General features: G+C 62.4%; 46 protein-coding genes and 3 tRNA genes (1 of these 49 running past the window's edge). 27 read left to right on the forward strand and 22 right to left on the reverse strand.

What is annotated here, in order from left to right; all coding sequences use genetic code 11:
• Positions 1-186 precede the first annotated feature (186 nt).
• Positions 187-909, forward strand: coding sequence for a 3-keto-disaccharide hydrolase (locus CDA63_RS13460; protein WP_088464984.1), 723 nt, complete (start codon positions 187-189; stop codon positions 907-909).
• Between the two features lie 59 nt (positions 910-968).
• Here the strand turns inward: CDA63_RS13460 and CDA63_RS13465 are convergent, their stop codons facing one another.
• The 5 genes from CDA63_RS13465 to CDA63_RS13485 form a co-directional block, all read right to left on the reverse strand.
• Entirely contained in the window at positions 969-3,593 is a 2,625-nt protein-coding gene (locus CDA63_RS13465) for a TonB-dependent receptor (protein ID WP_199797533.1), read from the reverse strand.
• A 124-nt stretch (positions 3,594-3,717) separates the two neighbouring features.
• Complete coding sequence (locus tag CDA63_RS13470; protein WP_088464985.1) at positions 3,718-4,011, reverse strand: hypothetical protein; 294 nt, start codon at positions 4,009-4,011, stop codon at positions 3,718-3,720.
• A gap of 150 nt (positions 4,012-4,161) precedes the next feature.
• Positions 4,162-4,235 (reverse strand) — tRNA-Arg (locus CDA63_RS13475).
• A gap of 48 nt (positions 4,236-4,283) precedes the next feature.
• A tRNA-Pro gene (locus CDA63_RS13480) sits at positions 4,284-4,359 on the reverse strand.
• A 99-nt stretch (positions 4,360-4,458) separates the two neighbouring features.
• Positions 4,459-4,546: transfer RNA gene (locus CDA63_RS13485), tRNA-Ser, on the reverse strand.
• Between the two features lie 189 nt (positions 4,547-4,735).
• Here CDA63_RS13485 and CDA63_RS13490 point away from each other — a divergent pair.
• The 4 genes from CDA63_RS13490 (at position 4,736) to CDA63_RS13505 (ending at position 9,798) form a co-directional block, all read left to right on the forward strand.
• Positions 4,736-5,740 (forward strand): VWA domain-containing protein, encoded by a 1,005-nt coding sequence (locus CDA63_RS13490; protein WP_088464986.1) that lies wholly within the window; start codon positions 4,736-4,738, stop codon positions 5,738-5,740.
• Positions 5,737-6,714: a tetratricopeptide repeat protein gene (locus CDA63_RS13495; RefSeq protein ID WP_088464987.1), complete on the forward strand. Its 978-nt coding sequence runs from the start codon at positions 5,737-5,739 to the stop codon at positions 6,712-6,714. The genes CDA63_RS13490 and CDA63_RS13495 overlap by 4 nt, the downstream gene beginning before the upstream one ends.
• 259 nt (positions 6,715-6,973) lie before the next feature.
• Positions 6,974-8,155: an acetyl-CoA C-acyltransferase gene (locus CDA63_RS13500; protein ID WP_317044050.1), complete on the forward strand. Its 1,182-nt coding sequence runs from the start codon at positions 6,974-6,976 to the stop codon at positions 8,153-8,155.
• A 206-nt stretch (positions 8,156-8,361) separates the two neighbouring features.
• The gene (locus tag CDA63_RS13505) at positions 8,362-9,798 is read left to right on the forward strand and encodes a toxin-antitoxin system YwqK family antitoxin (RefSeq protein ID WP_088464988.1); all 1,437 of its coding nucleotides are present in this window, start codon (positions 8,362-8,364) and stop codon (positions 9,796-9,798) included.
• Between the two features lie 25 nt (positions 9,799-9,823).
• On the opposite strand, the gene CDA63_RS13510 is transcribed toward CDA63_RS13505, so the two are convergent.
• The 8 genes from CDA63_RS13510 to CDA63_RS13545 form a co-directional block, all read right to left on the reverse strand.
• Positions 9,824-11,134: a sensor histidine kinase gene (locus tag CDA63_RS13510; RefSeq protein ID WP_088464989.1), complete on the reverse strand. Its 1,311-nt coding sequence runs from the start codon at positions 11,132-11,134 to the stop codon at positions 9,824-9,826.
• 222 nt (positions 11,135-11,356) lie between these two features.
• Positions 11,357-12,739: a sigma-54-dependent transcriptional regulator gene (locus CDA63_RS13515; protein WP_088464990.1), complete on the reverse strand. Its 1,383-nt coding sequence runs from the start codon at positions 12,737-12,739 to the stop codon at positions 11,357-11,359.
• 141 nt (positions 12,740-12,880) lie between these two features.
• Positions 12,881-13,585, reverse strand: a complete 705-nt coding sequence (locus tag CDA63_RS13520) for a head GIN domain-containing protein (RefSeq protein WP_088464991.1) — start codon at positions 13,583-13,585, stop codon at positions 12,881-12,883.
• Positions 13,586-13,742: 157 nt separating this feature from the next.
• A complete protein-coding gene (locus CDA63_RS13525) occupies positions 13,743-14,909 on the reverse strand; it encodes an ABC transporter permease (protein WP_206780459.1) in 1,167 nt (388 codons plus the stop codon).
• Between the two features lie 20 nt (positions 14,910-14,929).
• The gene (locus tag CDA63_RS13530) at positions 14,930-16,183 is read right to left on the reverse strand and encodes an ABC transporter permease (protein ID WP_088464993.1); all 1,254 of its coding nucleotides are present in this window, start codon (positions 16,181-16,183) and stop codon (positions 14,930-14,932) included.
• A gap of 150 nt (positions 16,184-16,333) precedes the next feature.
• On the reverse strand, positions 16,334-17,002 hold the full coding sequence (locus tag CDA63_RS13535; protein WP_088465044.1) for an ABC transporter ATP-binding protein: 669 nt from the start codon (positions 17,000-17,002) through the stop codon (positions 16,334-16,336).
• 285 nt (positions 17,003-17,287) lie between these two features.
• A complete protein-coding gene (locus CDA63_RS13540; protein ID WP_088464994.1) occupies positions 17,288-18,820 on the reverse strand; it encodes a TolC family protein in 1,533 nt (510 codons plus the stop codon).
• Positions 18,817-20,061, reverse strand: coding sequence for an efflux RND transporter periplasmic adaptor subunit (locus CDA63_RS13545; protein ID WP_088464995.1), 1,245 nt, complete (start codon positions 20,059-20,061; stop codon positions 18,817-18,819). The genes CDA63_RS13540 and CDA63_RS13545 overlap by 4 nt, the downstream gene beginning before the upstream one ends.
• 699 nt (positions 20,062-20,760) lie before the next feature.
• Between CDA63_RS13545 and CDA63_RS13550 the strand changes: the two genes are divergently transcribed.
• Complete coding sequence (locus CDA63_RS13550; RefSeq protein WP_165768299.1) at positions 20,761-23,241, forward strand: TonB-dependent receptor domain-containing protein; 2,481 nt, start codon at positions 20,761-20,763, stop codon at positions 23,239-23,241.
• 488 nt (positions 23,242-23,729) lie between these two features.
• Here the strand turns inward: CDA63_RS13550 and CDA63_RS13555 are convergent, their stop codons facing one another.
• The gene (locus CDA63_RS13555; RefSeq protein ID WP_165768300.1) at positions 23,730-24,557 is read right to left on the reverse strand and encodes an alpha/beta hydrolase; all 828 of its coding nucleotides are present in this window, start codon (positions 24,555-24,557) and stop codon (positions 23,730-23,732) included.
• Between the two features lie 387 nt (positions 24,558-24,944).
• Between CDA63_RS13555 and CDA63_RS13560 the strand changes: the two genes are divergently transcribed.
• From CDA63_RS13560 to CDA63_RS13570, 3 genes are all read left to right on the forward strand, one after another.
• Positions 24,945-26,555, forward strand: a complete 1,611-nt coding sequence (locus CDA63_RS13560) for an amidase (RefSeq protein WP_088464998.1) — start codon at positions 24,945-24,947, stop codon at positions 26,553-26,555.
• 311 nt (positions 26,556-26,866) lie between these two features.
• A complete protein-coding gene (locus tag CDA63_RS13565) occupies positions 26,867-27,556 on the forward strand; it encodes a spondin domain-containing protein (protein WP_088464999.1) in 690 nt (229 codons plus the stop codon).
• A gap of 357 nt (positions 27,557-27,913) precedes the next feature.
• Positions 27,914-30,367: a hybrid sensor histidine kinase/response regulator gene (locus tag CDA63_RS13570; RefSeq protein ID WP_199797534.1), complete on the forward strand. Its 2,454-nt coding sequence runs from the start codon at positions 27,914-27,916 to the stop codon at positions 30,365-30,367.
• Between the two features lie 149 nt (positions 30,368-30,516).
• Here CDA63_RS13570 and CDA63_RS13575 read toward each other — a convergent pair whose 3' ends face one another.
• A complete protein-coding gene (locus CDA63_RS13575) occupies positions 30,517-31,686 on the reverse strand; it encodes a serine hydrolase domain-containing protein (protein ID WP_088465001.1) in 1,170 nt (389 codons plus the stop codon).
• A gap of 344 nt (positions 31,687-32,030) precedes the next feature.
• On the opposite strand from CDA63_RS13575, the gene CDA63_RS13580 reads away from it, so the two are divergent.
• The 3 genes from CDA63_RS13580 to hisS all read left to right on the forward strand — a co-directional run bounded on the left by CDA63_RS13580 (position 32,031) and on the right by hisS (position 34,715).
• On the forward strand, positions 32,031-32,690 hold the full coding sequence (locus CDA63_RS13580) for a DUF2459 domain-containing protein (protein ID WP_088465002.1): 660 nt from the start codon (positions 32,031-32,033) through the stop codon (positions 32,688-32,690).
• A 172-nt stretch (positions 32,691-32,862) separates the two neighbouring features.
• Positions 32,863-33,177, forward strand: coding sequence for an STAS domain-containing protein (locus CDA63_RS13585; protein ID WP_165768301.1), 315 nt, complete (start codon positions 32,863-32,865; stop codon positions 33,175-33,177).
• 116 nt (positions 33,178-33,293) lie between these two features.
• Positions 33,294-34,715 (forward strand): histidine--tRNA ligase, encoded by a 1,422-nt coding sequence (hisS, locus tag CDA63_RS13590; RefSeq protein ID WP_088465004.1) that lies wholly within the window; start codon positions 33,294-33,296, stop codon positions 34,713-34,715.
• A gap of 36 nt (positions 34,716-34,751) precedes the next feature.
• On the opposite strand, the gene CDA63_RS13595 is transcribed toward hisS, so the two are convergent.
• Positions 34,752-34,967 (reverse strand): hypothetical protein, encoded by a 216-nt coding sequence (locus CDA63_RS13595; protein ID WP_088465005.1) that lies wholly within the window; start codon positions 34,965-34,967, stop codon positions 34,752-34,754.
• 219 nt (positions 34,968-35,186) lie between these two features.
• Here CDA63_RS13595 and hutH point away from each other — a divergent pair, with 219 nt between their 5' ends.
• From hutH to CDA63_RS13615, 4 genes are all read left to right on the forward strand, one after another.
• On the forward strand, positions 35,187-36,686 hold the full coding sequence (gene hutH, locus CDA63_RS13600) for a histidine ammonia-lyase (protein WP_088465006.1): 1,500 nt from the start codon (positions 35,187-35,189) through the stop codon (positions 36,684-36,686).
• An 80-nt stretch (positions 36,687-36,766) separates the two neighbouring features.
• Positions 36,767-38,707 carry a T9SS type B sorting domain-containing protein gene (locus CDA63_RS13605; RefSeq protein WP_088465007.1) on the forward strand — a complete coding sequence of 647 codons (1,941 nt, stop codon included), beginning with the start codon at positions 36,767-36,769 and terminating at the stop codon, positions 38,705-38,707.
• A 100-nt stretch (positions 38,708-38,807) separates the two neighbouring features.
• A complete protein-coding gene (locus tag CDA63_RS13610; protein ID WP_088465008.1) occupies positions 38,808-39,143 on the forward strand; it encodes a YbaB/EbfC family nucleoid-associated protein in 336 nt (111 codons plus the stop codon).
• Positions 39,133-40,200: a glycosyltransferase family 2 protein gene (locus CDA63_RS13615; protein ID WP_088465009.1), complete on the forward strand. Its 1,068-nt coding sequence runs from the start codon at positions 39,133-39,135 to the stop codon at positions 40,198-40,200. The genes CDA63_RS13610 and CDA63_RS13615 overlap by 11 nt, the downstream gene beginning before the upstream one ends.
• Positions 40,201-40,315: 115 nt before the next feature.
• Here CDA63_RS13615 and CDA63_RS13620 read toward each other — a convergent pair whose 3' ends face one another.
• A complete protein-coding gene (locus tag CDA63_RS13620; protein WP_088465010.1) occupies positions 40,316-40,534 on the reverse strand; it encodes a PspC domain-containing protein in 219 nt (72 codons plus the stop codon).
• Between the two features lie 170 nt (positions 40,535-40,704).
• On the opposite strand from CDA63_RS13620, the gene CDA63_RS13625 reads away from it, so the two are divergent.
• From CDA63_RS13625 to CDA63_RS13645, 4 genes are all read left to right on the forward strand, one after another.
• Positions 40,705-41,271 (forward strand): hypothetical protein, encoded by a 567-nt coding sequence (locus CDA63_RS13625; RefSeq protein WP_088465011.1) that lies wholly within the window; start codon positions 40,705-40,707, stop codon positions 41,269-41,271.
• Positions 41,183-42,514, forward strand: coding sequence for a tetratricopeptide repeat protein (locus CDA63_RS13630; protein ID WP_088465012.1), 1,332 nt, complete (start codon positions 41,183-41,185; stop codon positions 42,512-42,514). The genes CDA63_RS13625 and CDA63_RS13630 overlap by 89 nt, the downstream gene beginning before the upstream one ends.
• 425 nt (positions 42,515-42,939) lie before the next feature.
• Positions 42,940-43,368: a hypothetical protein gene (locus CDA63_RS13640; RefSeq protein WP_088465014.1), complete on the forward strand. Its 429-nt coding sequence runs from the start codon at positions 42,940-42,942 to the stop codon at positions 43,366-43,368.
• A gap of 94 nt (positions 43,369-43,462) precedes the next feature.
• Entirely contained in the window at positions 43,463-44,446 is a 984-nt protein-coding gene (locus CDA63_RS13645) for a pyruvate dehydrogenase complex E1 component subunit beta (RefSeq protein WP_088465015.1), read from the forward strand.
• A gap of 164 nt (positions 44,447-44,610) precedes the next feature.
• Here CDA63_RS13645 and CDA63_RS13650 read toward each other — a convergent pair whose 3' ends face one another.
• Positions 44,611-45,288 (reverse strand): nitroreductase family protein, encoded by a 678-nt coding sequence (locus CDA63_RS13650; RefSeq protein ID WP_088465016.1) that lies wholly within the window; start codon positions 45,286-45,288, stop codon positions 44,611-44,613.
• Positions 45,289-45,371: 83 nt separating this feature from the next.
• Here CDA63_RS13650 and CDA63_RS13655 point away from each other — a divergent pair, with 83 nt between their 5' ends.
• Positions 45,372-45,929 carry a DinB family protein gene (locus CDA63_RS13655; RefSeq protein WP_088465017.1) on the forward strand — a complete coding sequence of 186 codons (558 nt, stop codon included), beginning with the start codon at positions 45,372-45,374 and terminating at the stop codon, positions 45,927-45,929.
• Between the two features lie 110 nt (positions 45,930-46,039).
• Here CDA63_RS13655 and CDA63_RS13660 read toward each other — a convergent pair whose 3' ends face one another.
• The gene (locus CDA63_RS13660) at positions 46,040-46,501 is read right to left on the reverse strand and encodes an acyl-CoA thioesterase (protein ID WP_088465018.1); all 462 of its coding nucleotides are present in this window, start codon (positions 46,499-46,501) and stop codon (positions 46,040-46,042) included.
• 33 nt (positions 46,502-46,534) lie between these two features.
• A complete protein-coding gene (locus CDA63_RS13665; protein WP_088465019.1) occupies positions 46,535-47,269 on the reverse strand; it encodes a class I SAM-dependent methyltransferase in 735 nt (244 codons plus the stop codon).
• A 137-nt stretch (positions 47,270-47,406) separates the two neighbouring features.
• On the opposite strand from CDA63_RS13665, the gene CDA63_RS13670 reads away from it, so the two are divergent.
• Positions 47,407-47,562, forward strand: coding sequence for a DUF2256 domain-containing protein (locus CDA63_RS13670; RefSeq protein WP_088465020.1), 156 nt, complete (start codon positions 47,407-47,409; stop codon positions 47,560-47,562).
• Between the two features lie 69 nt (positions 47,563-47,631).
• Positions 47,632-48,009, forward strand: a complete 378-nt coding sequence (locus CDA63_RS13675) for a hypothetical protein (protein WP_088465021.1) — start codon at positions 47,632-47,634, stop codon at positions 48,007-48,009.
• 407 nt (positions 48,010-48,416) lie between these two features.
• On the opposite strand, the gene CDA63_RS13680 is transcribed toward CDA63_RS13675, so the two are convergent.
• Entirely contained in the window at positions 48,417-50,309 is a 1,893-nt protein-coding gene (locus CDA63_RS13680) for a CHRD domain-containing protein (protein ID WP_088465022.1), read from the reverse strand.
• Between the two features lie 219 nt (positions 50,310-50,528).
• Here CDA63_RS13680 and CDA63_RS13685 point away from each other — a divergent pair, with 219 nt between their 5' ends.
• Together CDA63_RS13685 and CDA63_RS13690 are read left to right on the forward strand one after the other, a co-directional pair.
• Positions 50,529-51,005, forward strand: a complete 477-nt coding sequence (locus CDA63_RS13685) for a nucleoside deaminase (protein WP_088465023.1) — start codon at positions 50,529-50,531, stop codon at positions 51,003-51,005.
• A gap of 84 nt (positions 51,006-51,089) precedes the next feature.
• Entirely contained in the window at positions 51,090-53,513 is a 2,424-nt protein-coding gene (locus tag CDA63_RS13690; protein WP_088465024.1) for an AsmA family protein, read from the forward strand.
• An 89-nt stretch (positions 53,514-53,602) separates the two neighbouring features.
• Here the strand turns inward: CDA63_RS13690 and CDA63_RS13695 are convergent, their stop codons facing one another.
• Positions 53,603-54,559: a mechanosensitive ion channel family protein gene (locus tag CDA63_RS13695; RefSeq protein WP_088465025.1), complete on the reverse strand. Its 957-nt coding sequence runs from the start codon at positions 54,557-54,559 to the stop codon at positions 53,603-53,605.
• 141 nt (positions 54,560-54,700) lie between these two features.
• Between CDA63_RS13695 and CDA63_RS13700 the strand changes: the two genes are divergently transcribed.
• Positions 54,701-56,923, forward strand: a complete 2,223-nt coding sequence (locus CDA63_RS13700) for a penicillin acylase family protein (protein ID WP_088465026.1) — start codon at positions 54,701-54,703, stop codon at positions 56,921-56,923.
• A 269-nt stretch (positions 56,924-57,192) separates the two neighbouring features.
• Positions 57,193-57,671 carry the beginning of a glycerol-3-phosphate dehydrogenase/oxidase gene (locus CDA63_RS13705; RefSeq protein WP_088465027.1) on the forward strand. 1,090 nt of this gene lie beyond the right edge of the window, so 479 of the gene's 1,569 nt are visible here — the first part of the coding sequence; the start codon lies at positions 57,193-57,195; its stop codon lies beyond the right edge, outside the window.

Below are 57,671 nucleotides of genomic sequence, written 5' to 3' on the forward strand. Positions count from 1 at the left end.
GGGCGCTACAAACATCCATTCGCCATCCGTTACGTCGCTGGGGTATGCTCTTTGCTGTGCCATACCCCAAATTACGCTACCAGTGCATAACAGGCTCTAACGCCCAGTGCAGCCCCAACCTACCTCTGGAATGCGCTGCTCGACCAGCCCCTCTCCCACTGGGACAAGTTCATTGGCGTGCCTCACGTGAGCGTTAACCTACCCGGCTACACCAGCCCCGATGGCATCACCGGCATCCCGCTGGGCCTGCACAACGATCCGCTGAATGTATTCAGCGTGATGCAGGAGAACGGTGCGCCCGTACTGCGCATCAGCGGGCAGATTTACGGCGGGCTCAGCACCAAGCAGGAATACGGCAACTACCACTTCAAGGCCGAGTTCAAATGGGGCATCCGCAAGTACGAGCCCCGGCTAAACGACAAGCGCGACAACGGAATTCTCTACCACGCCAAAGGCCGCCACGGGGCGTTCTGGAACGTCTGGATGTTGTCGCAGGAAATGCAAATCCAGGAATCGGATATGGGCGACTACTTCGCGCTGGGACCGGGCATGGACATCAGGGCGACCTACCGGGCAGCAGACAACGAAACCGAGTGGATATATACGCCCACGGCTTATTTCCAACCGTTCGGGATGGGACAGCCGGGGCGCTGCCGCCGCAGCCGCAACAACGAGAACCCACTGGGCCAGTGGAACACGGTGGAGCTGATCTGCCTGGGGCAAAAAAGCCTGCACATTGTGAATGGCGAGGTGGTGATGGTGCTGGAAAACTCGCGGGAGAAAAAGCCGGATGGCTCAACGAGCCCGCTCACGGATGGCAAAATCCAGCTGCAGTCGGAGGCAGCCGAGGCCTACTACCGCAATATCCTAATCCGGCCCATCACCGAAATTCCGGCCGAATACCGGTAAGTACCCGGCGGCGGGCGAGCGGGCGTTGTAGTTCAACGCCGAGACGCAGATATGCGTCGCTACAGCCCGTAAGTCACCTGCAGATAGTACAGCCCGCCCACACTGGGGCCGCCGAGGTAGCTGACATAGTAGTTGTTGCCCACGTTGCTGGCCCCAAGTTTCAGCCGCAGGTTGGGCGCGGGCAGGTGGTAGCTGAGTTGGGCGTCGAGGGTGCCGTAGGCTGGCACGGTGCCACTCACGAGGAAGGTTTCAGAGAAGTAGCTGGTTTGCCAGCGGTAGTTAAAACCGAAACCCAGGTGGCGGTATACGTTTTCGTGGCCCAGGTTCAGGTTATAGCTCCAGCGCGGCGTGTTAAACCCAGCCTCCAGCCCGTCGCCCGACTCGGTACGGTCGAGGCGGGCGTAGGTGATGCTGGCGCCGGCCAGCAGGCCGCCGGGCACGTCGTAGCGCAGGCCCAGCGAGCCGCCGTAGTTGTATACGCGGCTACGCGAGTTGGTCCAGAGGCGGTAGCGGGCCTGGGTGGCGCGGGCGTTGAGGGCGGTGGCCACGGCGTTCAGGGCCGCGTCGGGGGCCAGCGGCTGGCCGCTGGCAGCGAGGGGCACGTAGGCTTCCACCTGGGCAATAAAGTCGCGGTAGGTATTGGCATAGAAATCCACGTCGGCCAGCAGGCGGCCACCGGGCAGCAGAGCCGCCTTGTAGCCCACCTCCCAGGAGCGCACAAACTCGGGGTTGAGGTAGGTGTAGGGGTTTTTGACGAGTAGGTTCTGGCTGGCGGCCACGGCCTGGCTGCGGCTGAGCCCGCCGGTGTTCACATCCCGGGTCACGGCCGCATTAAAGGCGTCGATGGAGCTGCGCAGGTAGCTGCCCTCAAACACCCCGTCCGACATCACCCGTAGCCCCCCGATGCGCTTGACCTGCCCGCTGTTGACGTTGGAAAAACCTTCGAACAAGCTCGGGAAGCGGTAGCCACTCTGGTAGCTGAGCCGGAAGTTGTGGCGGGCCGTGGGCGAGTACACGGCCGTAAGCCGGGGATTGAACCGGAAGCTAAAATAGCGGTTCTTGTCGGCCCGTAGCGTGGCCGTGAGGCGGAGCTTCTCGCCGGGCAGCAGCCGCGCCCCGGCCTGCGCAAAGCCGCCCGTTTTGCCGTAGGCCAGGGTACTAAACTGGTCGCGGCCGGGGTTGGGGTTGATGAAGTAGTTGCCGTCGGGCTGCACGAAGTAGGTGCGATGGTCGGCCCCGACGAGCAAGTCGGCCCAGGCCGGCAGACCCTTGCGCCCGCCCTGCTGCAGGGCCGCACCCAGGTTGGCCTGCACTTCGGCGTGCAGCAAATCGGCTTGCACCCGCAGGGCCGCGCCCTGGTCCCAGTTGTTGATGTCGGCCAATGCGTTGAGGCGCTGCCGGAACTCCGAGGTGCCGGGCTGCAGGCGGCCGGCATCGGCGGCTACCCGGGCGGCGGCGTGGGCATGGGCTACGGTTTGGCCCTTGCCTATAGCCCGGTTCCATCCGGCAGTGTAATCGGCATTCCAGGCGTTGTCGGGCTTGAAGCTGCGGTCCAGGTTTTCGGCGGCCGAGCGCAGGTTGTAGCTCCGGCCGGTATTTTCCTGCGTGAAATAGGCCCGCGCCTGCACTACGGGCGTCGTGAGTTGCAGCGCGTGCTGCTGCAGGCGGTAGTCGGCCAGCTGGAAGCGGTTGCTGCGCTGGTACACATTGTCGAAGCGGGCGCCCCGGTAAGTGTAGGCCAGCTCCGTGCGGGCGTTGGGCTTGTAATGCAGGGCCACATCGTATTTCAGCGTCTGCAGATGATAATCCACGACGTCGCGCTCCAGGTAGCCGGTGCGGGCCACCTGGTAATTCTTGCCGCCTAGCATCAGCGTCGTACGGTCCGACGATTCGTTGCCGTAGCTGCTCACCGGGTCGCGGGCGGGGTTGTTGGGGCCCAGCAGGCCGGTGCTGGCGTTGCCATTGGGGTTGAGCTCGGTCGGATCGGTGGCCATCCAGTCGTAGCCCCGCAGGTAGGTGCCGTTCACTTTAAAGGCCCACTTCGGTCCTAGCACCCGGGCGTAGCGCAGGCTGGTTTCGGCGTAGGGCCGCGGGCCGGTATTGGGGTCGTTTACGTGGTTGACGCCTACTTTTTGCTGTACGCTCAGGCCCCCGCTGACAAACGGGTTGCGGGTGCTGAAATTGGCCAGCCCATTGATGGCGTTCAGCCCATAGAGCGCCGCGGCCGTGCCGGGTACAATCTCTACGCTCCTGATATCCAAATCACTCGGCCCGAGCACGTTGCCAATTGGCCCGCCGATGTGGGGGGCCTGGTTGTCGATGCCATCCACGAGCTGGGCGAAGCGCACGTTGGTGGTATTGGCAAAGCCGCGGGCGTTGAGCACCCTGAACCCCAGACTGGGCGTAATTACCTGTACGCCCTTCACCTGTTCCAGGGCATCGAAAAACGAGGGCGCGGGCGCGAGCCGCAGGGCCCGGGCGTTGAGCTTCTCCACCGTCACGGGCGACTGCAAAATACTTTCCTCCACCTTGGAAGCCGCTACAACCACCTCCCCCAGCATCACCGGCCGGCGGGTGGTATCGGCCCCGGTGGCAGCCGGTGCCTGGGCCTGAGCCAGCCACGGCAGGGTGCTCAGAAGCGGTAATAACCAGAACCGGAAAGTGGGAAACGGAGCAAAAGCCATGCGTTATGTTTTCACAAACATAACGCATGGCGACGAAACAAATTAGCTTCCCACCGGCCGGCTATCAAACTCCCTGGCAAGTATGAACCCTAGATTAAACGCCGCGCAAGCGCCCGCCCGCATCTTACACTAATATGCTTTCCTCGATAGCCGCCGATATATCCACTTCCTCCATCGGCGGCAATGGGGCAAAGCGCGACTCATGGAAATTAGCCTCCGGAAACCCCGGGGCCACGTCAGCATTATTTATTTCCTGCAGCGTAATGCCGTAGCCCTTGTGGGTGTAGTATATGCCACGCACCTTATAAATGGGGCCGCGCTTAGGGGTCCGGATATTGGGATTTTGCACCAGCAGCATCGTAAAGTCGTCGTTGGTGCACACAACTTCCTGGCCGGGATGAAAAAGAGGCGGTTTCATATAGTAGGAATGTAGGTGTTGGTACTTGGCACGCAGACAATATGTTTTGGCAGCCGAACCAATTGGTTAATACCGGGGCACTAGCACCCAGCCGAAGCCTACCCACAAAAAAGCCACTTACCCCGGCGGCTAAGTGGCTGATTATGAGGGTGGCCCCGATGTGATTCGAACACATGACCGGCTGCTTAGAAGGCAGCTGCTCTATCCAGCTGAGCTACGGGGTCAAAAAACAAAAAGCCGCCCGCCCCAAAGGCGGGCTGACGGCTAATTGCTGGTCGGGGTGGCAGGATTCGAACCTGCGGCCTCCTGCTCCCAAAGCAGCGCGATACCGGGCTACGCTACACCCCGAAAGAATAATTAAAAGTTGAGAATTAAAAATTAATTACCTGGTGCTATTACACAGCAGTTTTTAATTTTTAATTCTCAACTTTTAATTAAAAAAATGTGCGGAGAGGGGGGGATTCGAACCCCCGGTAGCCTTTAGAGCTACGGCAGTTTAGCAAACTACTGGTTTCAGCCACTCACCCACCTCTCCAGGTGGCATTGCTTTCCGGTTAAAAGCTGTGCAAATATACGAGCGGAAGGGAGAAACAAACCCTCTTCAAAAAAAATATCTTCCATCTTGCCGCCGCGTTCAGCGGTATAGAGAGGCTTTCTGGCTTTCCGGAAGCCCCTTTTCGCCTTGCTTTTCCGTTGGTTGTATTGTGAACATGAACCCGTTACCGTGGCGCTGAACTGGGCTTACTGGCCGGGCTGGCCGGAAGCAGCGGCGGCCCTGTTTTTTTTATTTTTTTACCTGGGATACCTGTTTCGTACCCGTCGGCTGGCCGCTCCGCTGGGGCAAAGCGGGGGCCGCCTGGGCTGGAAGCTGGCCCTGCGCTTACTATACGTAGGCTTGCTGGGCGCCGCGCTACTCGGCCCCGCCTATGGCCTCACCCAACACCCGGTGCGCACCGCTGGCAAAGACATCTGGCTGCTCGTAGACCTATCCCGCTCGATGGACGCGCCCGATGTGCCTCCCTCGCGGCTGCAGAAGGTGAAAGCGGAATTAGCCGCTCTGGTGCGCCGCTTCCCAGCCGACCGGCTAGGACTGGTGGTGTTTTCGGGCGAAGCCTACGTGCAGTGTCCGCTCACATACGACCAAGATGCACTTCTGCTGTTTCTCAGCACCTTGCAAACCGCGCTGGTACCGCCTACCGGTACCGACCTGGTGCCCCCGCTGGAGCTGGTGCTCGGCCGCCTCGGTCCGCCCGCCCCCGAAACCGCCCTGCCCCAAGCCCTGCCCCAAGCCCTGCCCCGGGCCACTGTGCTGGTATTGGTAACTGACGGGGAAGATTTCGGCGACAACCTCGAACCCACTGTGCGGGTGCTGGCCCGCTCTGCCACCCGGGTATTTACAATGGGCGTAGGCACTACCGAGGGCAGCCGGATTCCGGCCCCGACTGGCCAGGGCTACCTCCGCGACGCCCGGGGCCGCGACGTAGTGACGCGCCTGGTAACGGCCCCCTTGCGGCGGCTGGCCGAACAAACCAACGGGCAGTATTTTGAACTTAGCGCCGAGCGCAACGAGTTTCCCCTCCTGCTCAATGCCCTGAACAGGGTAGAAGGCCAGGCCCAACAGGTGCGGACCGTATCGGTGGCCGATGACCGCTACCGCTACCCGCTGGCCCTGGCCCTGCTGCTGATTATGCTTGACGTTCTGATCACTGTGAAAGTAATTCGGCCATGAAGATTCTGTTGGCGGGCAGCATACTGCTGGTAAGTTTATGGGGCGGCATCACGCGCATCCACGACCGCAATGCCGCTGTGCAGCGCGGGGCCGCTGCCTACGCTCAACAACACTACGCGGCGGCAGCGGCGGCCTACCAGGATGCCGCGCTCCGGTTTGGCGCTACCGACGATGCCGTGTGGCTGAACCTGGCCCACGCCACCGCCCGGGCGGGCCAACCGGCCGAAGCCCGCACCTACTACGGCCGCCTGCTGAACAGCCCCAATCTGCCCATCCGGAGCGTGGCGCTGCAGCAGCTAGCGGGCCTGGCAGCCAGCCGCAGCGAATATGCCCAGGCCGTGGGGTTGCTGCGCCAAGCCTTGCTGGCTAACCCCAAAAATGCTGCCGCCCGCTACAACTACGAGGTGCTGCGCGAATTCCTGGCCGCCCGTCGCCCCCAGGCCCCTGCTCCTCCCCCGCCCGGCTCCGATGGCAGCCCGGAAGCCGCCCAGAACGGCCCCCGCACCCAGAGCCGCCCCAAAGCCGGCCCCGACACGCCCGGTCAGCGCCCCGACCCCAGCCAGCTCCAGGACCCGAACAGCGCCCCCGAGCGCCGCCCCAATGCCAACGGCCAGCGCGACTTAAATCAACCTTCGGCCCAACCCGGTAACTCGGCCACCGGTGGCTTCCGGCCCGGCGCGGGGCAGCAGCGCAGCGTGGCCCAGGGCAGCCAGCCCGGCACCGTGCGCGGCCTCAGCGACGAAGAAAACGGCCCCGAAGCGCCCGGCGGCACCAGTCGGCGCGGCGGCACCGAAACGGCCGCACCGGATGAGGCCAACCTGCAAACCCAACGCGCCCGCCTGCAACAGATGAACCTCAGCCCCGGCCAGGCCCGCCAGCTCCTCGAAGCCCTGCACACAGCCGAGCAGCAATATCTCCAGCAACTCCCCCGCAAAGCCACCAAACCCGCCGATAAGAGCAAGCCGGGATGGTAATTTGGTGAACGAGTGAGTTGGGGAACAGATGATGTGGGAACCAGTAAAAGTGGAGTGTCATGTTGAGCAGCGCGAAGAATCTCGCGTGCACTGCCAACTCTCGCCTTGCTGAGCGTTAATGGTAAAAATTGCCATTGCACGCGAGATTCTTCGTGCTGCTCAGCATGACACCTGTTTTACTGGTCCCTACATCATCAACTCACCATTTCACCTTTCGTACCTTTAGGCTCTAAACTCACCCCCACCCAACAACTCAATTATGCAAATCAAAGAAGTAGTCATTGTCGCCGCCGTGCGGACCCCTATTGGATCATTTGGCGGAAGCCTGGCGTCGTTGTCGGCCATTGAGCTGGGCGCTATTGCTATTAAGGGTGCCCTGGAGAAGGCCGGCCTCGATGGCAAGGAAGTGCAGCAGGTAATTATGGGCAACGTTATTTCGGCCAACCTGGGCCAGGCTCCGGCCCGCCAGGCCGCCAAGAAAGCCGGTCTGCCCGACACCGTGGAATGCACCACCGTAAATAAAGTGTGCGCCTCGGGCTCGAAAGCCATTATGTACGGCGCCCAGGCCATCATGCTCGGCCAGGCCGACGTGGTAATGGCCGGCGGCATGGAAAGCATGAGCAACGTGCCGTATTACCTCGACAAAGCCCGTTTTGGGGCGAAGTACGGTAATGGCCAGATGATTGACGGCCTGATGAAAGATGGCCTCTGGGACCCGTACAACGACTACGCCATGGGCAATGCCGCCGACGCCACCGCTGCCCATTACGGCATCACGCGCGAGGACCAGGATGCCTTCGCCCAGCAGAGCTACGAGCGGAGCGCCGCCGCCGCCAAAGCTGGCAAGAAGAAGGACGAAATCGTGCCTGTCACCATCACGGTACGCGGCAAGGAAACCGTTATTTCCGACGACGAGGAGTACCTGAAGGCTGATTTCAGCAAGTTTTCCAGCCTGCGCGCCGCCTTCACTAAGGAAGGCACTGTAACGGCCGCCAACGCCTCCACCCTCAACGACGGCGCCGCCGCCGTGCTGCTCATGAGCCGCGAGAAGGCCGACGAGCTGGGCATCAAGCCGATGGCCATCATCCGCGGCTTCGCCGATGCCGAGCAGGCTCCCGAGTGGTTCACCACCACCCCATCGTTGGCTATTCCGAAAGCGTTGAAAAACGCCGGCCTGGAGGCTTCCGACGTGGATTTCTACGAAATAAACGAGGCTTTCTCGGTGGTTTCGCTGGCCAACAACAAGCTCCTTAACTTGGAAGGCACTAAGGTGAACGTGTACGGCGGCGCTGTTTCCCTGGGCCACCCGCTGGGCGCTTCCGGCGCGCGCATCGTGACCACGCTGCTGAACGTGATGGAGAACGAGGGCGGCAAAATCGGCGTCACCGGCATCTGCAACGGTGGCGGCGGAGCCAGCAGCATTGTGCTGGAGAAAGTATAGGGAGCGGTCAGCTTTCGTTTTATATAACTGAGACTTCAATTTGAAAGCCCTGCCGCTTGTTTTGCGGCAGGGCTTTTGTTTGCCGGGTTTCGCACGGTCCTGGGGTGGTGTTACACGGCCGTCCTGCTACCCTGTGTTGCCCCACCGCGAAACCCTGCGTAAAATCCGAAACGCACTACTTTGCCATTTCCCCCGTTCTTGCTGCTATGAAGCGAATTTTCATCCTGCTACTACTCACTTCCACCGCCGTTCAGGCCCAGAAGCTGCGGCGGCTGACCACCTATTTCGACTCCACGAATGTGCACAAGCGCGAGGTTTTTTCGGCGCTGGTGGGGTCCGATACCGTGATGCAGGGCCCGTACAAGCGGTTTTACTACGCCGGCAAGCTCGAAGCCCAGACCCGCTACACCGCCGGCAAGCGCGACTCGGCCTACGTGGAGTTTCATCCCAACGGTGGACGGCGACTCGAAGTAACTTACCAGGACGGCGTACGCCAGGGGCCCTTCAAAACCTATTACGACACCGGTAAGCTGGCGCAGGAAGGCTCTTTTGAGGCCGATGAGCCCAGCGGCGAGCTGCGTTACTACTTCCCCGATGGCCGCGTGAAGCTCGAAACCACCCTGGCTAAGGGCCAGCCATCCGGCCTGGTGCGGGAGCTCTATGATTCGGGCAAACCCAAGGCCGAAATCACGTTTACTGAGGGCCAAGCCAATGGGCCGGTGAAAACATACTACGAAAACGGCCAGCTCCAGAGTGAGGGTACGTATAGCCGCGGTCTGCTGGCCGGCCCCTACAAAACGTACTACGACAACGGCCAGACGGAAACGGAAGTGCTAGCCGACAAAACCGGCCGGGGTAGCTACCGCACCTTTTACCGCTCGGGCCAGCTCCAGACCGAGGGCACCTACGTGGCCACCCCATTGGTGGGCCGGGCCGTAAAAAATCCGCTCGGCGACGACCTCACAAAGCAGGCCCGCTCCCTGGCCGGCGGCACCACCAACCTCGATGGCCCGGCCAAGGCCTATTACGAGAGCGGGGCCATCAAGAGCAAGCTGAACTACCGCCAAGGCGTGTTGCAAGGCACCCAAGAAGATTTCTACGAATCGGGCAAGCCGGAGCAGAAAATCGAGTACGGCAACCAGGCCCGCGACCGGAAAATCACGGCTTATTTCGAGGACGGCAGCCTGCACCGGGAGCAGCAGTATAAGAACAACCTGCCGGTGGGCCAGTGGCGCACCTACTTCCCAGGCGGCAAGCAGGTGCAGCAAGTGGAGAACTACCAGAACGGCCGCCTCGGGGGCGAGCAACTAACCTATTACCCCACCGGCCCGCTGCAAAGCAAGCTGCTCAACGAAAACGGCAAGCCCGCCGGCCTGGCCCAGTCGTTCTATCCTTCGGGCAAGCTGCAAGCCGAAACCACCTACGTGCGCGGCCTCAAAACCGGCCCCTACCGCCTGCTGCGCGAAGACGGCACCCCTGAAATGAGCGGGGCCTTCCGCAATGGCAAGGAAACGGGCGTTTGGTCCTACTTCGGCCCCGATGGCACGACGGTAAAGGAGAAAAAGACTTTCCGCAATGGGCAAACTGTGGACCCCAACCAGACCCCGCCGGTAAGGCCCACCCGCAAACCACCAGTTCGGTGAGTGAAGGGGTGACACGGAATGTCATTCACTCATTCACCGCAAACCACACCGTAAACGCCGTGCGGCCGTTTTGCTGGGTTTCCAGGCTGAAGCGGAAGTTGTGCTGGAGCAGGATGTCGCGGGTGAGGGTGAGGCCGATGCCCTGGCCGTCGCGCTTGGTGCTGAAGAAGGGCGTGAACAGGCGGCGCTGCACTTCGGGGGCCAGGGCCGGGCCGTCGTTTTCGATGACCAGGGTGGGCGGATTGTGGTTCGTGCGCACCCACACGTGGCCGTTTTCGCCGATGGCTTCGAGGGCGTTTTTGCCGATGTTGAGCAGGGCCTGCTCCAGCTGCCGGGCATCTAGGTTGACCACGAGCGGCCCCGCGGCCAGCGCCAGGTGCCAGCTGATGCGGCGGTTTTGGGCTGGAATGTGCAGCAGACGCGTGAGGTGGCGGAGAAGCTCGTGCACGTCGGTGGGTGCGGGATGCGGGGGTGGAAGGCGCACGAGGTGGGCGAAACCGGCCGTGAAGTTGACCAGGTTGGTGTTGCGCTGGATGGCTACGTCGAGGGCTTCCATGAAGTCGGGCGCGTCGGCGGGCGCGAGCTGGGGCGCGTAGTGATGGAAGCTGTTGAGTAGCGAGTTAATGGCCCCGATGGAGTTGTTCACCTCGTGCGACATCATCCGGATCAGCTGCTCGTAGGCCTGCTTTTCCTGTTTGATCAGCTCCCGGGTCAATTCTTCGAGCAAAATAAACTGCCGGCTAAAGCCCCGGTCGATGAAGTGGGAACAGCTGGCCCGGTAGGTTTGCATGCCCGAGAGGCGCACTACCTGGGGCTCGGCCTCGCTCAAGCGGGCCAGGGCCGCGCCCCACTCGCCCGGCAGCGTGCCGGGGCGCTGGCCCAGCAGGGCGGCCGCCGATTGGCCCAGCATTCGTTCGGCGGCCGGGTTCACGCCCTCCATTTCCCCATCAAAGGAGAGCAGCAGCAGCCCGGCCGGCGAGGCCTGAATCAGGCTTTCGAGCAGGTGGCTTTTCTCGTGCCGGGTAACGCGCTCCTGCCGCAGGGCGTCCATCATGTGGTTGTACACGCCGATGAGTTGGTCCATTTCCCGCTGGCCCACGGGCACGAATTTCAGGGAGAAATCCTGGGCCTGAATGGCCGCCGTGCCCGCCGCAATCAGCTCAAATGGCCGTACGAAGCCCCGGTACAGCTGCACCGTGAGCACGATGCTGATAAGCAGCACCACCTCCAGCCCCACAAACAACGGCGCGTTGGTGCGGATAAACTGGGCCGCCAGCACCACCAGCACCGCATGAATCAGGACAACAAAAAGCAGGAATTTGACGCGCAGAGACATTCGGGGTAGGGCTGGCGGGGGCTGAGGAATTGGCAAACAACCAGGTTAACGGGCTGGTGAGAGGCACAAGAACGATCATGCTGAGTGAAGGCGCAGCCGCAGTCGAAGCACCTCTACCGCAATGGTAACCCTGTCGATTGCAACGAAGCGGTAGAGATGCTTCGACTGCGCTCAGCATGACCGTTCTTTTTACCCCAGGCCCCCACCTCATTTCCCCCGCCCCTACCCTTCCGCCGCCTCAATTCCGTACTTCTCCAGCCTTCGGTATAAAGCCCCCCGGCTCAGGCCCAGGGCTCGGGCGACGCGGCTCAGGTTGCCTTCGTAATGGGTCAGGGTGCGGCGGATCATCTGGGCTTCCAGCTCTTCCAGGGTCATGGTGCCGGGTTCGGGCAGCTCGTTGGGGCCGGTGGCAACGGGTAGCGCGGGGGTCTGAGCCTGGAAATCTTCGGGGCCCAGTTCGTCCTTGCCCGAAACCAGCACGGCACGCTCCACCACGTTTTTCAGCTCCCGGATGTTGCCCGGCAGCGGCTGCTCCTGGAGCCAGTGCAGGGCGCGGGTGCCCACGCGCAGGGCCGGCCGGTGGTAGGTGGCGCGCAGGCTTTCCACGAAGTGCCGCACCAGCAGGCCAATGTCCTGAGGCCGCTCGCGCAGGGCGGGCAGGCGCACGGTTATCAGGTTGATGCGGTAGAACAAATCCTCGCGAAAGCGGCCCGCCCGCACTTCCTCGGCCAAATGACGGTTGGTGGCGCAGACCACCCGGATATCGAGGCGACGCGGCTTACTGTCGCCGAGCACTTCGTAGGTGCGGTCCTGGAGCACGCGCAGCAGCTTCACCTGCGAATTGAGGTCGAGCTCCCCGATTTCATCGAGGAAAATGGTGCCGCCCTGGGCCATTTCGAAGCGGCCCACGCGGTCGGTTTTGGCATCCGTGAACGCCCCGCGGCGGTGGCCGAACAGTTCGCTTTCGAACAACGAGGCCGAAATACCGCCCAGGTTCACCTTCACGAAGGGCTGGCGGCGGCGGGGGCTGTTGCGGTGCAGGGCCTCGGCAATCAGCTCCTTGCCCGTCCCCGATTCGCCCTCAATGAGCACCGAGGCATCGGTGGGCGCCACCTGGCCCACCTGGCGCAGTACGTGCAGCAAACCAGCATCCTGGCCCACGATACTCGTAAAATCGTACTGGGCATCGAGTTGGCGCCGGCCGAGGGCGGCGGGGTCGGTGAGAACCGGGTCGGGTTCGGTGAGGGCCAGCACCGTGCGGATTGTCTGGAGCAGGTGGTCGTTGTCCCAAGGCTTGGTAACGAACTCGGCGGCCCCGGCTTTCATGCCCGCTACGGCCAGCGCAATGCTACCCCAGCCCGTGAGCAGCACCACCGGCAAGCCCGGCCGCAGCCGCTTGAGCTGGGCCAGCAGTTGCAGCCCGTCGTGGCCGCTGGTATCGAGCGAGAAGTTCATATCGAGGACCACCAGCCGGGGCGCGTTCTTTTCCACGAGGCGCAGGGCCTCGGCGGGCGTGGCCACGGCTTCGGCGGGGTAGCCATTCTGCTTCAGCAGCAGGCGCAGGGAAGTGCGCACGGCAATATCGTCGTCAACTAGTAGAATCATGGACCGTTTGGGTATCGGACGGGCAGTTTTCCCGCAGCGGAGCGCGGAGGTTTTCGCGGAGGTGGGCCAGGGACTATCAGGAGCGGGCAGAGCGGCTGCATAAGCAAGTTGCCATCATGGGCAGCCTGCCCGGGCGGCGGTCTACCGGCTCTTTACGCTGCCACCGCTGCTGGCCCTTTTCTTGACCTGGGCCACGCCCCCATATCGCACGAGGCCCCCGCTCGAGGCCTGGGCCGTCAGGGTTTCGCGCACTTCTACGTTGGCAATACCCCCACTCGAAGCCGAGGCGTCGCAGGTGGTGGCTTGCAGGTTCTGGCCCTTGAATATGCCCCCGCTGGAAACGTCGACCGTGAGGCGCTGGGCCTGCCCGGTGGGCGTGGCAATACCACCGCTGCTCAGGTCGGCGCTGAACGCCGCCGCCCGTATTTCTCCCTCCAGCATGGCCCCCGACGACAGGTCGAGATTCAGCTTATCGGTGACGTAGGGGCCGGCCAGCGCGATTTTGGCGCCGCTGGTGCCCTTGAGGCCCGCCACGGCCGGGGCCGTTACTTCTACCAGCAGGTGGAAGGTGCGCCTGTTGCGGTCCTGCTTTTCGTCTTTCTCCCGCTCAAAGCTGACAACCAGCACGCCGTTGCGCACGTCGGTTTTGAGGCGGGCCAGGAGTTCGGGCGTGTCGGCGCTGGCCTGGATCCGCTGGGCGGGGCCGGCGGTCAGGTTCAGCTCGATACCGTTGCTCACCTCGATGGCCGTGAAACTGGCGACGGAACGGGGTTCGGTGGCGGTTTGGGCCAGGGCGGGCACCAGAGCCAACAGCCACAGCAGGGCGAGGGTCGTGAGGTTTTTCATAGAAAGCGGGGAAAGATAGTGGTTGAAACGGCAGATGCGCCGCCTGATTGTTCGGTTGCCTGGAAGTGTAACTGGTATTGGTTTTCACGCAAGTTCGCGGAGGAATGCGCGGAGTTCAAAGGGATGTCGGGCAACCACAGCTACCGGCCAGGGCCTCTTACTCCTCCCGCAACGCCACGGCGGGCTGGATGCCGGCCGCCAGCCGGCTGGGATAGAGTGCGCACGCCACGGCCAGCAAATACAGCACCCCGGCCGCCAGCAGCATGGCAGTGAAATAAATGCCGGATTCCACGCTGAACACCCCCAGCAGCGGAAACTGCACGGCTACCAGCAACCCCAGCCCCAGCCCGAAAGTAGTCAGGACCAGGATTTCGCCCAGCACCTGCCGGCTTATGTTGCCGGCCGTAGCGCCCATGGCCCGGCGCACGCCAATTTCGCCCCGCCGCCGACTGATGTTCAGCCACAGCACCCCAAACAGACCCAGGGCTACGTTAATGATGAGAAACAGGCACACTACCCCCAAGATAACGGGGAGCACCAAACCAAACTTCAATTGAGTCAGCCGCTGTTCGGCCAAGGCCCTGACATTGCTCGACCAAGTAGTGCCGGCGCTACGAATATCGGCGCTGATTTTCTTTTCCAACGCCGCGCCGCTTCCGGGCCGCACCTTCACCAATAGCGTATTCCGGGCGCGGGTCGTATCGTCGGGGCTGAGGTAAACAAACATTGCAGGCCGGGGCTCCTGCAACTCACCATCGGCTCGGTAAGCCCCACTCACACCCACCACCTGCCACTCGGCTTTGCGGTTGCTGATGCGTTTCCCCACGACCGATGCACCGGGCCCGAATAGCTTATCACGCAACAGTTGCGTAATGACTACCGGGGTTCGGGTGGCGGCTTCATCGCGGTGGTCGAACCAGCGGCCCTCACGCATTTGCACCCCCATTACCTCGCGCAGTTCAATGGTGGCCTCGTAGTAGTTCACATCTTCTACCGACTGCTTAATGCCACCTTTTTCCGTTTCCAGCCAAGTGGTATTGTCACTGCCGGAAAAGGGCGTGTTGGAGGCGGTACGCGAGACGCTGACCACGCCCGGCGTACCGCGCAGCTGGCGCAGTACGGTTTGTAAGGTGGCGAACTGGTCGGCCCGGGGTTGGGTTCCGGCGTCCAGGTCAATTGACCACACGTTATCGTAGCTGAAGCCCATCGGCTCTTGGTAGTTTCGCCAGTTAAAGAGGCCGACGCTGCCCACTACAAACAGCACCACGAAGGCCAGAAATATTTCGGCCAGCAGCAAACCGTTGGCCCGGCGTCGGTTCCACATCAGTGTAATCAGGTGGCGAATCATAAGGCAACTTCTCCTTTCAAGACCTGCGCGGCCTGTAATTTCGACATTTTATAAGCCGGGTACACTCCCGACAGAATTCCAAACACCAACGCCAGCCCCAGCGCCACCCCAAACACTCGCCCATTAAGGGCAAACTGGGCGTAGGGAATCAGGTGGATACTATTGATAAAGGCCAGCATTCCGGCGGCCAGTCCTAACCCCAGCAGCCCCCCAAGCAGCGTCAGGAAGATATTTTCGATGAGAAACTGCCGCATAAGAGCGCTGGTAGTAGCTCCGAAGGCTTTGCGTACCCCAATTTCGGAGGCCCGTTCCAAGGTGCGGCTCACGTTTACGTTTATCAGGTTCAGGGCCGGCAGCAGCATGAAGAGCAGCGTCAAGGCCAGGGCCACGCGCACGACCAGTCCGCTGGCCCCGTCGGCCGATGAGCTGCCGTTGGCGTGGGCAATCAGGGAGGCGAAGAGTGTGTGGGCGCGGGTACGCAGCTCCTTAAACTGCTTGGGGTCGGGCAGCGGAATCCGGTTAACCACCTGCTGAAACTCCGCCTTCACGTTGTCGACCTCGGCCGCAGAGGGAGCCAGCAGAATGGCCATGTAGCCGCCCAGATAGTCGGGGTCGCGCAGGTTCGCCGGAGTTGTGCTGAGCGGCACCCAGACCTCGGCGTAAGACTGAATCCGCGACAACGGCACGTCGCTCACTACCCCCACTACCCGGTAGCGCACGGCGTCCAGCTCCATAACCCTCCCGAGCACGTTTTCACTGGTGCCGAAGTAGCGGCGGGCCGTGCTCTCGTTGACGACCACCACATGCGCCGCGTCGCGTTCTTCCTGGGCATTGAAAGGCCGGCCGGCCACAAAGTCGAAGTTGAGCACCTGCCAGAACACGTCGTCGGTGCGTTTGAGGTCGAGCTTGAGCGTTTGGTTACCTACGTAGGCGGCCACGGTGCTGAAATTATGCTCGCTTAGCGACACCTTTTCCGGTGTGCGCAGGGTGCGGGCGTACTTGTCCAAGAAGGCATATCCGAGCCCCGAATTGCTCTGGCCACCGTCGCGGTAGAAAAGTTGCATCCGGGTGATAAATAGCAGCCGATCGGTGCGCAGTTCCGGCATCTGGGGGCCCACGGAGTAGTCCACCATGGCGTACATCACCAGCAGCATCATCAGGGTAAACGAGATACCGAATAGGCTGATGAAGGTGAAAAACTTACGCCGCAGTAGCACCTTCCAGGCAATTTTGAGATAGGAGAGAAACATGGCTGTTGGGGGCTGGAATTATTAGGGCTAAAAGAATAATCCGTCATGCTGAGTGAAGCGAAGCATCTCTCCCGCTTCGTTGCAGTGGTAGCTAACTATCAGGTATTAGCACTGCGGTAGAGATACTTCGACTCCGCTCAGCATGACCGTTTAAGAAACCTGGCTGCCGTCGAAGAAGCGGATGAGTCGCTGGGTTTTCAGGGCCTGCTGCTCGTCGTGGGTGACCATGACGATGGTGGTGCCCTCTTGCCGGTTGAGGGTCAGCAGCAGGTCCATGATTTCCTCGCCCATCACCGAGTCGAGGTTGCCGGTGGGCTCGTCGGCCAGGATGAGTTCGGGCTGGCCGGCTAGGGCCCGGGCAATGGCCACGCGCTGGCGCTGCCCACCCGAAAGCTGACTCGGGAAGTGGTTGGTGCGCGCCCCGAGGCCCACTTTTTCGAGGGCAGCATAGGCCCGCTGCCGGCGCTCCTTGCCGCTCACGCCGCTACGGTAAAGCAGCGGCAGCTCCACGTTGTCGAGCACCGAGAGGTCGTTTATCAGGTGGTAGCTCTGGAAAACGAACCCGATTTTGTGGTTGCGCAGGCGGGCCAGTTCCTTATCGGAGTAGCTCTGCACGGGGCGGCCATCAAGTTCCAAGGTGCCGCCGGTGGGCTCGTCGAGCAGGCCCATGATGCTGAGCAGCGTGGACTTTCCGCAGCCCGAAGGTCCCATAATCGAGACGAACTCGCCTTGGTTGATGGTGAGGTTGACGTGGTTGAGCGCAACTGTTTCGATGGTGCGGGTCTGGTACACCTTCTCGATACCGGTGAGCTGGAGCACGGCCCGGCCCGGCGCCGGCGCGGCAGTAGCAACCCGGGGCGAGGCCGAATCAACGGCAACCGGGGCGAATAGATTGGTCATGAGGAAGAAGTTGAAAGGTGAGTTGTCCGGTTTTGAACAGGCTAAGCGGGTAGGTACCAGGGGATATTCAAGCAGCGGGCCATTTTCATATTTCACTTAATATCAATTACTTATATGAATTTGGTGTTTTTCATCCGATGCAAATTATGTCCGATTTCGGACGCCCTGTTCGATTGTGGTGCGGCCCTGGCGTGAGGCCGCACGCTAGGGCCCTTCCACCAGCGCCTCGCCCCGCTCAAAATCATACAGTGTTAGCGCCCTTAATCGGTAGTGGGCCACCCAGGCGGCGCGCAGGGCCCCGATATAGGCGCGGCGGGCTTGGTCCTTTTCGGCGGTGGCGATGGTGAGGTCGGTGAGGCTGATGCGGCCGACTTGGTAGGTGGCCTGGGCAATGGCGTAGCGCTGGCGGGCCAGGGTATCGGCGCGGGCGGCCAGGGCGAACTGGGTGGCCAGGGGGCCGAGCTGGGCGGCTTGCACCCGCACGCTCTGCTCGAAGGTGGCTTCTTCCTGCTGCACGTCGGTTTGCACCTGTTGGCGGGTTAGTTGGGCGGTTTTTACGGTAGCCTGCCGCCGGCCCCAGTCCACGAGGGGTACCGCGAAGGTGAGCTGCACCTGCTGCTGCTGTTGCAGGGCGGCGTAGGTATCCCAGAGGTTGGGGGCCTGGTTGATGTAGCCTAAGTTGGCCGAAAGCGTGGCCTGGAACCCAGTAGTGCCACGGGCCAGGGCCACGGTGCGTTCGGCTTCGAGCAGGCGGCGGCGGAAGCCCAGCACCAAGGCCCGGTTCTGGCGGGCCTGCGCCAGCGCCAGCGCGGGCGGCACCACCGGGCGCGGGGCGGCGGCGGGCACCGTCAGGCGCAGGCTTTCGGCGGGCAGGCCGGTGTAGGCTTGCAGCTCCACGGCGGCGTTTTGGGCATCGAGGCGGGCCTGCACTTCGGCCTGCTGGGCCGTGAGCAGGTTGAGTTCGAGGCGCAGCAGGTCGCTTTGGGAGAGGCGTCCGAGGCCGTACCGCTCCCGGCCCAGGCGCAGCAGCTTGGCGTTGGCCTGGGCGTTCTGGCCCGCCACCTGGGCATTTATCTGCTGGCTCAGCACATCAAAATACAGCTCCGTGATGCGCTGGGCAATGGTTTCGCGCTCCTCCACGTACTGCCGCTGGCTTTCCTGGTAGCGTAGCGGTTCCAGCCGTCGGGCCCAGCGCAAGTCGTTGAAGCGGCCCAGCGGTTGGCTTAGGCCCACAACCACCGGCTGGTTGTTGTAGCGCCGCAGCCCCCCGTTGAAATCGTCGAACCGCTGCACTTCGGAGGCCACGAATACCTGCCCGCCCGTCAGGCCGATGTTCTGGCTGAGGGTGAGGGCCAGGTTGGAGTTGTTGAGGCGCACGGCCCGGAAATCGGTGGTGCCATCGGGCTGCACCACCGGCGTTACGGCCCGGCTGAACCCCGGCAGCGTGCCCTGCAAGCCCAGCTGGGGCCGGTAGTTGGCCCGGTAGCCCCGCCACTGCCAGTAGCTTTGGTCGCGGCTGGTGCTGGCCTGCCGCGCCACCGCCGACTGGCTGAGGGCCTGGCGGATGACGTCGTTTAAGCTGATAGCTGCCTCTTCCCTTGGGCTAACAGCTGTTTGCTGATAGCTATTCGCTATTCTGCTCGTATCCTGCTTGACAACGGCTGCCGGCTGAGCGTTGGCTTCCAGATTGAAAAAGCTAACAGCTAACAGCTGAAGGCTAATAGCTAAATTTTTCATTGGATAGTTAGTTCAGGCGTGTCGAGGTGGTCTTTCATGTCGGAGACGACGATTTGCTCGCCGGGGCGCAGGCCGCCGGTTACCTGCACGTAATCGAAGTTGCTGGCCCCAAACTGCACAGTGCGGCGAGTGGCGCGGCCGTCTTTCACCACGAATACCGGCTGCTCCTTGCCGCCCTGGTAGAAGGGGCCATTTTTCACCCGTATTACACCCCGCAGGGAGTTGGTGACCACGAACACGTCGGTGCGCAGGTTGGGGCGCAGGGCCGGGTGGTGGTCCCGGGCCAGGGTGGCGTAGAAGGTCACGGTGCCCTTGTCCACGGTGGGGCTTACGGTGCTGATGGTGCCGCGCAAATCGAGGTCGTTGATGCGGACGATAACCGGGTCGTTGGGGTGCAGGGCGTCGGCGTAGGTGTCGGAAATGGTGGCCCGCACCCGGAAGTGGGTCAGGTCGGCCACCCGGGCCAGCGGGTCGCCGGCCTGCACGGTGGTGCCCAGGCCATCGTTGAGCCAGGTGAGCACGCCCGGCTGCTGGCTACTGATGTTGGCCTGGGCCAGCTTGCCGGCCAGCTCAGTAATGCTGCGCTGCTGCATCTGCACCGTGAAACCCAGCTCCCGGCGGTCGGCGGCGTTGGCGGCCCGCTGGTTGGCAATTTGCTCGCTCAGGCGCTGCTGCTCCAGCTGAGCTACTTTTAAGTTCAGTTCGGCCTGCCGTACGCTTTCGGCCGTGCCGCCGCCCACTTTCAGCAAGTACTGCTCGTCGCGCAACGCCGATTGCAGGCTGTTGACCCGCACCTGCTGCACTCGTTGCTGCGCTTGCAGGTCGCTGAGGGCTTTTTCGAGGGTGAGCTGGAGCTGGCTGCCGCGGTTGCGGTTCTGCTGCTGCTCGTCTTGGAGCTTGGCCAGGGCCGACTCGGTCAGGTCGCGGTCCAGCTCCAGAATCGGCTGGCCCGGCTGTACGCGGCTACCCACCGCCACCAGAGTCCGCCGGATAGTGCTGGCAATGGGGCTGGTAATAACCGCCTCCCGGGCCGGAATAACCACGCCGGCCGCCGTGAGCGAAGCTTCCACGTCGCCGGTTTCGGCGCGGGCCAGCAAAATGGCATTACGCTCCAGGCTGGGCTGGAGCACCGTGCGGAAGGCCAGCAGCGCCACGCCCAGGGCCAGCAGTAGCCCGGCGCCCAGCAGCCAGCGGCGGCGCTGGCGGCGGTTTTGGGTGGTAGTTGGAATGGCTCTGTCCATTTTCGTACAGCTAGAAGGAAGGTTCTACCCAACGAATCCAACGGCCATGCCATTTGTATAATCAATTATCATTCAGATTTTTACAATCTATACAGATAATTGCACCGGTGATAAATATGTCCGAAACCGGACAGCTGTGCGGTTATGCACTGGGGGCAGGAGGTGGTAGTAGCAACCACTCCCTGCCCTACCCCGTGGCGCCACTGGCCGCCGGAATAATAATGGCCCCGGGCAACTGTTCCCATGCCCCGCCCATCTACCCTCCTGCCTCCACAAATAAAGGCTGCGCCGGACCGGGTATGTCTGGTGAAGCACCCCAAATACGGCTAAATCCAGCGTTTTCAGGGAATAGCAAAATTAATATACACAGTACCTTGCGTTACATAGTACCTTTGCCTACCTTTGGTTTGTTGATTAACTGATCTTCCGGCCGCGATGCTGCCCCTGAACGGGAGCCCGCCGCGGCCGATACCCCAAGCACCACCTTCGCGCCAATCGGGCCGGGTGGGAGGCCCCAGTCGGAAACCCCGGTTTCCCACTGCCGCCCGCTGTATTTGGGGTAGTTGGCACCCGCCTGGTGGCGGTTTGTGCCCCTGCACCTCACGTCTGAATTGCTGGCAACTGTGCCACCCCGGCGGAACCGCGGCCGCCGGGAACGGCCTCTCTTTGCCCGATTTTTCGTCCAACACTTCCTCTACCATGACTTCCTCTTCTACTTTCGGCCGGACCCTGCGGGGCCTGGGGTTCCTCACTGTGCTCTTTCCATTGGCCGCCACGGCCCAGCAGCAGCCGACCGGCTACGTGGCCGGCACCTTGCTCGACCAGAGCACCGGTCAGGCCCTGCCCTTCACGAGTGTGGTGGTGCTGCGGGCCCAGGATTCGAGCTTCGTGGCCGGAGCCGAAACCCTCGAAAATGGCAGCTTCCGGCTCGAAAAACTGGGTTTGGGTAGTTACCTGCTCAAAACGTCGGCTATTGGCTACCAGGGTTTTCGCCGCGCGGTAAACCTCACCACCGCCGCGCCCGGCGTGCAGTTGGGCGTTATCAAACTGACCTCGACTACGACCCAGCTGAAAGGCGTAACGGTGACGGGCGAGCGGGCCACGGTGGAAAACGAGCCGGGCAAGCGCGTGATTAACGTGGAAAAAGACCTGGCCAGCGTAGGTGGCATGGCCACCGACGTGCTGCGCAACGTGCCCTCGGTGGCCGTAGATGCCGGTGGCAGCGTGAGCCTGCGTGGGTCTTCGAACCTGACCATCCTCATCGACGGCAAGCCCAGCGGCGGCAGCAACGGTGGGCCGGGCCTGCGCCTCGACCAGATTCCGGCCTCCCGCATTGCCAGCATCGAGGTGATGACCAACCCCTCGGCCAAGTACGATGCCCAGGGCACGGGCGTCATCAACATCATCCTGAAAAAGCAAACCAAAAACGGCGTAAACGGCACGGCCAGCTTGTTGGGCGGCACCCGCGACAAGTACAACGCCAGCCTGAGCCTCAACCGTAAGCAGGGGCCCGCCAACCTGAGCCTGAGCTATAACCGCCAGGACGAAACCTACCGGGAACTCGTCCGCAACAGCCAAACCAGCGGCTTGGTAACCACCCGCCAAGACGGCACCGGCCTGGAGCGCAACTTCTCGCACAGCCTCGATTTGGGTCTCAACTACGAGCTTAATAAGGAGCAGAGCCTGAGCCTGAGCGTGAACCCGACCTGGCAGCAGGAGGCCAACCGGGCCGAGCAGCGGCTGAGCACCACCCGCCCGAACGAGCCCACCACCACCCAGCAAGGCGTGCAGCAGCTCGACGTGGATGTGCGCATTCTGCAGAACGTGGCCAACTACCGCCGCACCTGGGAGCAGCACCCCGGCCGCGAACTGACCGCCACCGCCGGGGCCGTGCTCATTGGGGCCGACGTGCCGGTAACGCAAACCTTGGAAAGCGGGGCCCTCACAAGCTGGCGCCAGCAAACGGACGTCAAGGCCCAGATTTATTTCTCCCAGCTCGATTTCACGCTGCCGCTGGCCCACGATAAGGGCAAGCTCGAAACCGGCCTCAAAGTGGAGCAGCAGCGCAGCCAGGGCAACTCCGACTTGTTCAGCCAGCAGCCCGACGCGCCCGGCGGCTACCTGCGCGACCCCGCCCGCTCGCTGGCCTACGACTACCGCCAAACTGTGCCGGCCGCCTACGCTACTTACCAGCGCGGCTGGGCCAACCATTGGAACGCCCAGGCCGGCCTGCGCACCGAGTACACCCGCGTGAATGGTGCGGTAGAAGGTGGCCTGGGCCAGTTCGACCTCGACTACCTGGGCCTGTTCCCGACGGCCAGCGTAAGCCACCGCTTCGGGCAGCGCGACACGGCCAAGGCCAACGAGCAGCCCCAGCAGCTGTCCTTCAGCTACGCCCGCCGCCTCAACCGTCCCGGTTTCATGCAGCAGCTGGCCGTCCCGATTTACCAGGACCCACGCTTCTACCGCCTCGGCAACCCCACGCTGCGGGCCGAATTCAGCCACAACCTGGAGCTGGGCCACCAGCTGAACCTACCCGGCGGGGCCGAAATCACGACGACGCTGTTCGGGCGCTTCACCAACAACTCAATTCAGCGCCTGCGCGACGTAGACACGGTGGCCACCAACCGCAACCCCGCCGCCGGCCTGGTGCTGGTGGAAACCTACCGCAACCTGGGCAACACGACCAATGTGGGGCTCGAACTCACCTGGAGCCAGCCGATTACGGCCTGGTGGAAGGTGCAGGCCAATGGTTCGATCTACCGCGCCCAGCTCCAGACCAACGCCCTCGACGCCGGCTCGCGCCGGGCCCTGAGCGGCACGGTGCGCCTCAACCAGAACTTCAGCCCCACGCCCGCCCTCGACGTGCAGCTGACCGGCTCCTACCGTTCGGCCACCCTCACGGCCCAGGGCCGGCAGCTGGCCACCGGCGGCCTCGAAGTAGCCCTGCGCCAGCGCCTGTGGCAAAACCGCGCCGCCCTCACGTTGCGCGTTTCCGACCTGCTCAACACCCAAGTACGCCGGGCCGAGGTCAACTCGCCCGAGTTGCAATCCACGCTCTACACCAAGCCCGAAACCCGGGTTGGCTGGCTGGGCTTCACCTGGTACATTGGGGCCAGCAAAGCCAAAGCCGGCCGCATTGAGGCCGCCCCAGCCGGTGGCGGCGGGTTCGGGGGCTAGATTTTGGCGGGAAATTGGTGACTACTCGGCGTGGGTAGCACCGGCCCCTGAGCCTCCGGACTGCCCCGCCTGCTGGCACCCGCGTCGTCCGCTTTATATCCCTTGGGGAAGCGGAAACCTGCCATTTTTACCCTGAATTGCGTGGATAGCTGGATTTAGCGTCGTAGAGTACGCCTTTGTCAACCAACTCCTTATGCGTGGAAACGAAGCCAACCGTACGTGCAAGCCAGGCGGATAAGGCGGGCGGCACGGCTACCAAAGTCCCTGTTACTACCATCATTCTATGCGCGGTTCCAAGTGCATTTACCTGCCGAGGTCCGGGCCAGGGGCCGTGAGTTGTTCGAGGGGAATATCGTAGGCCCCGGCGGCTTCGGCCGGGGCAAGCAGGCCCAGGGCCACGCTGGCACGCGCTTTCGTTGTTTAACTTCTGGAAGGTATTAAGAGCTTCTCTGTGTTAGCTAAATGCTTTGATGGAAGGGAGCCTGGCTCTACTTTTTCTCTAGAAATTCAAATACCTGCTTGTATGCTGCCGCCAATTCGCTGGCGGAGGGGCTGTGGTGTCCTTCGGGCACTAACAGAACGGTGTTTTTCCTTGGGTCCTGCTGGAGCTGGTCCACAAACCGGGTGAAGGTAACGGGCGGCACCTGGTCGTCCTGGCCCCCCTGCCAGATGAAAAAGGGCGGGTCGCGCGGGTCCAGGTAGGTCAGCGGCTCGTACTGCCGGGTCATTGCCTGCGGGGCGTACCCGGTGGTTTCGGGGAACAGTGCCAGCCCGATTTCTTTCATGATGGGCTCCGGGTGGTTCATGAACACCGTTTCCACAACGTCGAGTCCACCCACCGGCCCGGAGAAGTTAACCACCCCGGCGATGCGGATTCCTGGGGCGAGCGGGTGCGGGTAAGTAGGGTCGTTGGCAGTTACCGCCACCAAGCTAGCAATGTGGGCCCCGGCGGAAAAGCCCGATAGCACGACCCGCTTCAAATCCAGGGGGTAGGCTTCGCGGTGCGCCGCCAGAAAATTGAGGGCCAGCGTCAAGTCTTCCGTAGCCACAGGAATACCCCGTTTCAGCCGGTAATTGAGATTGACAACCGTAACGCCTTTTTCCAGGTAGGGCTGAATGTACCGCTCTTCCTTGGCCTTGTCGCTGAGATAGTAGCCCCCGCCGTGCAGGAAAATGAGGATATATTTTTCAGCGCGTCGCTCTGCAGCATCGGCCGGCAGGTACACATCCAGGGTCTGCTGCTGATCGGCTCCGTAGGGCACGTCCTTGGTAACAACGTAGGCGGCCTTGACCTGGGCTGGGGTTCTATCGGCCAAGGTGGCCGGTTTTACGGAACAGGAAGCTAGAACCGTTGAAGCGACGACGCAGGGCCAAAACAGCGAGGGATGCATAAGCTAGGGGGGATAAGGAAAGGAGGCCGTTGGTAGCGCCGCAGGATGCGGGTGGGCGGCAGGAAAACCGTCACCGTGCCCAGAGGTAGCTAAACCAAAAGTAAGCGCTAGCCGGCCTAATTCTGCAAAGCGCATAGCGAAGCACCCGAAAAGGCAAACGCGGCCGATGGCCACAGGGCGGCGCGATGGCGGCGCGCAAACCGGGCCGACCAAAGCAACGTGAGGGCAAGGCGCGGGCGCGGCAGAAAAACCCTATTTTCGGCCAGGTGCCGACACTTGTTTCTACTCTCGCCCTATTTCCCGCGCCCGGCTATGCTTTCAAAAACCAGTTTCCTGCTGCTGAGCCTACTCGGCGCCGCCTTGCTCCTGCTGGCCACCGGCTGCGGCCGCCAATCACCAACGGAGCAACCCGCCACCCGCCTGCCCCTGGAAGTAACGGAAGCCTCGATAGCCGACGTGCGGCAGGCCCTACAGCGTGGCGACTGCACCTGCGAGCAGCTGGTGCGGGCCTATCAGGCCCGCATGGCCGCCTACGACCAGCCCACGAAGCTCAACGCCATTGTTGTTACCAATCCGGCCGCACTGGAAACCGCCCGGCAACTCGATGCCGAGTTCCGCCGCACCGGCCAGCTGCGGCCGCTGCACTGCACGGCCCTGATTGTGAAAGACAACTACAACACGGCCGGCCTGCAAACCACGGCCGGCTCGCTCGCCCTCAAAGGTTTTGCGCCCGATGAGGATGCCACGGTAGTAAAGGCGCTTAAGGCCGCCGGCGCCATTGTGCTGGCCAAGTCCAACATGGCCGAGTGGGCCTTCAGCCCGATGGTGAGCATCAGCTCGATTGCGGGCGAAACCCGCAACCCCTACAACCTGGCGTACGTGCCGGCAGGTTCGAGCGGTGGCACGGCAGCGGCCGTGGCCGCCAGCTTCGGTACGGCGGGCCTGGGCACCGACACCGGCAACTCCATCCGTGGGCCTTCGTCGCACAACGCCCTGGTCGGGTTTCGGCCCACGCTCGGGCTGCTGAGCCGGGCCGGTATTGCCCCGCTTTACCTGCGCAACGACACCGGCGGCCCCATGGCCCGGACAGTGGCCGACGCCACCCGGCTGCTGGAGGCCATGGCCACCGGCCCCGACCCCGCCGACCCCCTGACCAGCTACGGCGCGGGCAAGCGCCCCGCCCAGGGTTACCTGCCGTTCCTCGACCCCCAGGGCCTAAAGGGTGCCCGCATCGGGGTGCTACGTACGCTCAGTGAGCGGAACCCCGACCCGCAGGTGAAGGCGCTGTTTGAGCAGGCTATCATGGATTTGCGCCGGGCCGGCGCCACGGTGGTCGACGTGGAAATACCCGATTTCGAGCGCGTAAGCGCCGGCCAGTGGTGCTCCGTCTTCAAGCATGACATCAACCAGTACCTGGCCGCGCTGGGCCCGAGCTCGCCCGTGCAGAATATCGACCAAGTGCTGGCCTCGGGCAAGTACTCGCCCTACATCAAGGAAAACCTGCAGGATGAACTCGCCCACGGCGTGCGCCCGAGCGCTAGCGAAGCCGGCTGCGGCGAGGCCTACACCGATCCGCACCGCATTGCCTTTCGGGCGGCCGTAACCGCCGTGATGGACCAGCACCAGGTGGGCGCGCTGGTGTACCCTACCTGGAACAACCCGCCGGCTAAAATCGGCGACTTTAAGGGCTACCAGGGCGACAACAGCCAGCTGATTGCCCCGCATACTGGACAGCCAGCTTTCACCGTGCCCATGGGTTTCACCTACGGCCACCTACCCGCCGGCCTGCAGTTGCTGGGCCGCTCGTTTGATGAGCCGCTGCTGATAAAATATGCCTACGCCTACGAGCAGGCCACGCACCACCGCACGGCCCCGGCCCGCTTCCCGCCCCTGCCCGCCAAAGCCGCCAAGGAGCCCCGCTAGTCGCAGGATTCCTCGTGAATTCCCTCCCGCCGGGATGCACTGGCGGCGGGAATTACGATTGATAATCAGGGAGATACTGATAAAAATTCACCTAAAATCACAGCTGAATTTCTTATCGTACATGACCGAGGACAGTATCTCGGTAGAGGTCTGTCACGCGGCATTCATCGTAAACCCGGTTACGATGCTCGGGTACCGTGAGGGCCGCCTCAGGTTTACTTATCTTAGCCCTAACTACCGCCAGCTCCCCGCTTGTGCGATGGGTGGCACGGGCATAGTAGTTCCCAGTTTATTTCAGCTCCCCCCACGCCATGTGCCCACTGTTCCGTGCTCTGTTGCTGTTTCCGCTGCTGGCCGGCCTAGCGGGCTGTGCTCAAGAAGTTGACTCCGCGCCCGAAATACCGACCCCGGTGGTGGGTGCGGCCCTGTACCGCGTTACGTTTGAGGCGAGTTGGAGCGCGAATACGCATGCCGATTTTCCGGCCGGGGCACACTTTTCCGCCATTATCGGGGCCTCGCACCGCGCCGACGGGTTCCTGTTTCGACCGGGCCAGCTGGCCAGCCCTGGTATTAAGGACATGGCCGAACGGGGTAATAATACCCGGCTGCGGGCCGAAATCAGTGTTCTGCAAAGCAGCGGGGCCGCTTTCCGGCTGCTGGAGGGACGCGGCTTCAGCTCGCCCGGCACGGTGGCCGATACCATCCGCCTCGATGCAACCCACCCCCGCTTAAGCTTGGTGACTATGATTGCACCGAGCCCGGATTGGTTTGCGGCGCTCGAAGACGAAAACCTGCTCGGCACCGACGGGCAGTGGCTTGCCGAGCGCCGGGTGCCCGCCCGTGCCTACGACGCCGGCACCGACAGCGGGGCCACCTTCACGGCTCCCGACCAAGTCATGCTGCCAGCCAGCGTGATTGCCCCGCTGCTATTGCCGCCCGCCGCCGGAACTGCCCCCAATGGTCCTCCGCTAGGCACCTGGCATCTGGAGCGCATCAGATAAGTTGCTGCGCCGCGCGCGAAATGCGCCCTGCTGGTTTTTAGATAGACGTACGGACCGCAAGTCTTGTTAGCTTACGGCCCGTAACCGGGTTCGCCGCGTAAGCAGCCTAGCACCTGAGCCAAAAGTCGGGCTGCTCAGAATATTAATATTCCTAACAACGAAAAGGTGGCACCTTACGTCATAGGCCGAGGAAGGCAGCACATATGCTTACGCTATGTCATATATTAGCTACAGTGCAAAGCACTTCCTCTCTCAACCACAAATACCTAAGCGCTTGCCTTCTTGGCCGGTGAACCTGCCACGATGAAGGAAAGCGAAAAAAAGTCTCAGCGCTTAGTGAAAGCCAAGCCCGATTCTGTGATTAGGGTTGACGCTGCTGCGGACAATATCCTCGCGACCAACGAGGCTGCCGCCACGCCGGTGAGCGAGGCGGGCGAAAAAAACTGGGCAACCGAGCTCAGCATCGCCAATAAAGAACTGGCCTACCAAAACGACGAGAAGGAAAAACGGGCCCAGGAACTGCTCATTGCCAACACCGAGCTGGCGTTCCAGAACGACGAGAAAGAGAAGCGCGCGGCCGAGCTCCTCGTGGCCAACAAGGAGCTGGCTTTTCAGAACGACGAGAAGGAAAAGCGGGCCCAGGAGTTGAGCGTGGCCAACATTGAGCTGGCGTTCCAGAACGACGAGAAAGAAAAACGGGCCGCTGAGCTGGTCATTGCCAACAAAGAACTGGCCTTCCAGAACGACGAGAAGGTGAAGCGGGCGGCCGAACTGCGCGTGGCCAACTACGCCCGCGGGCTGATTGAGGCCAGCCGCGACCCGCTCATGACCATCAGCCCGGAGGGGAAGATTACGGACATGAACCGGGCCACGGTGCACGTTACCGGCCGGGACCGGGACCAGCTGCTCGGCTCCGATTTCTTTGTGTATTTCACCGACCCGCAGATGGCGCGCGAGGTGTATCAGGAAGTGTTTGCCAAGGGTACCGTGGCCGATTCGCCCCTGACACTGCGCCACAAAGACGGCAAGCTGACGGATGTGCTTTTCAACGGCTCGGTGTATAAGAACGACGAGGGCCGGGTGATGGGCGTGGTGATTGTGGCCCGCGACGTAACCGAGCAGAAACGCATTGCCACCGAACTGATTGAGGCCCGGTTTGCGGCCGAACGCGCCACCGTGCGGGCCGAAGAAGCCCAGGCCAAAGCCGAAAGTGCCACCGGCATTGCCGAAGACGCGGTGAAGGCCAAGCAGCAGTTTCTCAGCAACATGAGCCACGAGATTCGGACGCCCATGAACGCCATCATCGGCTTTACGAAGGTGGTGCTCAAAACCGAGCTCACCGACAAGCAGAAGCAGTACCTGACGGCCATCAAGCTCAGCGGCGACACGCTCATTGTCCTTATCAACGACATTCTGGACCTGGCCAAAGTCGATGCGGGCAAGATGACCTTTGAGCAGATTCCGTTCAAGCTCGCGGCCTCGGTGGCGGCCATGGTGCACTTGTTCGAAACCAAGACTCAGGAGAAAAATCTGGCCCTGGTGCTGGACTACGACGCCAAAATCCCGGAAGTGCTGCTCGGCGACCCGGTGCGGCTGCACCAGATTATCCTCAACCTGGTCAGCAACGCCGTCAAGTTCACGAGCGAGGGCACCATTACGGTGGGTGTACGGATGCTGGTGCAGGACCCGGAAAAAGTAATTCTGGAGTTTGCCGTTACCGACACCGGTATTGGAATTGAGGAAGACAAGCTGGACTCCGTGTTCGACGATTTCCAGCAGGCCACCAGCGGCACGAGCCGCCTGTACGGCGGCACGGGACTAGGCCTGGCCATCGTCAAGAACCTGGTGGAGCCCCAGGGCGGCACCATCAGCGTGAAAAGCCGGGTGGGCGTCGGCTCAACCTTCAGCTTTATTCTGAGTTTCGACAAAACCACCGAAAAGGCCGACGCCGAGTCGGGCCTGAGCGTGGAGCTGGAAACCGGGTTTCAGGACGTTAAGATTCTGGTGGTCGAGGATATTGCCCTCAACCAGCTGCTGATGAAAACGCTGCTCGAGGACTTCGGCTTCGCAATGGAGGTGGCCGGCAACGGCCGCATAGCCCTCGAAAAGCTGCGCACCACCCGCTACGACATCGTGCTCATGGACCTGCAGATGCCGGTCATGAACGGCTTCGAGGCCACCGAACACATCCGCAATGAGTTGGGCCTGAGCGTGCCCATTATTGCCCTTACGGCCGACGTGACGACGGTGGACGTGGAGAAGTGCCGGGCCGTGGGCATGAACGACTACATCTCCAAACCCATCGACGACAAGCTGCTCTACAGCAAAATCATTAAGTACCTCAAGCAGCCCGGCAGCGGCCTGCCCGCACTGGCACCCGCCACCGCCGCCCCAGCCGCTCCGGCCCTTACCTGCGTCAACTTCGACTACTTGAAGCGCATCACCAAGAGCGACGCCCGCATGGCCGAAATGATTGGCCTTTACCTGCAGGAAATTCCGCAGTTGGTGCAAATCATGAAAAAGGCCATTGCCGAAAAGGACTGGATTGCGCTCAAGCTGGCCACGCATTCCGTCATCCCTACCTTTGCCACGATGGGCATGGACCAGGAGTTTGAGGACATCACCAAGTCTATTCAGGCCCTGGCCGTGAGCCTGATAGCAGTGGGCGACGGGGCCAGCCGCGAAACCATGACGGGCCTGCTAGCCTTGTTTTCGCAGATAGAAACTGCCTGCGCCCAGGCCGCCCGGGAACTGGAAGAAAAGCTGCTCGCCCTCTCCCAAAGCCTCGCCCAGGCCCAGGCAACGAAGTAGCAATCCTATTCGGGCGAAGCCTTGCGCAACAATCGGCCGTTTCGAACCGGCAGAAAGCCGGTCTGAGACTTTAGGAACGACAGGGAAGCAGTGACGCCGGCGCGTAGAAGCAGCGCGCGCAGAAGAAGCGAGCAGCGCAGGAGCAGAAATCAGGGGTTAAGGGCTCCCAGCACGCGCTTAATTAGCTCGTTGGGACTGCCGTTGTGCCAGCGCCACACCACCACCAGGTCGTGCTCAGGGTCGACCCAGATGGTGTTGGAGCCCGCGCCTAGGGCGGCGTAACTAGTGGCCGGGGCATCGGGCCAGGATTTCTTCTCGGTGTTGAGCCACCACAAATAGCCGTAGTCGGGCCCGACGGGGCCGCGCGCGGTGGCCTGCCGCACCCAGTCAGACGACACAATTTGGCGGCTGCCCCAGCGGCCTTGGCGCAGCAGCAGGTAGCCGAAGCGGGCCTCGTCGCGGGCGCTGATGCGCAGCCCGCCGCCCCAGCGCGTGCCGCCGCTCACCGAGGGCATGGCCTGGCCGTTCACGGTGGCCACGGCGTTCGGGTAGGGCACCCACTGCCAAGACGTCGATGCGCCGATGGGGTCCATTATTTCCTGTTTGAATACGACTGGCAGCGGCTTTTGCCACAGGCGCAGCAACGACAGGGCGAGGCGGTTGATACGCACGTCGTTGTATTCGTAATACGTGCCCGGTGCCTGGAGCGTCCGGGGCTTCCGCTCGCCTTTGCCAAATGCTGCGGGGCCAACGAAATCGGCATTCTTCCCCCACAGCTCGCCTTCCCACTCGCTGGTTTGGCGGGCGTGGTGCTCCCAGGTAATGAGGCGGTTATGAGCGGAGTCGTAGCCGCCGTCGTGCACGTATTGGGCCACGGGGTCATGAATATCCTGGATGAGGCCGCGGTCGAGGGCAATGCCCAGCAGAGTCGACAGCACGCTTTTAGCCACGCTGTAGGTGGGGTCGGCCCGCTCGGTATCGCCCCACTCGGCCACGATGTAGCCGTGCCGCAGCACCAAGCCGTTGGTGGCGGCCCGGCTGGTGGGCATCGGCCCCAGTAGCTTGCCGAAAATCTCCTCCTGGGTGGAGAAATCGGGCGTCATCTGGGTGGTTTCCTGCGTCTGGGCGAAAGCCACGGCCTCGGCCAGGCGGCTCCCGTCGAAACCAGCGGCGGCCGGACTCTGGCGCTGCCAGGCGGTGCCGGCCGCCGGGAAATACGTGCTGCTGCTGCTGCTGCCGTCGGCAGCGCCGGGCACAACCGGACGGGTGCAGGCGACCATTGCTGGTAGGGCCAGCCAGAAAAGTAGTTTTTGAAGCATAGGAAGCAGCCGCAAATCGGAGCCGGAGGGCAAATCAGCCACCGAATCCGGGATTAAAAGATGTGCCTAAGGTAGTGCATGCGGCCGGGCTATGTCGCCGCCGCCGCTAGCGGGCAGCCCACCGGGGCTAGTTCGCCGAAGTAGTCAAACAATATCCGCTCAACCCAGAAAGCCGCACGCAAAGGCAGCGGCAGTGTAGTAACCATATAGGCGAGCGGTCAGGTCACGGTCGGGCCTGTTGAAGTAGCGGCGAATGGTAGTTCAGCGGGGCCAGGATTAGGCCTCGCGGCCGCTCGGCCGTTACGCCCCAGGCCCTATCTTTGCCGGCCCTCACCCGTTGCTTTATGTCCGCTTTCGTGGCCTTTGTACTGTTGCTGATGACCGGGGCTTTGGTACCGGTGAACCGGCAGTTTCGGCCCACACCGGGCGGGGTGCCGGTATTCGTGGTATCCAACGGCACCCACACCGACTTGCTGCTACCCACCCGCGACCCGCAAACCGGCCACGACTGGTTTCAGGAACTGGGCCAGCCTGGCCTCACGGCCCGGTTTGGCCGCGCGCCCTACGTGGGGTTCGGCTGGGGCAACGAGGGCTTTTTTCTGGGTTCGATGGGCGGCCGCACGCCGGGACTGGGGGCCGTAGCGCGGGCCCTTTTTCCGTCGAAAACCCTGGTACACGTCAGCTTCTACCGCGCCACGCCCGACTCGGGGGCTTACGTAGTACCGTTGCGGTTGTCGGCCGCCCAGTACGCGCACCTAGTGGGCCATGTGCGGGCCGCGCTGGCCGCCCCCGACTCGGTGGGCGCGCGGCCACTGCGCCAGGCGGCAGGCTACGGGGGGGCCGACTTTTTCTTCCGGGCCCGGGGCCGCTACCATGCCCTGCGCACCTGCAACGACTGGACTACCCGGGGCCTACGCCGGGCTGGGGTGCGGGTACCGCTCAAATCGCCGCTGGCAGCACCTGTTCTATTTCAAGCTCGCCAAAACAGCAGATACCCTCGTTAAATTGAGTTTTTCACTCGTTTAAATATAATTTACCCACTATAATACTATTTTTTCTTGTTTATCCTCGTAACTCATATCTTCAAAATTTCGCTTTAAGCACCTCAGTAGTGTGTTCCACCACGAGGTCGGAAAGATGTTGGAAGTTCAGCGCGAGAAATTACCCCAGGCTTATTTGCTTATCCTTTCCGGGACCGTCTGCACGCCCGCCGATGAGGAGCCCCTGCACCGGGCCCTGCACCGGGCTAGCCGCACCGGCAAAGCGGCCATCGTCATCGATTTGAGCTTGGTTGAGGTCGTATCGGCAGACATGGTAGAACTGCTGCTGGCCTATGCCTTCGTGCTCCATGCCCAAGTTCGCCGCCTGATTCTGTGCCATGTACCGCCGGGCAGCCGCTACCGCTTTTTGCACCTCGACGCCGCTTCCCAGCCCCTGCTGGTGGCCTCCGTGCTCGACGCCATTCACGAAATTAACTTGGCCCGCATCTGATTTGCTCCGGCGGCTGGCTGAGGGGCCGCCGCCGGAGCAAATCAGAAAGAATCGGAATAAATCCGGGGAAAGCACGAATTTTACGGCCGTATTCCCGCATTCCGATTTCTGCCCCGATGAGTATTCCGAAGCCCAGCATCCCACAAGGCACCCGCGACTTTGGCCCCGCTGTGGTGGCCCGCCGCACCTATATTTTCGGCGTAATTCGCCGTGTGTTCGAGAAGTTCGGTTATGCCCCGCTCGAAACCCCAACCCTTGAAAACCTGAGCGTGCTCACCGGTAAGTACGGCGAAGAAGGCGACCAGCTGCTATTTAAGGTGCTCAACTCGGGTAACTTTCTCAAAAAGCAGAAGGGGGAGGTAATCAAAGAAGAAGTGACGGCCGACGACCTGCTGGCCGGGCCGAAAACGGTACTACCTAAGATTGCCGAAAAGGGCCTGCGCTACGACCTCACGGTGCCCTTCGCCCGCTACGTGGTCATGAACCGCGGCACGCTGGTGTTCCCGTTCAAGCGCTACCAAATTCAGCCCGTGTGGCGGGCCGACCGGCCCCAGCGTGGCCGCTACCGCGAGTTCTACCAGTGCGACGCCGACGTAGTGGGCACCGATTCGCTGCTCTGCGAGGCCGAAATCGTGCTCATGATGTCGGAGGCGCTGACCACCCTGGGCCTGACCGACCACACCATCAAAATCAACCACCGCGGCGTACTGGGCGCTTTCTATCAGGCACTGGGTGGCGAAGGCACGGAGGTGGATCTGTTCACGGCCATCGATAAGCTCGACAAAATAGGGCGCGAAGGTGTGGAACAAGAGCTGGCCGGGCGCGGCTTTTCCGTGGAAGCCACCGAAAAACTGTTCGACCTGCTGGGCGTGGCGGGTTCCTTCGAGGAGAAGCTCGACCGGCTGCTGGCGGCCTTCGTAACGGCCGGTGTAGAGCCCGATAACGCCACTACCGACGGATACCGGGGCCTGCAAGACCTGAGCCGGGTGCTGGAGTACCTGCGCGGATTTGGTTTTGAGAAATGGGACAACCTGGAGTTCGACGTGACTCTGGCCCGGGGCCTGAGCTACTACACGGGCTGCATCTTCGAAATCAAGATCAACAATGTGAACATGGGCAGCGTGAGCGGCGGCGGCCGCTACGACAACCTCACGGGCGCCTTCGGGCTGCCCGGCGTGTCGGGCGTGGGCTTCTCGTTCGGCGTCGACCGACTTTACGACTGCCTGGAGGAGCTGGAGTTGTTTCCGGCCGCCGTGGCCGCTACTACGCGCTGCCTTATCGCCAATTTCGACCCAGCCAGTGAAGCCGCGGTGCTGCCCGTGCTGCGCCGTTTGCGCGAGGCTGGTGTGGCCACCGAACTGTACCCTGAATCAACCAAGCTGGCCAAGCAGTTTAAATACGCCGACGGCAAGGGCATCCCGTACGTGTTGCTGCAAGGCCCCGAGGAGCGCACCAACGGGCAGTTCAAACTCAAAACCCTGGCCACCGGCACCGAGCAGACGCTCACGCTGGAGCAGGTGCTGGCCGAGCTACGCTAACGACATTGCCAGCAAGCCCTTACCAGTTGCCGGAAACTACCCGGTGGGGGCTTGCTGGCAGTGCCGCACGTTAAGAGCATGGCGCACTTCAGTCCAGCTTAGGTCGCCGGCCACATAGCTCGCGTAGAGTTGCTGGGCATAGGGCGTGGCTTTGGTGCGGAGGCTGGGAATGGCGTCCTGCAAGCGCAGCAGCACATAGTACCGTTGTGCGGGCGTTTGAGCACAAGGGCCGTATTTGGAGTTGCATTCCATGGCGTAAGCAGATAGAAATCAGCGCAGTAGTTTAAATTTCGGCAAGAATAAGCCAAGAATCAAGCGGATAAATACGGGTTTACCGCAGTGGTACTCTCCGTATTTATCCCGTTGCGAAACCAGTTTTCGCCCTGCCCACCCACCGGCCAGGGTTTTTGGGCGGCGGCAGTTTCCGTACTTTCACGCCTCCTGCCCTCCGCCCTCTTCCCAACTCCACCCATGGCCGCCGACTACGCCCTCACGCCCAATATTCCCCTCGATCTGGCTACGCTTGATGAGTTGCTGCGCAGCCGGGCCCGGGTGGTGCTCAGCGACGAGGCCCGCCAGCGTATCACCACCTGCCACGACTACCTGCACCAGCGCCTGGAGCGCGACCCCGATACGGCGGTGTACGGCATTAACACGGGTTTTGGGGCGCTGTGCGGGCAGGCCATTCCGGGCCCGCAGCGCCAGCAGTTGCAGGCCAACCTGCTCATGTCGCACGCCTGCGGCACGGGCCCCGAGGTGCCGGCCGAATTGGTGCGGCTGATGCTGCTGCTGAAGGTGCAGAGCCTGAGCCACGGCCACAGCGGCGTGCAGCTGGCCACCGCCCAACGGCTGCTCGATTTTTACAACCGCGGTATGCTGCCGGTGGTGTACGAGCAGGGCAGCCTGGGCGCCAGCGGCGACCTGGCCCCACTGGCCCATTTGTGCCTGCCGCTGCTGGGCCTGGGCGAGGTGAACTACGAGGGCTACCGCCTGAGCGCGGCCGATGCCATGAGTTTGTTCAGCTGGGAGCCCATTGTACTGAAGGCCAAGGAAGGACTGGCCCTGCTCAACGGCACCCAGTTTATGCTGGCCTACGCCGTGCACGCGCTTCTGCGCACCCAGCGCCTGGCCGCCGCCGCCGACGTTATCGGGGCCCTTTCGCTGGAGGCGTTTCATGGGCTGGCCGAGCCCTTTGATGAGCGCCTGCACCGCCTGCGCCCTCACCCCGGGCAAGTGCTAGTGGCGGCCCGCCTGCGCGGCTTATTGGCCGGCAGCGAGTTGCAGCAGCAACCTAAAACTGCCGTGCAGGACCCTTACTCACTGCGCTGCATGCCCCAGGTGCACGGGGCCTCGCGCGACGCGCTGGCTTACGTGGCCCGCACGGTCGAAACCGAGTGCAACGCCGTTACCGACAACCCCATCATCTTCCCCGCCGACGACGCCATTCTGAGCGGAGGCAATTTCCACGGCCAGCCTTTGGCATTGGGGCTGGATATGCTGGCCATTGCCGCCGCCGAGCTGGGCAGCATCTCGCAGCAGCGTACGGCCCAGCTTATTGGCGGGCAACGGGGGCTGCCGCCGTTTCTGGTAGCCGAGCCGGGGCTGAACTCGGGCCTGATGATTCCGCAGTACGCCGCCGCCGGCCTCGTGAGCCAGAACAAGCAGCTCTGCACCCCCGCCTCGGTCGACAGCCTGGTGAGCAGCAACGGCCAGGAAGACCATGTGAGCATGGGTGCTAACGCCGCCACCAAGGCCCTGCGGGTAGTGGTAAATGTAGAGCAGCTACTGGGCATCGAACTGCTGAACGCCACCCAGGCCCTAGCCTTCCGCCGCCCCGCCCGCACCTCCGAGCCGCTGGAAAAACTGGCCGCCGCTTTCCGCGAAAAAGTGGCCTTCGTGAGCCAAGACCGGATTCTGTACCCCGATCTGCAGGCCGCTGCTGCTTTCGTGCGCGACTACGCCTGGGAGTAGGCAAGGCGGCGGTACGCCTGGCTTCGCTATTTTCGTCCACTCGTAAACGCAACGCTGGCCCTACGGCGTTAAGACTTGCTATGATGAGAACCGCCTTCCTGCTCTGGGTCTGTGGGCTACTGAGCCTGCTGAACGCACCGACGCTGCGGGCGCAGGGCAGCTGCGTCTCGATGACCGATGCCGGAGCCTGCTTCGAGGCTTACGATGCCGCCACTGGCCGGCCCATTGCTAAGCTGCTGTGCGTGGGGCGACCGGTCCGGCTGCGCGACTGCAGCGGCAAGGGCCTTAAGCCTGGCGAAATTTACTACCGCCAGGGCTCCACCACGCTCTGTACCGGCTTCACCGACACCACCACTACCTTCACGCCCACCGCGCCGGGGCCGCTCATCGTCACCCAGAACACCCAGGGTAGCGTCAGCGGGTCCCAGGGCATCATCTTTTCCAAGACCTACGAAGTGGTAGCCGCGCCGGCACCTACGTTTACCGTGGCCGTCTGCTCGCCCGGATTGGTCCAGGTAACCATTACTGACAGCAACTACAGTGGGTACTTCGTGCAGATTGGCAACGGACCGCTGGTGCCAGCCGTCCGCAACGCGCCGGTCAGCTACCCGGTAGCTGCTCCCAACACCGTCACCGTTACCGGCCGCAACAGTCAGGCGCTGCTCTGCGACGGAGTGGCCACCCAACCGTTCGTACCGCTACCGGCCCCACAGGCACCGGTATTGCGCAGCCTTACCACGCCCGCCGACGGCACGGCCAGCTTTGCGTTCGATGCCTTGCAGCCCGCGTACCGTTACCAGCTGCAAGTAGCTGATGCTACCGGTGGCTACCGCGACGTAACTGCGGTGCCGACCGGCGCCACCACGCTAACGCTACCAGCAGCTCCACTACCGGGCTGCTTCCGGCTGCTACTTCAGGACCAGTGCCAGCCGCTGGTTTTCAGCCGGCCTTCCAATGAAATCTGCTCGGTCCGACTGACCGGCACGGCCCTCAACGGGCGCAATCAGCTCAGTTGGACAAGCGCCGGCACTGGCACCTACACTCTCACCCGCACTGAGGGCAGCACTAGTGTGCCGCTCCCCCTGCCCGCCGGCGCCACCGAATATGCGGATGCGGCCATAACCTGCGGCAGCACCTACCGCTACCGCCTAAGCCTGACCAGCGGCCCCGCCGTATCGGTGGCCAACGAGGTAAGCCTGACGGCCCAGTCGTCGACGCCGCCGGTTACGCCCCGGCTGGTGGCTAGCTTCAACCTGCGCAACCAGGTGGTACTCACGACCAATGCCACCGGCACCGGCGGGCAGCTCACCTACCAGCGCAACGGCACCCTGCTGGCCACTACCGCCGCCCGTACGCTCACCGATTCGCTGGCCGGGCCGCCCGACCCGGCCACGCCGCGCTGCTACACCGTAGCCTTCCAGGACGATTGTGGTAACCGGGCGCTGGCCAGTTCGGCGCCCGCCTGCCCGGTGCAGCTGCGGGCCGAACCGGCCAACCTTACCGGCTCCGAAATCCGTCTTACCTGGTCGGCGCTGACTGGGCCCGACTCTACGGTGCGGGTCAGTTACCGGGTGCTCACGCTCTCGGCCACCAACGCGGTGCTGGGCAGCGTGCTCGTGGGGCCGGCCCGTACTTATCTCGACCTAAGGCCCCCAGCAGACCAGCAAGCCGTGCGCTACCGCATCGAGGCCAACGGGGCCGGACTAGCGGCTCCCTCCTACTCCAACGTGGCCACGGTAGCACGGCCAGTGAAGGTGTTCGTGCCCACCGCCTTCACGCCCAACGGCGACGGCCTCAACGATGTGCTAGAGCTGAAAGGGCGCTTCCTGGACAACTTCCGCTTCACCATTATCGACCGCAACGGCCAGACGGTCTTCCAGACCACCGACCGTGCCCGCTCCTGGGATGGCCGCATCGGATCGGCCGCACCCGCGCCCGGCGCCTACGTCTGGCAGTTCGAGGCCACCGACCAGGCCGGCCGCCGCACCACCGAGCACGGCACGGTCACGATTCTGCGCTGATGCCGAACGGCCATAGCGTGAACCGAAGCTTTGGTTCGCGCTACGGGCCGTTGAACGTATCTTTGCCTTACTTTTCTCACCTTTTGATACGACGACGCTTATGTTTGATATGGCCGGCATGATGGGCAAGATGAAGGATCTTCAGGATAAAATGAAGGTGGCCCAGGACCAACTCCAGTACATCACGGCCACGGCCGAATCGGGCGGCGGGCTCGTGAAAGCCACTGCCAATGGCCAGCGCCGCCTGCTCAAGCTCGAAATCGATGAGAGCCTGCTCCAGCCCCAAGACCGCGACATGCTGGCCGACTTAGTGGTAGCCGCCGTTAACAAGGTAATGGACGAGGCCGCTACCAAGGCTCAGGACGAGCTCAAAAAGACCACTTCCGGCCTTATTCCCAATATTCCCGGCTTCGACCTCGGCGGCTTTGGCCTCTGATACCAGCCCCAAAAGCTGCGCCGATGTAGCCGTAGTCATTCTCAACTGGAACGGCCTCGACTATCTGCGCCAGTTCCTGCCCGGGGTGCTGGCCCACTCGGCCGGGGCCACCGTGTTCGTGGCCGACAATGCCTCTACCGACGATTCAGTGGCCGTTTTGCGGGCCGAATTTCCGGCGGTGCGGGTGCTGGAAAACGGCGGCAACCTGGGTTTCTGCGAGGGGTACAACGTGGCGCTGGGCCGGCTCGGGCCCGAGTTCCGGTATTATGTGCTGCTGAATTCTGATGTGGAGGTAACGCCCGGCTGGCTCGCGCCCCAGCGGGCACTGCTGGAGGCCAACCCGCGCATCGCCGCCTGCCAGCCCAAAATCAGGCAGTATAGCCCCGACCCGGCCACGCGCCAACTGTTCGAATACGCCGGGGCCGGCGGGGGATACCTCGATTCGCTGGGCTACCCCTTCTGCCGCGGCCGCCTCTTCGATACGCTCGAAACCGACACCGGCCAGTACGATGATGCCCGGCCAGTGGCCTGGGCCACCGGGGCCTGCCTGCTGGTGCGGGCCGAAGCCTGGCACGCGCTGAGCGGGCTGGAATCGACTTTTTTTGCCCACATGGAGGAAATCGACTTCTGCTGGCGGCTCCAGAACGCTGGCTGGCAGGTGTGGTACCAGGGCGGAAGCACGGTGTTTCATATGGGCGGCGGCACGCTGCATAAATCCAACCCCCGCAAAACTTACCTCAATTTCCGCAACGGCCTGGCCTTGGTCTACCTCAACACTCACCCGGCCGAGTTACCCGCCGTGCTCATCGGCCGTATCGCCCTCGACGGCGTAGCGGCCCTGCGCCTGCTCGCCCAGGGCCAGTGGGCCGACTGCAAAGCCGTACTGCGGGCCCACTGGCATTTCTGGGGCCGCTTCGGGTACTGGCGGCAGCGGCGGCGCAAGTTCCCGCCCCGTTTGCGCCTGTCCGAGCGAGCCGGCACCTACGCCGGCAGCCTCGTGTGGGCTTATTTCGGGCAGGGGAAGCGGAAGTTTCCTGAACTGGATTTTGAGAAGTGAGAAGTGGAGCCGATTATTAAAGGTTAGGCTTAAGCACAAAAAAGCCCGTTTGCCACGGCAAACAGGCTCCCAAGAATTTCACTTCTCACTCCTAATCTCTCACTTCTAAAAAAAACTACAAATCCCAGACGGTGCTGCGCTGGCGGCGCAGGGCCTGGCGCACATTCATCCAGAAAGCCAAGGCGAAGTAGAGCACGATGGGCGAACCAAAGGTGAAGAACGACGCGTACACGAACGACAGCCGGACGCTGCTAGTTGAAAAACCTACCCGCTTGCCAATGGTGTCGCAAACGCCGAAGCTCTGTTTTTCGATAAAGTCAGTGAGTCGTTTCATAGCAGTGATTTTCTCTGGCAGTAATAGCGCGTTGTTCGGGTAATATACAATGATTGCGGCCCGGTATCAAGCACTTACGTGAGAAACCGCAAGCAAGATACGTCTATCGGCTACCTTTCGCCGTTTGTTTTTTGAATTTGAACGTCCCCGGAGGACTGATGCCTATGCGAATGTTGAGCTTGCGAGCGTGGCCGGTAATAGCCGGCGTACTACTAGCGGGTGGGCTGCCAGCCTGCTCGCCCTTACCCAAGGTACTCCGGCAGGCCCAGGCCGGCCAAACCATTACCGTGCAGCCCGCCGTGCTGGAAAGCAATGGCGAAAATGTGCGTTTTGAAGTAACGGCCCGGGTGCCCGCCGCCCACCTGCGCAAGGGCGCGGCCTACAACCTGGGCCTCAGCTACCGCTACCAGAACGGCCTGCGTGAGGACACCATAGGGCGGCTCACCTTCATTTCGGGTGAGTACGTTTACGATGAGGAGCAGAAAGATATGCTCGTTATCCGCCGGCAGTTCTCCTTCCCGTACTCGCCCCAAAAGAGCCCCGGCGAGCTGCTGGCCAACCCCGACGCCCGCCTGACCCGCCCCGGCGGCAAGCGCCTGAAGGGCCGCGAAGTGCTGCTGGCCCGCGGCATTGTAACCACCAGCCGCTGTGCTACGCCAGGATACGGCCCTGCTGCTGCTACCCGAAATCGTGAGCAACGACCGGAGCGGCACCCGGGTACTGCCGTTTTACTTTGATGCCGGCCAGGCCGAAGTCCGCAATTTCCTGGGCACGAACGTAGCTGCCCTCGAAGATTTCATTGAGGCCAACCAGCGCACCGATAAGGTGATGATTGTGGCCGGCCACTCGCCCGATTCGCTCGACCGCCACGACCCGCGCCTGGCCGACAAGCGCGTACGGGCCCTGCTTAACTACTACAAGAAGCGCGTCGATACCGATTCCTACCTCAACAAGGTCCGCGACATCGACTTCGAGACTGAAGCCTACCACCGCCGCTGGGACCTGTTCCTGAGTAAGGTGCAGCAGTCGGCCCTCAAGCCGGCCCAAATCGATTCGGTGGTGCTGCTCATCAACGACTCGCCCGGCACCTACGCCCAAAAGGAGCAGCGCCTGCACCAGCTCAGCTTCTACGACTACCTGGCCCAGTACATCTATCCGGTGATGCGCTTTGGCACGGTGGCCGTGCGCTACACCGCCCCCAAGCGCTACGACTCGGAGGTGTATCTGCTGTCGAAAAAGATTGTGGAGAAGCAGACCGAGGCCGACGCCCTCACGCCCGAGGAGCTGCGCTACTCGGCCTCGCTCACGCCGTTGCTGGCCGAGAAGCAGCGCATTTACGAAACCGCTGTGGCCAACACCGGGGCCTGGCAGGCCTACTACAACCTAGGCGCGGTGCTGCTCATGCGCTCCGAGAAAGAAACCAACCCCAAAGTTATCCGGGCCTACCAGCGCCGGGCGGCGGTCAACTTCACGCTGGCCGCCCACCGCAACCCCACGGCAGAGCTGTTCTACCGGGTGGCCAACGCCTACCACCAAGCCCACGACCACCTCGAAGCGCTCCAGAACTACGATTACGCCATCAAGCTGGGGGGTACGCCGGCCATGCTGAGCAAGGTTTTCGCCGATAAAGCCGCCCTCGAAATCGAAATCGGCCAGCCCGATGAGGCCCTGCGCAGCTTGGGCTACAGCAACCCGCGCAGCTACCAGAACATCATGAACCGGGCGCTCATTTACCTGCTGAAGGGCAACTACCCCGGCGCGGCGGGCATCTACGAGGAAGCGTTGGCCCAACGCCCCCAAGACCCGCTGGTGCATTACTGCCTGGCCATCGTGGCCGCGCGCCAGCACAACGAACCCGCCGCCGCTCTGCACCTGCGCCACGCCGTCGAGCTTGACCGCACCTACGCCAATCGCGCCGTCGAGGACCTGGAATTCCGCGACTTCGCCCAGGGCAAGCCATTTTTGGAAGCGCTGCGGTAGCCGGTGAGGTGACGAATTCGATGTTCAGCAGCCCGGGATATTTCATGCAGCATTTCCGATACGCTTTTCTAGCAGCCCCGCTCCTGAGCGGGTGCCTATCACACCGGGTACTATCGACCGAACCTGATGCGGCTCTCATGTTGAAGGTTGAGAATCGGCTGGTACTTTCTTCGCTGAATTCGGCCCAGCAGACCGCTATTTACAAGACCGTGCGTAGGGGAGACACGCTGCTCATTACGTACCGCCGAGGCCTTTTTGTACGGACCAATGCTAACACCGTCCTGCTGTCTGATGATGTTCGGTTCGTAAAGTGTGCTGGTCAGCTGTTCAGTGTGAAGCGGGCGACGGATGGGGTTATACTGGAGCGACGTTAGGGCGAAGCGCCGTTTCGGCATAATCATGCTCGCCAAACGACTAACACTGCCATGGAACTGACAAACTTTAGAATTGGCGGCCAGTACATTGACTTGGAATGGGGCACCGATGGTTACGCTGACCTGCACAACGACTTCGACTTCACCAACCTGCAGTACGCCCCTGCTAATGCCCGGCTGCTTTTGGAGTGGACGAAGTCATCGGGTAAGTGGGCCAACAAGGTTCCTTATCAGAGTTTACGCTTGGTATTCGAGGGCGTATATTTTTTCAAAGTCAAAGCGCGCGACCCTGAATACCCGCTTTCAGAGGACAAAACGCTTGCGCAAATCAGCCGCAACCCTCCGGAAGCTTGCGATGAATTTCAGAGTATGTATTTCAACGAAGACGCTCAGTCTCATTATGACCTCACGATTGGGTTTCAAAGTGAGTGGGGCATCAAGGCAAATGCGGCTACCGTGCGCTTGGAACTTGAATCCTGAACGGGTTTGCCCAACCGGCCGGCTCGTTGTAGCTTTACGCGCCGGCTTTGCGCCGGCTTTTTCCTGAACCGAACCTTTCGATTTTCTACCGATTATGCGGACCATCCAATTCCGGGAAGCCCTGCGTGAAGCCATGAATGAGGAAATGCGCCGCGATGAGCGCGTGTTCCTCATGGGTGAAGAAGTGGCCGAGTACAACGGCGCCTACAAAGTAAGCCAGGGCATGCTCGACGAATTCGGGCCGGAGCGCGTGATTGATACGCCGATTGCCGAGCTGGGCTTTGCCGGCATCGGGGTGGGCGCAGCTATCAACGGCCTGCTGCCAATCATCGAGTTCATGACCTTCAACTTCTCGTTGGTAGCCATCGACCAGGTGATTAACTCGGCCGCCAAAATCTACTCTATGTCGGGCGGGCAGTATTCCTGCCCCATCGTGTTTCGCGGCCCCACCGGCAACGCCGGCATGCTGTCGAGCCAGCACTCCCAGAACTTCGAGAACTGGTTTGCCAACTGCCCCGGCCTCAAAGTAGTGGTGCCCTCGACGCCCTACGATGCCAAAGGCCTGCTGAAAAGCGCCATCCGCGACCCCGACCCGGTGATTTTCATGGAGTCGGAGCTGATGTACGGCGACAAGGGCGAAGTGCCCGAGGAGGAGTACCTCATCCCGATTGGCAAAGCCAACGTGGTGCGCGAAGGTGACGCGGTGACCCTCGTGAGCTTCGGTAAAATGATGAAAGTGGCCCTCGAAGCTGCCGATGAGCTGGCCAAGGACGGCATCAAGGCCGAGGTAATCGACCTGCGCTCGGTGCGCCCCATCGACTACGACACCCTGATTGAGTCGGTAAAGAAAACCAACCGCATGGTGGTGGTAGAAGAAGCCTGGCCCCTGGCCAGCATCAGCTCGGAGTTGGCCTACATGGTGCAGCGTCGCGCCTTCGACTACCTCGACGCCCCCGTGCTCCGCATCACCTGCATGGACGTGCCCCTGCCCTACGCCCCTACCCTCATCGAAGCCTCGCTGCCCAACGTGGCGCGCACGGTGAAAGCAGTGAAGGAAGTGCTCTACGTGAAGGGTTAATCCTGGATGATGCAGATAAATTTGATTGCGCAGATGCTTTAAGGTCCGTGCAGCCAACAAAAAAGCCCGCTCGAAGCGGGCTTTTTTGTTGGCGTTAATGTAGTGTTGTTGAGCGATTCGCAGCTCGAATCTGCGTTATCCATTTTATCTGCAACATCTATGATTTAGTACCACGCGCTGATATCAGCCAACGGCTTGCGCTCGATATCGGGCACCTGGGCGTCGGGGGCGGGGTAGCCGACGGGGATGAGCAGAAAGGGCCGCTCGTTTTTGGGGCGGTCGAGGAGCTTGGTAAGGAAATTCATGGGGCTGGGTGTGTGGGTGAGAGCCACGAGGCCAGCCTCGTGGATGGCGGCCAGCAGCAACCCCGCCGCCAGGCCCACCGACTCGTTCACGTAGTAGTTGTTGCGCGGGCTGCCGTCGGGGCGGGGCTCATAAATGCGGCGAAAAACGATGATAAGCCAGGGTACGGTTTCGAGGAAGGGCTTCTGCCAGTCGGTACCGAGGGGCGCCAGATCTTCGAGCCACTCGGGAGGCATGCGGTGGCCATAGCTTTCCTTCTCTTCCTGTTCGGCGGCCACCCGAATCTGGCGCTTGAGGTCGGGGTTCTGCACGACGCAGAACGTCCAGGGCTGCTTGTGGGCGCCGCTGGGCGCGGTGCCGGCCGCCAGAATCAGGTGCTCGATAACGGCCCGCGGCACGTGCCGATTGGAGAAGTCGCGCACCGAGCGGCGCTGCGCCAGATGCTGGTAGAAGGCCTCGCTACGGCGTAGCAGTTCAGCTTCGGACACTTCCGGGCGCTGGTAGGCGCGGAACGGGTAAACGGGCGTTTCGGCAGACATAGAAGTAACGTAAACGGGAGCGTGGCGGCATATTTTGCGTACCTTTTCCCAAAGCTACCACCTTCTTCCCAGCTCCCCTCCCCATGAATAACCGCCTGCACCTTCGCCTCGAACACCTCGAACGCGCCACCACTCACCTGCTCGCCAGCGTGGAGGCACTCGGCGAACGGGCCACCCAATCGCCGGGGCCCGGGCAGTGGTCGGCCGCCCAGGTGGTGCAGCACTTGCTGGTCTCGGAAACGGGCATCGGGCAGTACATGGAAAAGAAGCTGCACGAAGCCGAAAAGCTCCAACATTCGGGCTTCAAGGCCTTCCTGAAGTCGCGGCTACTGCGGCTGGCGCTGCGGCTGCCCTTCACCCGCTTCAAAGTACCCAAGTACCTCGAACAGCTTACGCCAACAGAATTACCGCCATTGCCCGAGCTAAAGGCCCAGTGGGAGGCTACCCGACGCCACCTCGAACACCTGCTCAACGAATATCCGGGCAACCTGCTAAGCCGGGCCATCTTCAAGCACCCCCGCTCCGGCATGCTCACCATCCATCAAACCCTCGATTTCATGCTCGACCACGTGCTGCACCACCAGAAACAGGTAGAGCGAATTGCGGCGAAGGTAGGAGCCGAAAGCAAGCAGGAAAAGTAGCCCCTGCATCGCCCCAGTTACCATCCCAATCAAAAAGGGCCTATCCGCAACTGCCCCCACGGTGGAGTAGCTGCAGGATGAACCCTTTCTTGGTTGGGATGACGGTGGTTTTACCCCTGCTCGGCTTTTACCTTCACGACCAACTCCTGGTACGACTCGTGGTGCGGCAGTTGGCCCATAAGGTCCATAATTTCGGATGGTGGGGTAGTGAGCTTGCGGGTGCGCAAATCGAGCCAGGCCCCCTCCACGCTAACGGTGGCCGCCACCCGGCCATCGGGCTTGTAGAGCGTGTGCACGATGTTCCAACGGGCCCCATCGGGGCTCAGGCCCGCCAGCTCGCCCGTCACGCGCACGATTTCGTTGATGTGAAACTCCTTCAGGAAGCGGGTATCCTCGCGGAAAAGAATGGGCCCCAGGCCGGCTTTGGCAAAGTAGCCCAACGTGAAGCCGCCGGCAGCCAGCAACTCGATGCGGTGCTGGGCGGCGTAATCGGTGTAGGCCGAATGGCGCATGTGGCCGTTGGGGTCCATATCGGCCCAGCGGGCCGTGTAGGTTCTCTCGAAAGCAGACATAAAATGGTGTTTTGTTAGCTGTTAGCTGACAGCCTAAATCAACGTAAGACGAACGAGATACTGCTGCTGGTCGTCCTCTTCCAGAAATTCGACCTCGTAACCGGCCGTCATGGCGGCGTCCTGCAGTAGGCTGGGGTCGGCGAAAATCCAGGGAAATTCGGGCCCTTGCAACTGGGCGTACTGCATGGTATAAGTGACCTCGCCGTAGTAAGGCCCGTTGAGGTTGAAAACCAGCGCGCCGTCTTCGTCCTCATAGAGGTAACTGATGTCGGAAGACGTGGCCAGAATCTGGCCGCCGGGGTTGAGCAGGCCTTTGGCATGGTGCAGGAACCGCTCCAGCCCGCCGAGCGTCCCCGTCAGGCCGATGCCGTTCATGAGCATGAGCAGCGTATCGAACCGCTCGCCCTGGGCCAGCGCGGGGTCGAACAGGTCGTGGCAGGCTACTTCGCGCACGCCGCGCTGCTGCATTACCTGCACCGCGCCCGGCGAAATATCCATGGCCTTTACCGAAAAACCGCGCTGCTGCAGTTCCAAGGCGTGGCAGCCGGCCCCGGCCCCCAGGTCGAGGACGCGGCCCCGGCACTCGTCCAGGGCAGTGCGCTCCATGTCGGGCATCTCCCAGAGCGAACGAAAAAAGTAGGCGGCCGGCAGCTCTTCCTCATCGGTAACAGAGCTGTGCACGGCCAGTATGGCACTCAGCTGGCCCTGTTCGTAGGCCAGCAGGGCTTGCCCCAGTGGGTCGGGGGCGGCGGTATCGGGGGTTGACATGGAGCAAAGATACGCCTTACTCAAAGCCAACGAAGAAAAGCCGTGGCGTCCTGTTCCCGAGCGGGCCGCGCAAGTTACCTTTCGACCCAGCCCCCGGCTTTTGCGTTGAACCGTTTTCACCCTTCATATCTCCTGCTTTGACTTACAAAAAGGGCCAGCTGCCCACCAAAATCTGCCTGACCTGCGGGCGGCCCTTCGAGTACCGCAAGAAGTGGCGCAACAGCTGGGACGAGGTAAAGTATTGCGGCGAAAAATGCCAGCGCAACCGCCCCCCGGCACCGTCCAAAACGTAACCTGTGCATCCTTCGGGGGGTATCCTGCGTTCTGACAGGCTCCTTCCTTACCTTTTTCGCTTTCATTTTATGGCCAGCAACCTCGACTACCTCGCTCCCGAACTCAAACCACTCGAAGAAAAAGTGCAGGCCTACCTGGAGTCCGAAAAAGACATGGCCCAGGCCGAAATAGCCGCTACGACCCTCACGCAGGGCCCGCCCGACCCTGCGGCGCCCATGCTTGAGCAACGCCCGGCACCCGGCAGCTTCCCCGAACCCCTCGACGAGGCCGCCAATAAGCTGCAGAACCTGCGCGACGACCTGGCCGCTCAGCGCCAGGAAATCATTGCGATGCTCCCTGTACTCGATGAGTGGGTGAAAATAAACCTCGGCTACGGCCCGAGCCGGGTAGGCGCGTTCCGCGAAGCTGCTCCCGGCACCGGCTACGAGCTACGGGTAGTCATTTAAGGAACCTACCTGCGGCTACAGGCCCAATAAAGCGAGCGTATCGTGAGGCAGCAAGGCCGCTTCATGATACGCTCCGCTTTATTGGGCCTGTATATCATTCGGTGGAAGTGCGCAACGACCACGCGTAAACAACTGATTTGCTGTAAAATAAAAAAGACTCCGACAATGCCGGAGCCCTTTTCCACAACCAAAACACCTAAAAAACTATTCTTTCAAAATCGATTAAAACAACTATCGGGCCAAAGCCTGAATAAACGTTATTCACAGATTTCGACGGAACGGTTCTAAGTGTCTACACGAATAAGAGGCGGCCGGACCTAGGGAAGGTTGCAGACCCGCCACACATTATTTTGGCAGCCGGCCGGGTAGCGAGCCTACCTCCTTTCCCTCAGCCGCTTACGAGCTACCTATTCCTTGGTCAGGCGGCTTACGATGCGGGAGCCGTTCACTTCAAGCAGTAACAGATACACGCCCGGAGCGCCCGGGATGCGGACTTCGGCGGTGTTGGCACCGGGGCGCACGGTTAGGGGGCGTGTGAGTACCTGGCGGCCCAGCACGTCGGTTACGCGCAACGTGCCGGTACCGGCCGTGCGAGCATCGAAGCGGACGGCCAGCGTTTCGCGGAAGGGGTTTGGCGTGGCGGCGAAGGTTTCGGCGACCAGGGCGGCGGGCTGAGCGGCCAGCAGCACGCTCAAACTCTTGGCACCGCGCAGTACCTGGCCCCGGATTTCGCCGCCGGGGTTGGCAGCCGTGTGCAGGTTCACGTACATGCTGTCGCGACGGAATTGCAGGGCGCGGCGGGCCGTGAAGGGGTTGGTGGCGTTGGGCGCATCGTTGGTGGGGTTCCAATAAGCATCGGCCCCGCTGGGCGGGGTGGTGGCGTTAAAGAACGGCATCAGGTTGAACACTACCGGACCGCTCTGGCTGCTCAGGCCCGTGTGGAAGTGGCCCATAGTGGCCGGACCCGAGAGCCCGCCCCAGGTCATGTTCAGGTGCACGTTCGACTGGTCGCGGTCCATCGACACATAGCCCGCGCCGTAGCCAGTGCTGGCGACCGGGTTGGGCCGCTCCTGCTTGCCACTGAGCACGAAGGTGTAACCCTCGCGGGCCAGCCGGTATACCTGCCCCCGGACTTCGCCGTTGGGGTTGGCGGCCGTCGTGAGGACCATATTCACCCCACCGCGCAGGAACAGATTCACTAGCGGCAAGCTCAGTCCGGAGGCCCGGGTAAATAGCACACTGAAAGCGGCCGGAGCACCCACCAAATTTACGCCGGCAATCTGTAGGTTGGCACTATTAGGCTGTCCGGCATCGGCCGCAAATAGCTGAAGCGAAGTGGGCGCACCGCTCAGCCCAGTGTGGGTCACGAAAATTCTCAGGGAATCGAGCGTTGTATTCAATTCGAGAAAAGAAACGCCTTTGCCCGTGGAAGCGGTAGCGGGAACCATCTGCGAGGCATCCAGCCGGGCATCGTGGCTGAGGTAGCGGGCTTCACGGTCGAGCTGGCTGCGGATTTCCCCGTTGGGGTTGGCAGCGGTGTGCACGTTGATGTAGATCTGGCCGGCAGCCAGCGCCGTGAGGAAGGCGGCGGAAGGTGTGATTTCGCCCTCAATTACGTTGCCATTCAGGAAGGGCATCAGGTCGACGATAACCGGCCCGGTAGCACCGAAGGCTCCGGTGTGGAAGTGCGTGACGGTTACCGGACCACTCAGGCCCGAGAATACCACCCGAAACTTCAGCTTATTCTGCTGCTGGGCTAAGTTGAAGGTGCCCAGCCCGATGGCGTTAGTCGTGACGGCCGGTACTTGCTGGTCGCCGGTGAGCACGCCAACGTACTCCTCATCTTTTTCGAGCTTGATCTGGCCGCGAATTTCGCCGCCAGGATTAAGGGCGGTGTGGATGTTGATATAGTAAGCCCCTCGCAAGTACCGGTCGAGCTTGTCCGGCGAGATGTCGGCCCCGGTCAGGAAGCCATTGATCTGGTTGCCCCTGATCATCGAGAACAGGTTCGTGACGACCGGTCCGGCGACGCCCTCGAAGCCGTTATGCACGTGAGCCATCGTGATGGCACCGCTCAGGCCGGTAAACGAGCCGGCGATGAAGAGCGTGTCTTTGCCTGCGTTGAGCGTGAAGCTGGCCGTGCCCCGGGCACTGGTGGCTACGGCGGGTACTTCCTGGGCGCCGCTTAGCTGGGCCCCGAGCAGCAGGTGGGACCGGAGGTGGTCGGCCTGGGCCCCGAAAGGCCGCAGCAGCAGACTCAGCAATAGGCTGAGCGTAGCGTAAGTAAAGGTTCGTAACATGAGAAACTGGGTAAGAGTGAGAAGTGAATTGGTAGTAATGAACCGGTTTGTGGGATTCAGGTTACCAGCTGTTTAGCGTAGTACAACCTTATTTTAATAGCGCCCCCCTCCTACCCCAGTGGGCGAAGCCGTATTTTGCGCCCTGTTCCGGGTTTTTGCAGGCTGCCGGAAGGCCAAAATTTTCTTATTTTCTTCTACGATTTCTTTTACGCTTACCCCATGGAAGCTCCCAACCCCGATTTCATGCGCGAAGCCATTCGCCTGTCCATTGAAAAAATGCAGGCTGGCCACGGTGGTCCGTTTGGGGCCGTGGTGGTGAAGGATGGCCAGATCATCGCCCGCGGCTTCAACCAGGTTACCAGCACCCACGACCCCACCTGCCACGCCGAGGTCGATGCCATCCGCAAGGCCTGCGCCGTGCTGGGCACCTTCCAGCTCACCGACTGCGACCTGTACACCAGTTGCGAGCCCTGCCCCATGTGCCTGGGCGCCATTTACTGGGCCCGGCCCCGGCGCGTGTTCTACGGCAACACCAAGCAGGATGCGGCCGCCATCGGCTTCGACGACCAGTTCATTTATGAGGAGTTGGCCAAGCCCCTCGACCAGCGCCAGCTGCCCCTGCGCGAGTTGCTGCGCGTTGAGGCCCAGGCCGGCTTCCGGGCTTGGCAGGAGCACGAAAGCCGGGTCGATTACTAACTTCGGGGCGCGGCGAGCGGCAGCGCCGGCCGTGGCTTTCGCGTAAGCAGTTCTACCCGTGCCTACTGGTTTTCCCCGCCGCCCATGAAATTCTCCACCCTCCTCAAGCTCCTGGCCGGCTGCGTGCTGGGCGTGTTGCTGGTGGTAGGTGCGGGTTTGTGGGTAGCGGGCTCGGAGTGGGGCCGGCAGCAGCTCGAAAAACGGCTGCGGGCGCGGCTATCCGAACGCTCCGACCTGGTGCTGGGGCCGCTGCAAATCGATTTCTCGCTCTGGCACGATTTCCCCCACCTAACGGCTTCCGTGCAGCACGTGCAGCTCACCGATACCTCGTTTGGGCGCTCGGTGCAGGTGCTGCGCGTGGGCCGGGCCGATTTGCGGCTGGCCCTGCGTCCGCTCTGGCACGGCCTGCTTGAAATCGAGCGCCTGACCCTGCGCGATGCCGAGTTCCGCCAGCTCACCGACTCGGCGGGCCACGACTGGGGCCTGCGCGGCCGCGGCCCCCGGCTGGCCCGGCCCAAATCGCCGCCCGATTTCGACCTCGACTCGCTGCTGATTTACAACCTGCGAGTATCGGACCGGAATGAGCTGCACAACAGCGGCTTCGCGGCCCACGTAACGCGGGGCGGGCTGGTGGTGCGCGTGCGCGACGGGCAGGCCCAGGTGCGCGGGCTCCTGACGGGCGAGCTGGAATACCTGCGCAGCAGCCGCAGCCTGATTTTCGCCCGCAAAGTTATGGTGGCGCGGGTGCGCTACGGCTACGACTTTCAGCGGCGGCAGGGCACGTTCCGGCGCACACTGGCCACGCTCAACGGCGATACGGTACGCGTGAGCGGCACCCACCGCGGGGCGGGGCTCCGCGAACCCCGCGGCACCCACCTCAACCTGCGCTTCGCTGGCAACCAGCCCCTGCTCGAAGTGCTGCGGGTGGCCCTGCCGGCCGGCCTCGACCGTTACCTGGAAGGCGCCCAAAGTCCCAGCCACGCCCAGATCGAATACACCATCCGGGGGCTGAGCGGGCCCACGGTGCGGCCGCGCACAGTGCTGCGCTTCGCCCTGCGTGATGCCCAGGTCCGGTGGCCCGATTCGGACTACCGCATCCGCCGCTGGGATGCCCGCGGGGCGTTCGACAACGGCCCGGCCCACGCCTCGCGCACTACGTACCTCACCTTCGAGCAGTGCCGCCTCTACTCCACTGCCGGCCAGCTCGACGCCCGCCTGACGGTCCGTGACTTTACCCGGCCCCGGCTGCAGGGCCATATTACGGGCCGCACTGAGCTGCAAACCGTGGCCATTGTGGTAGTGCCCGAACTGTGGCGGGCCCGCAGCGGCCAGGTAGCCCTCGACTTGGAGCTTGATGGCTGGCTGCCCGATTTCAGCCGCCGGGCAGCGCAGGCCCGTGGCCCGGCGGCGGGCCGGCCAATGCGGTTGCCGGTGGCCGTGCGGGGCACGGTGCGCTTGGAGCATGCCTTTTTCGACATCCCCAGCCGCCAAGCCGAAATGCGCGACCTGAACGTGCGGGTGGGGCTACGCGACAGCCTATGGCGGCTCGAAAACCTGAGCGGCCGCCTCAATGGCATGCAGCTGCAAGCCAATGCCACCACCACCAACCTGCTGGCCTACGCCAGCGGGCAGCACCCCAGCACCCGCATCAGCGGCGAGTTTGCGGTTGATGAGCTGCGGCTATCCGAGTTGCGCCGCCTGCTGGCCGCACCGCGCCGCACCGGCACGCACCCTGACCGGGGCCGGCCGCGCCCACCAGCTCGCGAGGGCCCAATGCAGGTGGCCGATATGATGAACCTGCTACCTGAAGGCCTGCTGCTCAATGTAGGGCTACGCTGCAGCCGGCTGGTGGTGGGCGCCGATACGCTCCGCGACCTGGCCGCCACCGTGCAGAACGATGGCCACCGGGTGGCGCTGAAAAACCTGCGGGTACGGGCCTGGAGCGGGCAGATAAGCGGGGCGGCCTCCTGGCGTACCGATACTACGGCCCTGCCGCCGGTACAACTGCGGCTGAAAGCCCACTTCCCCGCTCTCGACTACCAGCAACTCCTGGCCCGGATTACGCGCCCCCCCCGCCGCCAGCCGGGCCAGCGGGCCACCGACCCCACCCTGCGCGAAATCCTGCTCGACGCCGACGGCCAGATCGACGCCACCATCGAGCGGTTGCAGCTGCCCGGCCACAGTGGCTTGGAGCAGGTAGCACTGCGCATCGATAAAGATGGCTCCGACTTCCGGATTCCGGCTTTCACATTCCGCACCAATACGGGCGGAACCGGCCAGATCCAGGCCAGCGCAACGCTGGCCGGCATCCATCTGGCCAAGGCCCAGGCCACCGTGGAATTGCGCTACGGCACGCTCGATGTGCAGCGGTTTTTACAGCTGCTGGCCGCGCTGGGCACTTACCCGGCTCCCGACCCTAATCAACCCCGCCCACCCCGCGGCCCCAACCGTCGCCGCGACGTAGCCGCCCTGCCCGAAGTCCGCAGCAGCAGAATCAGGCCCACATAAACCATTACCCCAACCACAGCGATGCGGCCCAGGCTGGCCCAATTGGTAAAGAAAATTTGCTCCATAATTGGTTGAGTTAAAGTATCTGGTTAGCTCGGGCCTAGGCTAGGGCCCTGTTTGGCGGCCAGTTTAGCCAGCTTCTTGGGGTCTTCGGGCGGGTCGGCGAGGGTGCCGGGTTCGGCTATAGCCACTTGGATGGGCACAGCCGGCATTTTGGTGGGCAGGCGCAGCTCCAGAATATCGGGCGGCAGCGCGTAGCCACCGGCCATGAGCGCCACTTTTACCCGGTTCATCACCCGGCTGCGTAACTCTAGGGTGGCCCGGCGGTAATCGTCGGTGTCAGTCCAGAAAAATACTTTCAGGTTGACAGTGCTGGCGGCCAGTTCATCGACCACGGCGAAAGGCTCCCGCGCGGTCAGCACCTCGGGTTCTTTGCGCACCTGCTCCAGAATCAGGGCAATAGCAGCGGCCACATCGTCGTCATAGTCGACGCCTACTACAAAATCCTGGCGGATGAAGCCGTCGCGGGTGTAGTTGATGAGTGGTTCCTTGAGTACAATGGCGTTGGGAATAGAGATGTCGCGGCCGTCGAAGGTGCCCATTTCGGTGGTGCGCAGGTTGAGCTTGGTAATCTGGCCGAACATTTCCTGGATTTTCACCGTGTCGTTGACCCCAAAGGGCCGGTTGAAGGCCAGGATAATACCGGCCAGGAAGTTTTCGGCAATGTCCTTGAAGGCGAAGCCCACCACGAAGGCCGACAAGCCCGCCGCGCCCAGAATACCGCCCACCACGCCCGAAAACCCCAGAATGTTGAGTGCTATGACCAGCCCAGTGAGCACCAGCACCCAACGCCCCACCTGGGTAAGGAAGTCAGTCAGCAGCGGGTCGTCGGAGTGGGCGCTGAGCTTGGCCGCCAGCCAGGTTCGTAGCCGGCTAGCTCCTACCCACACGCCACCCATCACGAGGGCGGCGATGACTAGGCGGGGCAGCATGTAGAGAAATTGCTCCCAGTAGGTATGCAGCACGGTCGTAAAGTCTCCGAGCATATAGTAGAGTTTAGCGGAAAATCCTTGTTCTACGGCCGGTGGAAGTAGGGGTTCGCCTGGCGGCTAGTGCCCACAACGAAAGCCCACCGCCAGTTGCCAACCAATAAATGCGAATAAAAGTCGGCTTGCTTACCTTGCACTATGCGTTTTCTCCCTTCACTCTTCGCCCTGGCACTCGGGGCTGGCGCGGCCCAAGCCCAGGCGTTCCAACCCGCCGAGCTGGCCCGCTGGCAACGGCAGGCCCGGCAGGTCACCATCAGCCGCGACAACTGGGGCGTGCCCCACGTAAGCGGCAAAACCGACGCCGATGCCGTGTTCGGTCTGCTGTATGCCCAGTGCGAGGACGATTTCCCACGGGTGGAGGCCAACTACCTCGACGCGTTGGGCCGGCTGGCTGAAGCGGAGGGCGAAAGTGCGGTTTATCACGACCTGCGGGCCCGCCTGTTCATGGACAGTACCCAGGCCATTACGCTGTATAAGCAGAGCCCGCCCTGGATGCGGCAACTGCTCGACGCCTTCGCGGCCGGCACCAACTATTACCTCGCTACCCACCCCCAGACCAAGCCCCGAGTTTTGCGCCGCTTTCAGCCTTGGATGCCGCTGCTGTTCTCGGAGGGCAGCATCGGGGGCAACATCAGCGTGGTGCCACTGGAGCGCCTGAAGACGTTTTATAGCCGGCAGGTAGCCCCCGGCACCGGCTGGCAGCCGCCTCTGTTGGAAAAAGAAGACCTGGTGGACCGCGCCTCGCTGGGCTCCAACGGCTTCGCGGTGGCGCCGGCCAAAAGCGCCAGCGGCCACGCGCTGCTGCTCATCAACCCGCACACTTCGTTTTACTTCCGGCCCGAGGTGCAGATGACCAGCCAGGCTGGCCTGAACGCCTACGGGGCAGTTACGTGGGGGCAGTTTTTCATCTACCAGGGCTTCAATGAGCACTGCGGCTGGATGCACACCTCCAGCTACGCCGACTCGATGGACGAGTACCTCGAAACCGTGGAACCGCAGGCCAACGGGCAGTTCATGTACCGCTACGGCTCCGAGCGGCGGCCCGTGCAGCAGGTGCCCGTTAGTGTTGCCTACCGCGCCACTGACGGCACCATCAAGCGCCGGGAGTTCAAGACCTACCGCACCCACCACGGCCCGGTAGTGGGGCAGCAGGCCGACGGACAGTGGCTGACGGTACGCATGATGGATACGCCACTGGCGGCTTTGGAGCAGTCGTATCTGCGCACCAAAGCCACTGATTACGCCAGTTTCCGGGAGGTGATGAAGCTCAACGGCAACGCCTCCAACAACACCGTGTTTGCCGACAGCAAAGGCACGATTGCCTACTGGCACGGCAACTTCATGCCCCGCCGCGACCCGCAGTTCGACTGGAGCCAGCCGGTGGACGGGGCCAACCCAAAAACCGAGTGGCAGGGCCTGCACCCCGTCGAGGACATTGTGCAGGTGAAGAACCCGGCCAGCGGCTGGATTCAGAACTGCAACTCCACGCCCTACACGGTGGCCGGCCCCACCAGCAGCCCCTCCCCCGGCCGCTACCCCGCCTACATGGCTCCCGACGCCGAAAACTACCGCGGCCTGAACGCGGTGCGGGTGCTGGGCGGCAAGCCCGTCTTCACGCTCGACACGCTGATTGCCGCCGCCAAAAACCCGCATCTGACCGCCTTCGACGACCTGCTGCCCGCCCTGAGCGAGGCCTACCAGACCGTGGCCGACGGCACCGACCCGCCCCGGGGCGACATCCGGGAGGCCATGACTCTGCTGCGAGCCTGGGACCACAACTACGCCACCAGTTCGGTAGCCCAGACCCTGGCCACCTACTGGGCCGAGCGGCTACTGCGAATGGCCCGCCCCCGCGCCCAGCCCGGCCAGCCCCTCGACCAACTGGCCCTCATCCGGTTCGCCGTGAAAGCTACCACGGCCCCTGAACAGGTGAATGCCCTTCAGGAAACCCTCGATGAGCTGACCCAGCTGTTCGGCAACTGGCGGCAGCCCTGGGGCGACATCAACCGGTTCCAGCGCCTCACGGGCCGCATTGATGAGGTGTACGATGACAAGAAGCCAAGTCTGCCGGTGGCCTTCACCTCTTCGGCCTGGGGCTCGTTGGCCGCCTTCGGTTCCCGCGCCCGGACTGGCACCCACAAGCGCTACGGCGACGTAGGCAATAGCTTCATTGCCGTAGTCGAGTTCGGCCCCCGCGTGAAGGCCCGCTCGGTGCTGGCCGGCGGCGTCAGCGGCCACCCCGACTCGCCCCACTTCACCGACCAAGCCGGCCTGTACGTGGAGGAGAAGTTCAAGGACATACCCTTCTACCCCGAGGATATCCGCCGGCAGGCCAAGCGCACATACTCGCCGGGGGAATAGAGAACGAGGAACTCATGCTTCGTTCAACGGTGCGCCTCACCCCCCGACCCCCTCTCCGAAAAGGGAGAGGGGGAGCCAGTTGGCAATGTCATTGTTCTTGCTCAAGTAATCCTGCACCGTTTTTTCTGGCTCCCCCTCTCCTTTTTCGGAGAGGGGGCCGGGGTGAGGTGCACCGTTGAACGAAGCAGTAAAGCTGCTCTGGCAGCGCTCAGGATGACCGCTCTTTCTGCATCATAGCCACCTCACATTCCACCCACATCAAAAACCCCATGTCCTATTTCCACCGCCCTACCCTACTAGCCCGGCTCAGCAGCCAGCCCGAGTGGGATTTACTCGTTATCGGGGGCGGAGCGACGGGGCTGGGCGTGGCGCTTGATGGGCTGAGCCGGGGCTACCGCACGCTGCTATTGGAGCGCGACGATTTTGCCAAGGGCACCAGCAGCCGCAGCACCAAGCTCGTGCACGGGGGCGTGCGCTATCTGGCCCAGGGCGATGTGGGGCTAGTGCGCGAGGCCCTGCACGAGCGAGGACTGCTACTGCAAAACGCCCCGCATCTCGTCGAAAACCAGGACTTCGTCATTCCAAATTACAGTTGGTGGGGCGGCCCATTCTATACCATCGGCCTCAAACTCTACGATTGGCTGGCCGGCCGCCGCAGCTTCGGCGACTCGCGCCATCTGGGCCGCGCCGAAACACTGCGCCGCCTCGGCAACCTGTGCCGCACGGGTCTGCGCGGGGGCGTGCTTTA

Source organism: Hymenobacter amundsenii (genome assembly GCF_002204745.1).
Classification (GTDB): Bacteria; Bacteroidota; Bacteroidia; order Cytophagales; family Hymenobacteraceae; genus Hymenobacter; species Hymenobacter amundsenii.

What these genes read in the sequence shown, in the direction of transcription:
- CDA63_RS13465 (WP_199797533.1), bottom strand. Translation starts at nt 3,593, where the DNA reads ATGGCTTTTGCTCCGTTTCCCACTTTCCGGTTCTGGTTATTACCGCTT.
- CDA63_RS13470 (WP_088464985.1), bottom strand. Translation starts at nt 4,011, where the DNA reads ATGAAACCGCCTCTTTTTCATCCCGGCCAGGAAGTTGTGTGCACCAAC.
- CDA63_RS13495 (WP_088464987.1), top strand. Translation starts at nt 5,737, where the DNA reads ATGAAGATTCTGTTGGCGGGCAGCATACTGCTGGTAAGTTTATGGGGC.
- CDA63_RS13500 (WP_317044050.1), top strand. Translation starts at nt 6,974, where the DNA reads ATGCAAATCAAAGAAGTAGTCATTGTCGCCGCCGTGCGGACCCCTATT.
- CDA63_RS13505 (WP_088464988.1), top strand. Translation starts at nt 8,362, where the DNA reads ATGAAGCGAATTTTCATCCTGCTACTACTCACTTCCACCGCCGTTCAG.
- CDA63_RS13510 (WP_088464989.1), bottom strand. Translation starts at nt 11,134, where the DNA reads ATGTCTCTGCGCGTCAAATTCCTGCTTTTTGTTGTCCTGATTCATGCG.
- CDA63_RS13515 (WP_088464990.1), bottom strand. Translation starts at nt 12,739, where the DNA reads ATGATTCTACTAGTTGACGACGATATTGCCGTGCGCACTTCCCTGCGC.
- CDA63_RS13520 (WP_088464991.1), bottom strand. Translation starts at nt 13,585, where the DNA reads ATGAAAAACCTCACGACCCTCGCCCTGCTGTGGCTGTTGGCTCTGGTG.
- CDA63_RS13525 (WP_206780459.1), bottom strand. Translation starts at nt 14,909, where the DNA reads ATGTGGAACCGACGCCGGGCCAACGGTTTGCTGCTGGCCGAAATATTT.
- CDA63_RS13530 (WP_088464993.1), bottom strand. Translation starts at nt 16,183, where the DNA reads ATGTTTCTCTCCTATCTCAAAATTGCCTGGAAGGTGCTACTGCGGCGT.
- CDA63_RS13540 (WP_088464994.1), bottom strand. Translation starts at nt 18,820, where the DNA reads ATGAAAAATTTAGCTATTAGCCTTCAGCTGTTAGCTGTTAGCTTTTTC.
- CDA63_RS13545 (WP_088464995.1), bottom strand. Translation starts at nt 20,061, where the DNA reads ATGGACAGAGCCATTCCAACTACCACCCAAAACCGCCGCCAGCGCCGC.
- CDA63_RS13550 (WP_165768299.1), top strand. Translation starts at nt 20,761, where the DNA reads ATGACTTCCTCTTCTACTTTCGGCCGGACCCTGCGGGGCCTGGGGTTC.
- CDA63_RS13560 (WP_088464998.1), top strand. Translation starts at nt 24,945, where the DNA reads ATGCTTTCAAAAACCAGTTTCCTGCTGCTGAGCCTACTCGGCGCCGCC.
- CDA63_RS13565 (WP_088464999.1), top strand. Translation starts at nt 26,867, where the DNA reads ATGTGCCCACTGTTCCGTGCTCTGTTGCTGTTTCCGCTGCTGGCCGGC.
- CDA63_RS13575 (WP_088465001.1), bottom strand. Translation starts at nt 31,686, where the DNA reads ATGCTTCAAAAACTACTTTTCTGGCTGGCCCTACCAGCAATGGTCGCC.
- CDA63_RS13580 (WP_088465002.1), top strand. Translation starts at nt 32,031, where the DNA reads ATGTCCGCTTTCGTGGCCTTTGTACTGTTGCTGATGACCGGGGCTTTG.
- hisS (WP_088465004.1), top strand. Translation starts at nt 33,294, where the DNA reads ATGAGTATTCCGAAGCCCAGCATCCCACAAGGCACCCGCGACTTTGGC.
- CDA63_RS13595 (WP_088465005.1), bottom strand. Translation starts at nt 34,967, where the DNA reads ATGGAATGCAACTCCAAATACGGCCCTTGTGCTCAAACGCCCGCACAA.
- hutH (WP_088465006.1), top strand. Translation starts at nt 35,187, where the DNA reads ATGGCCGCCGACTACGCCCTCACGCCCAATATTCCCCTCGATCTGGCT.
- CDA63_RS13605 (WP_088465007.1), top strand. Translation starts at nt 36,767, where the DNA reads ATGATGAGAACCGCCTTCCTGCTCTGGGTCTGTGGGCTACTGAGCCTG.
- CDA63_RS13610 (WP_088465008.1), top strand. Translation starts at nt 38,808, where the DNA reads ATGTTTGATATGGCCGGCATGATGGGCAAGATGAAGGATCTTCAGGAT.
- CDA63_RS13620 (WP_088465010.1), bottom strand. Translation starts at nt 40,534, where the DNA reads ATGAAACGACTCACTGACTTTATCGAAAAACAGAGCTTCGGCGTTTGC.
- CDA63_RS13625 (WP_088465011.1), top strand. Translation starts at nt 40,705, where the DNA reads ATGTTGAGCTTGCGAGCGTGGCCGGTAATAGCCGGCGTACTACTAGCG.
- CDA63_RS13640 (WP_088465014.1), top strand. Translation starts at nt 42,940, where the DNA reads ATGGAACTGACAAACTTTAGAATTGGCGGCCAGTACATTGACTTGGAA.
- CDA63_RS13645 (WP_088465015.1), top strand. Translation starts at nt 43,463, where the DNA reads ATGCGGACCATCCAATTCCGGGAAGCCCTGCGTGAAGCCATGAATGAG.
- CDA63_RS13650 (WP_088465016.1), bottom strand. Translation starts at nt 45,288, where the DNA reads ATGTCTGCCGAAACGCCCGTTTACCCGTTCCGCGCCTACCAGCGCCCG.
- CDA63_RS13655 (WP_088465017.1), top strand. Translation starts at nt 45,372, where the DNA reads ATGAATAACCGCCTGCACCTTCGCCTCGAACACCTCGAACGCGCCACC.
- CDA63_RS13660 (WP_088465018.1), bottom strand. Translation starts at nt 46,501, where the DNA reads ATGTCTGCTTTCGAGAGAACCTACACGGCCCGCTGGGCCGATATGGAC.
- CDA63_RS13665 (WP_088465019.1), bottom strand. Translation starts at nt 47,269, where the DNA reads ATGTCAACCCCCGATACCGCCGCCCCCGACCCACTGGGGCAAGCCCTG.
- CDA63_RS13675 (WP_088465021.1), top strand. Translation starts at nt 47,632, where the DNA reads ATGGCCAGCAACCTCGACTACCTCGCTCCCGAACTCAAACCACTCGAA.
- CDA63_RS13680 (WP_088465022.1), bottom strand. Translation starts at nt 50,309, where the DNA reads ATGTTACGAACCTTTACTTACGCTACGCTCAGCCTATTGCTGAGTCTG.
- CDA63_RS13685 (WP_088465023.1), top strand. Translation starts at nt 50,529, where the DNA reads ATGGAAGCTCCCAACCCCGATTTCATGCGCGAAGCCATTCGCCTGTCC.
- CDA63_RS13690 (WP_088465024.1), top strand. Translation starts at nt 51,090, where the DNA reads ATGAAATTCTCCACCCTCCTCAAGCTCCTGGCCGGCTGCGTGCTGGGC.
- CDA63_RS13695 (WP_088465025.1), bottom strand. Translation starts at nt 54,559, where the DNA reads ATGCTCGGAGACTTTACGACCGTGCTGCATACCTACTGGGAGCAATTT.
- CDA63_RS13700 (WP_088465026.1), top strand. Translation starts at nt 54,701, where the DNA reads ATGCGTTTTCTCCCTTCACTCTTCGCCCTGGCACTCGGGGCTGGCGCG.